We start from the raw sequence: 57,671 nt of genomic DNA on the forward strand, positions 1-57,671 counted from the left end.
GCGTTTAGTTTTACCAACCTGTCTATTACGGCGGGTTACCACAGGTTATGGAGCCATAAAGCCTATGAAGCCCATCCGGTGTTAAGAGTACTGTTTGCTTTAGGCGGAGCCTTTGCGCTGCAAAACAGTGCGCTTCACTGGTCTTCGGATCACAGGGTTCATCACAAGTTTGTGGATGATAATGACAAGGATCCCTATTCAGCCAAACGTGGCTTCTGGTTTTCTCATATCGGCTGGATGCTGCGTGACTATAATCAGTCCCACAATAACGACTACAAAAACTGCCGCGATCTGAAGCGCGATAAAATTGTTATGTGGCAGCACAAGTATTATGTGCCGTTAGCGGTTGCAACAAACGTTCTGATTCCTTTGGCATTAGGGCTATTGCATCAGGACATCATTGGTATGTTTCTGATTGTCGGGGCGCTTCGTTTAACCCTGAGTCATCACAGTACCTTTTTTATCAACTCTCTGGCCCATGTCTGGGGTAAGCAGACCTTTACTGATAAAAATACCGCCCGGGATAATGGCGTTCTGGCGCTTCTGACATTTGGTGAGGGTTACCATAACTTCCACCATATTTTTGAAAATGATTACCGTAACGGTATCCACTGGTGGGACTATGATCCGACTAAGTGGCTGATCAAAGCCGGGACCTGGGTTGGGCTCACCAGCAAACTTCGCAGAACATCCAGTTTTAAGATAGCAAAAGCCAAAGAGGCCATGCTGCTGAAAAAAGCTCAAGCCAGAATCGCGTTAAAGTCAGGATCTGACCGGGTGCTTGACCAGTTACAGAGCGAATTCGATGCGCTTGTAGCAACAATGGAAGAGTACTACGAAGTGAAAAAGCAGCTAATGGAAAGTAAAAAAGGCGATATCGTTAAGCGATATGAGCGCGCAGTATTAAAAATAAGATATCAGCAAATTCAGCTAAGCCTGAAAACCAGAAAGCAGAGCTGGCATACCTTGCTATCGCGCTATGCAGTCCATTGAGTTGTCTGTTTATTAAACGAACCCTCTGGGATAAATCAGAGTTTAGAGCTATATAGCTAAAACTAAATAGTATATAAAACTAGTTTGACGTTTTTATGATCTCTTTCTATGGTTGATTATAATTCAATCAACCATAGGGAGGTGCACTATGAAAAGAAACAGTAAATCTTATCGTCTGCAACTGATTAAGGAGAGCGCATTAAGGCATGAACGCCGCTGTAGTAGCGACCCCATGGTAAGACATATCGAAACTCTTATTGAAGAGCATTCCAGTTCCGATACCGAGACTAATCCGCAAAACCGGTTTGCCGGGCATCATTATGATGAACGCATTGATGGCTGGGTAAGTGACAAGTGGTCTCAGATAAAATAAGCCTTTGAAGTGAGCCCGTATTGGCCTGTTGCGGGTTCTGATAGCCGAAAGCACATCTGCTATTGATAAATAAATTTCTAACCGTAGAATGTATTTGTCATATTTATATAATACAATTCGTCTGACTGCAGACCCCCAGCAGTAACCAGCTTAAATTTGAATAACCTAAAGGGCTCATCATGTTGTTTAACCTTTCGATTACGCCAAAACTTTTAATAGCAAACGTTTGCGTTTTGCTATTAATGTTGACGCATTATCTGTTAACTGGCGGTATGCCTGTTTCTTATTATCTGTTTGGAATTATTGTGTTGATGGGAATTAATGCTGCAGTGGTTTATCAGGCTATTGCAGGTCAGATATCTCAGGTGAATAAAAAGCTCAGCCAGCTTAATTCAGTTTATGGGGAGGAAAGCCAAGCTGACTTGCTAGGTAAAGTCGAGTCTCTGATGGGGGTGTATGAGTCAGCTCAGGCGCAAGTTGAAACGCTTAAGCGTGAAAACAGTGAGTTTCAGGCAGAGATCTCCAGTCTGGAGTTGGCAAAAAAACAGAGCAGTGAAGAGAAAGATGCCCGTATTCAGCAGATGGCAACTGTTGCCGCTGACATGTTTGATACCCTTGAGCAGCTCTCAGTGCTGACTGAAGGAACATCGAATGCCGTGGGTGAAATAAAAGCGACAATTACCAATAGCTGCGCAAACCTGGAAATGATGGCGGCCGGAACTCAGTCTGATGCTGAGTTTATCGGTGGTTTTAAGGGTGATATTTCAGCGCTGGGAGACAGTGTTGCAACCATTAATGATTTGGCTCTTGAGATTAATGATATTTCCGATCAGACCAACCTTCTGGCTCTGAACGCCGCGATTGAGGCTGCGCGTGCCGGAGAACAGGGACGTGGTTTTGCGGTTGTAGCCGATGAGGTAAGAAAACTGGCAAACAGAGCTCAGGCATCCAGTGGCAGCATCGAGAAGAGTATTGAATCTGTTATCAAACAGGCGAAATCGTCGGCTGTAGCCATGGATAGAATCAGCGGTAATGTTGATTTGGCTGTGGGTTCGACAACCGGTGAGAGAGACACCATTAAGGGTGTCAATGAGCAGTTATCATCTGTTTGTGATCAGGTTAGCCAGCTCAATGTTATGCTTGAGCAGCAAAAAGCGATGGTTAAAGCAATCAGCGATAATCTGAATTTGCAATAAACCATGACAGATGTGTATGAAGCCAGCAAGTTAATCGCTGGCTTTTTTTTTAGCAAGCGGGCTGGTTTGTATGCTTCTGAATAGCTGGTTTACCGATTCGGTGTAACAGGCCACCAGTTTTTCAACACCAAAAGAGTTTTCTTTAGATTTGCCAATGGTGCCTTTAGGATGTTCCCAGGCATGAAACTGGATCTGAATATCAGCACCACACTCAAAACAGAGCTCTTCTATATCGGCCGTGTAGTGGATTCCTTCCCCAGATGAACGGCGGTTAATTTTATATTGAATATCGTCCTTCTCCAGTTCGTACTCCTGACCGCAGCATTCACAGGTAAATCTTGCGCTTTGGGCTATGCCAAGGGTCATCACGTTATCCTCTCCAGAAATAAAATGTTTCATATGGCTCAAATGGAGCCTGAAAATTAAACAAAACGGTAGGCCGTTAAGGTTTATGCTCTAGGATAATGCTCAACAAAGTTCATTTGTTCAATCGGTGAATATGGATTATTTGGAATAAATATCACATTGAATATGTAACAAATGTAACGCTGGTTTCAAAATGTAACGGGGATCTCGTTTTATTAATCAGCTCAGGTTCTGGAGGGGAAGGGCTTGCTCATTTGAGTAAGCCCTTGCGTATTTGAGTGTCAGAGCTCAACGCAAACCTGATTACGTCCGTTGGCTTTAGCCCGGTAGAGGGCTTTGTCTGCCCGGTGGAAGGTTCTCTGAGTGTTTTCTCCGTCTTTGTGCAGGGTGATGCCCAGGCTGACGGTCAGTCCTCGTTCACCAAGGATCTCTTTCCAGCCAAAGTTAAAGATTCTCTCCCTGTACTGTTCTGCATAGTACTGGGCGCGTTCAGTGGTGCAGTTTTCAATAATCACCAGGAACTCTTCACCACCAAAACGAACGCAGGAAGCCCCTTTAAAGCTAAAGTGCTCTTTCAGCTCTTTCGATACATTAACAATCGCTTTGTCGCCCACAAGGTGGCTCAGCTCGTCGTTGATGGACTTAAAGTGGTCAATATCCACAACCAGAAAGGCGAAAGGTGTTTTATGCAGCAGAAGGTCTTTCAGCTTGATGTCCAGCCAGCGCCGGTTGTGCAAGGTGGTTAAAGGATCGGTAAATACGTCCTTTTGCAACTTAGCAAACTGATCTTTCTGGTTTTCAGTGGTCTCTTTCAGCTCTTTATTTTCCTGCTCAGACATTATCAGCTTCAGTTGCAGCTCGAAGCGGGTCAGCCGTCTTAGCTGAGTAGGGCCTAAATCTCCGATAGGGATACTTTTGATAAGGTCATTGGTTACCCTAAAGCTTTTTTTCTCAAAGCTAAGGGCTTCTTTAAAGTGTCCCCGCTTACCCAGAATCCGGCTTATCGCATCATAAAGCTGCTGCTGCAGAACGGGCGAAGAGGACTCTTCAATACGCTTTGTGGCACGCTCAAGGGCAAATTCTGCGTAGTTCACATATCCCAGAGAGCTTAAGCTGTTGACCAGTTCCAGACGCAGCATATTCGAGAGCCAGGATGAGTTGTGCCCGTCGATGGAGTAGTGAGCTTTTGCCAGGGTTTTCAGCGCGTCGTGGTATTTTTTCTGGCGTCTCTGAATCTTTGCCTGGTAAAGAATAATCTGTCCGGCAAGTACCTTGTTGCTGACCAGAATGCTGAGTTCTTCACACTCTTTAAGCAGATTATTCGCCGCTGAAATTCGGCCCATGGAGATCAGGCAGGCGACCATGTGCAGTTTATATCTGAGTCTCAGAGCGCGGCTGTCAATGGCGTGATCAATACCGTCAATTTTCTGATAGTAGCGAAGGGCACGGGCGTGATCGCCATAGGCATCACACAGGCTTCCCATTCCCAGCACTGCTGAGGCGTAGTCATCGATCTGGCCGTATTCCACCGCCAGAGAAGAGAGGTCTACCAGCTCTTTCAGAGCTTCAGCATAGTTGCCGTTCTCCATCAGCTTAAAGCTGAGGCTCTCTTTAATGGTGATGATATCGTCAACTTCATCAGGCAGAGACAGCAGCGATAAAGCACTTCTCAGTTCTTCAATACTCTGAAGATGCTGGTTAAGTCTGGTGCGGTATTCAGAGCTTATCAGATAGCAAAACGCTTTTTCGTTGGGAGAAGTCGCAATATGTTGCCTGATGTGATCCCAGAATATAAGCGCTTCCTCTCCGGAAACGGAAGAAGGATCCAGCCCTGCTTCGGATACTTTACTTAGCAATCTTTCCATATTTATTCTTCTTCCACTGTTTCTTCGCTTTCTTCCAACTGCTCCAGTGTGAATGGGAAGAAGAGAATGTCATGCAACTTAACTTCCGGCAATTTGCCCTTCAGTCCCTTTCGTTCCCATGGATAGTTGCGGATCATCTGGTCCAGGAAGCTAAAGATGGCATCGGCTTTGTCGCCTCTTTCTGCAATCAGCATCCCGATGCGTTCTTCACTGATTCTGGATATCAAATCATTGCGGTTACACAGGCACTGCGCCAGTTCCATGCAGACATCCAGAAAACCGGAATTGTCATGCTTAATAAGCACAACTACGTGGTTAGAGGCGGCAAGTTCACTTTTGAACAGGATCAACTGCTCCCACCAGTAGGTTTCAGAAACCAGGTTGGAGTAGCCCCGGTCGCCATGGTTAAACTCAACCTGACGGCGGATCCGGTTGATAAGTTTTCTGGCACGCTGGTCAAGCTGGCGCTTTGAACTGCGTGCTTTATCGGTTCCCAGCTTGTTGGTCTGATCCTTTAAAAGCTGCATGGAGTGTTTGCGGTACTTTCTGAATGAGACCAGGGCGTGTTCATAGTCCCTTTGTCTTTCCGCAACCACTGACTGCTGGAAACAGATTTGAGAAAGAAGCTCGTTCTGGTTAAAGCTTTTTGCTGACTCTTCTGCACTGGTCAGAAAGTCCTTGGCTTTATCCAGGTCGTTTCGAATGACTTCCAGTCTGGCACGGGCGATAAATGAGTGGGTCTTCATCCATAGCAGATCATTATCCATCGCCAGCTCATAGGCTTTGATGGCGGCTTTTTCGGCGTCGTCTATCCGCTCCAGTCCCAAAAGAGCCAAGCCGCGAAAATCCCAGATTTCCGCTTCCCATGCAGGTTTTGTATAGTTTTTCAGTACTTCTTCTGCTTCATCGAGTACAGACAGCATTTCCGTATACTCATTGAGCAGGTAATGGTCACGCGCAAGCAGAATCCGTGCTTTACCTTCTAACCAGTCCATACGGGCGTTGTTCGCAACCTGCACGGCTAAATCATGGGTAGAGAGCGCCAGTTTGTGCTCTTCAGTAATGCGCCAGACGTTGCCCAGACCAATCAGGCATTCAATCTCAATTTCGGTTTCGCCGACCAGTGCCGCCTGTTCCAGGGCGTTGATCCAGAACTGTTGAGCAGAATAGTATTTTGCCTGCCCCCAGAATTGCTGGGCATGAATATGGAGTATTTCAGGAAGATAAAGGTCGGTATCCAGACGGTTTAAGCGGGTAATGGCTTCTTTGATGAACTTTAAGCCCTGGGCAAAGTCCAGAATCTCTTTGTAACACTTAGAAATGATAATGCAGGCTAGGATACCACCTTCAGGAAAAAGCACCTGGTCCGAGCGCAACAAGCACTGAGAAGCTTGGTTGAGTACCGCCTCCGGTTCCATGTCAATTCGGGTTTTGAGCTGCTCCAGCTCATTTGAAAGTTGAACGTGCGCCTTTTCCAATTATAAATCCATGAGTTAACGGAAATTACCGTTGATTATATGGTTAGATCGATTCAACAAGCTAATTAATATTTTATTAATAACTATTTCCTGCTTAAAAATACGTCTGGGTTCACAAACTTGGTCAGGCCAGCAGGTGTTTTAAGGTTAATGGTTGCTCAGCAAGAGACAGTCTTTGAGCCGGAGTAAGCCCTTCCTTATCCTGATAACAGAGGTTGTGCCATGCCCGGAATATATCCAGCATAGGGGTAATACCTCCCGGACGAAGTTTTCTTCTCGGCTCGTTGATAAAGGAGTCGAACAGCAGCTGGAATCTGTCCTGATAAAATTTGACCTGCCTGATTGATGCGCTGTGCAGCCACTGCTCAGGAGCCGGGTTATCTCCGGCAAGATAGCAGATGCCTTTGGCGGCGTTGTCCTGTTCGGAAATAGCCCATTTATCACGCCACCAGCCAACGTGCACAATATCGACTTTTTCCGGAAGCGCAGAGCTGTCCCATTTCTCGTCTTCATCCACGTACATAAGATCCACGGATTTATCCTTGATTCTCTGCAGGCAGATGGTCAGAGCGGCCGAGCGCAAAACCGGATCCTGTGGCAGGTAGAGGGTGACACGTTTATCGCTTTTGCACATCTCAAGCACGTGCATATAGTGAGCGTATGAGGTATACGGAGCACGGATTACTGCACCCTTGGAAGGGTAGTTAAACCGAGTCATATTGCCCATGGGATCTTCTACATTTCCCCGGGCCAGAATCATCTGATACTTCTGGTCGATACGCTGGCGCAGATTCGGGGATGGAACACCGATAGACAGGTTTGCTTCAGAGAAATAGTCCTTTGAAACAAAGCGTGCCGGAGTTTCATAGGAGTTATGATCAACCGGGCCCGCAGGCTCTTCGCTGGCGGAGTAATTGATATGCTGAGAAAGGATATAACCTGAGTTCGCCTCGCCCGTTGCAAACCAGAGTACGCCGTTATCACTGTATGGCTGCAGGGGCATAAAAACGGAGGCCAGGTGATAGTGCTCTTCATGATTTACCCAGCGGGCATCAAACATGGCCAGTTTGCGCCTGCAGCGGCTGGCTATATGATCAAGGTGATCATAGAAGGTCTTGGGATTGATACTCAGTTTACGGCAGACTTCACGCACCGAATAGCCGGTAAACAAGAGCGCCAGCAGGTTTTCCTGAAATGCCAGTTTTGAGTTTACACCGGACCATTTATCCACAAAGGTCGACTGACACTGCTTGCAGCGGTAGCGCTGACGGTCGCCGCTGTAACCAAATGCATGATAAAGGTGTTTATGGGTGTGGACGGAAAGCCCGAAGTTCTCACAGTCATTGTTGCGGCATGCCGGCAGTCCGTCGCTATGGAGCTGTCTTAAGCGCTGAAGTTCGTTCAGAACTTCCTGATTGTTGAGAAGAGGGGGGAAAGCACCACATTCACGACATACCATCGTCGGACGCTTCGGGTTTACATGCTGAAGCACATAGCGCTTCGCATCGCTCAGTCCAAAGTTGTCACACGCCAATGTTTTACAAAAGTTGAGTTGTAAACCGTCAGCGTCCACCGGCAGTTTGCCATTCGACACGATCGCCCCCTGGGAAGACTGTTATAACAATCCCAGCAATTATCTGTTCATCCTTGCTTGTCAAAATCACTGAACAGCTAATTACTGGTATTGGTATTAAAGATTAATTGCGGTTTCCAGAGCCACTTTCATCATATCGTTGAAAGATTTCTGGCGCTCTTCAGAGCTTAGTTTTTCACCACGGATAATGTGGTCAGAAACGGTCAGAATTGTCAGAGCTTTAGCACCAAGGTCAGCTGCAACGCCGTAGATACCGGCTGCTTCCATATCCACACCCAGAATGCCCAGCTTTTCCATCTTCTCAAAGATGTCTGCTTCAGGAGTGTAGAAAAGATCTGCAGAGAATACGTTACCTACTTTTACCGGAACTTCCTGAGCTCGCGCCTGCTTTACCGCTTCTTCCAGAAGGCCGAAGTCAGCAATGGCTGCGAAATCGTGGTTGCTAAAGCGGATACGGTTTACCTTTGAATCTGTCGATGCGCCCATACCGATAACAACGTCCATCAGGTTTACGTCGTCACGTACCGCACCACAGCTGCCTACGCGGATAACATTTTTCACGCCGTACTCAGCAATCAGCTCATGAACATAGATACAGCATGAAGGGATACCCATACCGTGTCCCATTACGGATACTTTCTTACCCTTGTAAGTTCCGGTAAAGCCAAACATATTACGTACATCACATACTTGCTTTACATCTTCCAGAAAGGTTTCTGCAATGTATTTTGCACGCAGTGGATCGCCGGGCATCAGTACGGTTTCTGCGAAATCACCAGGTTGTGCGTTGATGTGAGGGGTTGCCATGTCAGGTTCTCCGGTTGGGTTATTGATAAAACAGTATCGACTAATAACTGAATATGTTGTTTGTTGGATACTCTGTTATTGGCAATATTAGTGCTTAATTTGAGCCATAAGAGAGAGTTGGATCACAAAAAAAATCCGCAGAGTAATAAGAATTGACCTTGATAACCAAATTTGTTTAAACGGAGAAAGCAATCGATTTGTCGTGACTGCAATTTTTATACAGCGCTAACTGGATCGCAGAGCGGGAGAAAATTTGCAGGATGTGGTTTTGTTTACTATACCTATACAAGAAATAATTTTGTATAGGTGTTGAGTTATGACAAATCTTGCAAAAGTTGGCATAAGTTCCTGTGTTTTAGGCGAGAAAGTCCGCTTTGACTCGGGTCATAAAGAGAATCGGTTTGTTACACAAGATCTTATGCAGTATTTTTCCTTTGTATCAGTTTGCCCTGAAGTGGGGATAGGTCTGCCGGTGCCAAGGCCGACAATCAGGCTGATTTCCGATGAAGAACGTATCGCTCTGGTTGAGACAAAAGATGAGAGCAAAGATTATACAGAGCGGATGCAAACCTATGCGGAAAAAACAGCCAGTCAGCTGATGAGCCAGGATCTTTGCGGTTATATCGTCTGCGCAAAGTCACCAACCTGCGGTATGGAGCGGGTAAAGGTATATAAACAAAACCGGGCAGATAAAGAAGGGGTTGGCATTTACACCCGCGAGCTGATGAAGCAGATGCCCTGGCTGCCGGTTGAAGAGGATGGACGGCTTAATGATCCTGTACTGAAGGAAAACTTTGTTCTTCGGGTATTCTGTTTAAAGGATTTTTATGACTCCATGGCCGGAGAGCCGACAGCGGGAAAAATTGTTGCCTTTCACTCCAGATACAAACTCACTCTGATGGCTTGTCACCCCGAGTCATACAAAAGCCTGGGCAGGCTGGTTGCTGGTGTTAAGGAGTACAGCAGTGATGAGTTTTTCAGCCTCTACCGCTCAGGACTGATGAATGCGCTGAAACACAGAGCCAGCCGCAAGACCAATACCAATGTCCTGATGCATATTCAGGGTTATTTCAAAAAAGCGCTGTCGGCTGATGAGAAACAGGAGCTGGCGCATGTGATTGAGCAGTACAGATTAGGTATGCTGCCAATACTTGCGCCAATTACGTTAATCCGGCATTACCTGGGCCGTCACCCTGATGCCTATTTAAGCGAACAAAATTACTTTGAGCCTTATCCGCATGAGCTGCGCTTAAGGCTCTCACTATAAATCAGTTGGATGTTGCAGATGAAGTTATATGCAATCAGAGAAGTTTCAGAGATCACCGGAATTAAGCCGGTCACGCTGCGGGCATGGCAGAGGCGGTATGGCCTGATACAGCCGCAAAGAAAGGAGTCGGGTCACCGCCTTTATACCGAAGAGAATATAGAAAAAATCAAACTTATCCAGAGGTGGTTGGCAAAAGGTATTGCCATCGGCAAAGTAAAAGCGCTGATTGAAAGTGGTGAAGATATCGGGAGCAGTCCGGATTCTGCGGTGCTTACTGAGAGTGAGGATTTACTTATTGCACTTTCCGCGCTTAACCGGGGCAGGGCTGAAAGCGTGGTTTCAACCGTTCTGAAAGAGTATCCGCTCAATATTGTTATGGAGCAGTTTTTCTATCCGGTGCTGGAGTCTCTTGAGAGGGTAAAAGCTTCTCAGCGTTCATTGCAGAAAGCGCTGTTGCAGTCTCTGATGATAAGTAAAGCGACCAGCATTCTGGAAGCGGAAAACCGCGCCTTTAAAAAACTAAAAGCATTGGTGATCAATCTGGATGAAACCGGGAGCCTGCCGGCCTGGATGTCTGCCATTGAGCTGAGTGACCGTGGCTACAGTATCTCTTTTTTAGATGGCGTGGATGATATTTCCGGCCTGACAGAGATGACGGATATTTCCCGTTACGACCTTATCTACCTGTTTTCAAATAGTGGTTTACCGGCGAAAACCGAACAGAGCATTCTGGCTCTCAGGGCCAAAACCGAGGTTGATATTGAGACCTCTGCACTAGTTAATGCCTGAATAAATCGAAGGCTTTGACTATGTAAGTACTAACTTGCATTTACGCTTACGGAGGCACTATGCATCTGGTCTGGTTTCGCAGAGATTTAAGAACTCTGGATAATACCGCGCTGGTTGAGGCAACGAAGAGCGGTCAGCCGGTGATTGCTTTGTATATTGCAACACCGGAGCAGTGGCAGGCGCATCAGCACTCTCCGGTTCAGGCGGATCTTATTCTGCGCCGTCTTAGTGAGCTTAAACAGCAGCTACAGAGTTTAAATATTCCGCTCTATTACAGCGAGTGTCCGGACTATCAGAGCTCAGTAAAAGAGGTTTACCGTATCGCTTCAGAGCTGATGCGCAATGATCTGCCGGTCACAATACATTTCAATCGTGAATATGAAGTTAACGAAGTCGGGAGGGATTCTGCGCTGGCTCGTCTTGCCAGCCAGGCTCATATTTCAGTCAAAAGCTATCATGACCGCTGCCAGTTTTCCCCCGGCACTGTTCTGACGAAACAGGGGGAGATGTTTAAAGTTTTTACCCCCTATAAGCGGCGGTGGCTGGAGATGTATTTTCAGGCCGGAGCGCAGGTTCAAAAACCAAAGCCGGTAGAAAAGGCGGAGTTGCAGGATATCGGCTGTCCGCTGTTTGATAAAAATCCGGTTTTTACTTACCCGAGAAAAAGCAGTGCAGCGTATCCGGTTTCCGATGACAGGATAATTGGCCTGCTACGAGGCTTCTGCTGTGAAAAGATCGACGCTTACCATCAGATCCGGGACTTTCCAGAAATGGAAGGGACAAGCAGGCTGTCGCCATATCTGGCTATCGGGGCGCTTTCCGTGCGTCAGTGCCTTGCCAGAGTTTCACTAAAGCAGCCATTTTCTGAAGGGGCTTCGCGTTGGCTCGATGAGCTAATCTGGCGTGAGTTCTATATTCACCTGAGCGCAGCTATGCCTTCACTTAGTCGTGGTAAGCCCTTTCATTCCTGGGGCCGCTCAGTTTTATGGCAACAGAATGATAGCTGGTTTGAAGCCTGGAAACAGGGCAGGACAGGTTTTCCCATTGTGGATGCTGCCATGCGCCAACTGAGCCAGACCGGCTGGATGCATAACAGGTTGCGAATGATCACCGCCAGTTTTCTGGTGAAAGATTTGCTGGTGGACTGGCGCTGGGGAGAAGAGTGGTTTATGAGTCAGCTTATTGATGGTGACTACGCCTCGAATAATGGTGGCTGGCAGTGGTGTGCGTCCACAGGCTGTGATGGTCAGCCCTATTTCCGGATATTTAATCCGGTGACTCAGGGTGAAAAATTCGACCCCGGAGGTCAGTTTGTCCGCAGTTGGATTCCAGAACTGAAAGAGGTCCCGGACAAGTGCATTCATAAGCCCTGGCTCTGGCCAAACAGTACGCTGATCAATTATCCGCAGCCAATAGTTGATCACAAGATACAAAGAGAGATAGCCTTGGCAATGTACAAAAACGCAAAAGGATAGGTTGATGAAGTTTCGAGGTGTCATCGCTTTAGCCGGAATGGTATTGAGCAGTCTGGTCAATGCTGCCAGTTACCCGCTTCCTACTGATGGCAGTCAAATGGTAGGTAAGCTGCAAAACCATGTAGTTAAGCAGGGTGAAACTCTGGCGCAAGTTGCCAAACAATATGATGTGGGCTTCCTTTCGCTAATGGCCGCAAACAAAGGGGTCGACCCGTTCCTGCCTGATGGCGGGACTATTCTGACTATCCCTTCTCAGTTTATTCTGCCCACAGAAACCCGGGAAGGTATCGTCATCAACCTTGCCGAACTGCGTCTGTATTACTTCGATAAAAATGAACCTGTTGTTCATATCTTTCCGGTGGGCATTGGTCGTATTGGGCGTGATACCCCGGTAATGACCACCTATGTAAATGAAAAAATTGCCCACCCGACCTGGACTCCTACGGATAATATTCGTAAGGAATACCTTGGCAAAGGCATAGAACTGCCTGACGTTGTACCCGCCGGTCCGAATAACCCGCTGGGAGAATACGCCATGCGCCTTGCGCACGGGGTTGGTGAGTACTTAATCCACGGCACCAATAAGAACTTTGGCATCGGCCTGCGCGTCAGCTCCGGTTGTATTCGTATGGAGCCGCCTCATATTGAATGGCTGTTTAGTCAGGCTAAGCGGGGTGAGAAAGTGCAGGTGGTCAATAACCCAATCAAAATTGCCCTGGAGCCAGACCGGTCTGTATTTATAGAAGTACACGAACCACTAACCGACAGCAAAGGAAACAAAGATCCGCTGCAAATGCCGGTAGAGCTTGAGTGGTGGATGGATGAGTTTGGGTATCCGATGACTAAGGCAAGAGCGGCTGTTCTGGTGCAGAGCGGGGTGCCTACTGAGGTTGCGGGGCCGAATCTTTAAAGGACTTGCAAATAAAAATGCCGCACAGAAAAACCTGCGCGGCATTTTTTATAAATTTAGCTTGTCTTACTTAGTATACGACTGAGCGATATTATCGATACGCTCGTTAGCGCGCTCTGCTTCTGCCTGAGCTGCCATTGCTGCCTGCTTCGCATCTGCTGCCCTGGAAAGTGCGCTGCGAGCATCAGCACTTGCTGAGACTGCTGTGCTCTGAGCTGATTTCAGAGCCGTGACTTCCTGGCTTAGCTGCGCCACTTTTGAGCTTAGTTCGTTTAGCTGGTTAGTTGTTGCCTGGTCCGGACCTGATGCACAACCTGCCAGTAGCACAACTGAGCTTAAACCTGCTGCAAGCATTAACTTCTTGTTCATGTTAACTCCTTGTATTTTTCTGGGGATCACCAGGACTCAGTTATAAATTTATGATCCTGATAATTTCCTAGTTTAGCGCGAAAAATACTGAAAACCAGTGATATCAGTATCTTGTATGAAAAAAAGTATCAATCCGAGAGGTTGGTACTTTTTTTGAATAATTTTCTGCCAGAACCTAAGCTCTAATGCACTTGCACAGTAGCATTTCTAGTGTGACCTTTGCCCCCTTTTGAGTTAGAATGTCGCGCTATTTTTCACCAGTTATGAATATCGGAGCGTCCATTGCAATTTAAAGAGTTAGGTCTAGATAATCGCTTATTAAAGAACCTTAATCATTATGACTTCAAAAAAGCGACTGAAATCCAGCAGCAAGCGATACCTGTCGCTATTGCAGGAAAGGATTTGCTTGCGTCATCTAAAACAGGGTCTGGTAAAACGCTGGCTTTTGTTTTACCGGTTCTTCATAAAGCGTTAAAAACCAAGGCTTTCTCTGCAAAGGATCCTCGTGCTGTTATCCTTGCGCCAACCCGTGAACTGGCTAAGCAGGTTTATGGTGAGCTTCGTAGCATGCTGGGTGGTCTCTCTTATACTGCAGCTCTGATCTTAGGTGGTGAGAATTTTAACGATCAGGTTAAAGCGCTGCGCCGTTTTCCTAAATTTATCGTTGCGACTCCGGGACGTCTGGCTGACCACCTTGAGCACCGCTCTCTGTTTTTAGATGGTGTGGATACACTGATCCTGGATGAAGCCGACCGTATGCTGGATCTTGGCTTTGCACCTGAGCTGCGACGCATTCACAATGCTGCGAAGCACAGACGCCGTCAAACACTAATGTTTTCAGCAACGCTGGACCACGCTGAAGTGAACGATATCGCATCAGAAATGCTCAATGAGCCGAAGCGAATCTCCATTGGTGTTTCTAACGAAGAACATAAAGACATTACTCAGTCTTTCTACCTTTGTGACCACCTGGATCATAAAGAGGCGATTCTGGAACGTATTATCAGCGAAGCCGAATACCGCCAGATCATCATCTTTACTGCGACACGTGCTGATACAGACAGGCTGACTAAAGAGCTGAACGAGAAGAAGCTGAAGGCTGTTGCTCTGAGCGGAAACCTGAACCAGACTCAGCGTAATGCCATTATGAGCCAGTTTGAGCGCGCGGTTTATAAGATTCTGGTGACCACCGATGTGGCTTCCCGTGGTCTGGATATCGCCAATGTGACCCATGTAATTAACTTTGATATGCCAAAGCATACAGAAGAATATGTCCACCGTGTTGGTCGTACCGGCCGTGCTGGTAACAAAGGTACAGCGATTTCACTTGTGGGACCAAAAGACTGGGACAGCTTTAAGCGCGTGGAAGCCTTCCTGCAGCAATCCATTGAGTTCTCTGTGCTGGACGGACTGAAAGGCAAGTTTAAAGGCCTTAAGGCTAAGAAACCTGGCTTTAAGAAAGGTAAACCTGCGATGAAGTCGCAAAACAGCAAGGTTAAGCGCACAACTAAGAAGCCGGCCAAGCGAGATAAAGGCTTTTACCAGAATGTGGCTGTTGGTGATTCTGTATTTATCCCTAAGAAGAAGAAACCTGTTAAGCCTGAGTCAGAAGAGTAACTCTCTCTTTTGTCGAATAAAAACCGGAGATCAGTATCTCCGGTTTTTTTATAAATATGTGAACATTAAGTTAATTTCCTTCCGGCTCTGCTTTTCTATTCACAGAAATTATGCAAATTTAAGCGCAAAATCTCCTTTAATATCAATGTAGAAAGGAGAAAGTGCCATGTATCGTCAACTATCAGAAGAGAAGCGTTTGCAGATCTGGGCGATGCGTAAAGAGGGCAAGAATCAGTCAGATATTGCCAAGTACCTGAATATTCACCGATCCACTGTTAGCAGAGAGCTTGCCCGTAACTCAGGCCCGTATGGGTATGAACCGCAACTGGCTCAGCGGATGGCGGCCTATCGTAAAAAATTTCACACACAGATCGTGGAGAAACAGTATGAAGAGCTGCTGGATGGGCTCATTCATATGGGGCTGAACAAAGAGCAGTGTCAGGAATTCATTCTTCATCACCACCCGGAAATCACCATTGAGCAGCTTAATGAGCTTATTGACGCCTGTGTGAACGAATCAGAACAGAAAATGTTATAAATATGTGACCGGTTTCACGTGTTGCACTTGCTCTGTCCACCGAATTTTTCGTGTCAGACGGTTTGTTGCACTTGCCTGTTCATTGCACGCGAGAGAAAGGATTTCTGGTTATTTTTGTGTTGCACTTGCTCTGAAATGTAATCCCGGAACTTTTGTTGCACTTGCTACTGGTTTATTTGCTGGCTGCGTGTAAGTTATTGATATTTAATGAAATACACTTAATTTTTGGGTGTGATCAATATCACGTTTTTATTTCCTCTGGCTCTTTATATTTAACTCACCGCTAAGGTTGAAGGTAAAAAGATAAGGAGCAAGGAATGAAAAAATTTAACCATGTGGGCATTCCAACGACAGCAGAACATAAAGGTGAAGTCTTCTCTGAAGATATGGGCCTGTATGTGACCGACTTTATGAACAGTGAAAACCGTATTGAATGGTTGCGCTTTGCTGAAGGCAGTCCTATGCCGGAAGAGCTGAAAACGACAGCACATGTGGCTTATGAAGTGGATGACCTGGAAGAAGCGATGAAGGGCAAGAAAGTACTGATGGAACCCTTTAATGCCAGTGATACCCTGAAAATTGCATTTGTAATGGAAGATGAAGCACCGGTAGAGCTGATGCAGTTTGTCTGACTGAAACAAACCAATACAAAAAAGGCAGATCCGAAATAAAACAAAACTGCCTAATCCAATAACGTGAAAGAGTACCCGATAATGAAAAAATTTATTAACAACGCAGAAAACCTCACTACTGAACTTCTTCAGGGCTATGCGATGACTTTCCCTAAAAAAGTAAAAATCATCTCTGAAAAGATTGTTGCCCGTGTTACACCAAAAGACCCAAATAAAGTGGCCATCGTCACTTTAGGTGGTGCTGGTCATGAGCCTGCGTTAAGCGGTTATGTTGGTGAAGGTATGCTGGATTACTCAGTCGTGGGCGACATCTTTGCAGCTCCTGGTGCACCTAAGGTATTTGAGGCTCTGAAAATGGCTGACTGCCCGGCAGGCGTGCTGTTTATCGTGCTTAACCATGAAGGTGATGTGATGTCTGCCAACATGGCGATGGAAATGGCGAAGCGTGAAGGCATTAATGTGAAAATGCTGCTGACTCACGAAGATATCAGCGCCGGTCTTGATGCGGATGTGAAAGACCGCCGTGGTCTTGCCGGATGCGTGCCAGTTTACAAGATCGCTGGTGGTGCCGCTGAAGCGGGTCTTTCTCTGGATGAGGTTTACCGTGTTGCTGAAAAATTCAACCAGAGCATGGCAACGCTTGCAGTGGCTATGAGTAACGCCACTCACCCTCAGTCAGGTATGGAAATTGGTGATCTGGCGGCTGATGAGATGGAAATCGGTATGGGTCAGCATGGTGAAGGCGGTGGCGGCCGCATGAAGATCCAGACAGCGGATGATACGGCAAACATTATGCTTGATCAGGTATGTAAAGCCATTGATCTTAAGGCTGGCGATGATCTTATGCTGATGATTAACGGCTCAGGTGCCACCACTCTGATGGAAATGTTTATTGTGGCCCGCGCTTGTCACCTGTCTTTGCAGGAAAAACAGGCAACGGTCGCCCGCTCTAAAGTTGAAGAAATCTTGACGGTTCAGGAAATGGCCGGATTCCAGATGTGTATCGGTAAGTTTGACAGCGAAACACTGACATTCTGGGATGCACCATGTAACGCTCCTTACTGGACCCAGCAGTAACTTGTAGGTTGCTGCACCAACCGGGGTTTGGTGCAGCACATTCCTAAGCTCCCTATCTCTTACACAAAAATGCGCGTGTGGCGTAGGGAGTCTTTTTGCCCGAATTTAAGGGCAAATAAGTCAGGAGGAGAATCATGACTGTATTTAATCAGGATTTGTTATTCGGCATGTTTGAAACTGCAGCCAAAAATATTGAGGCTCAGGCACAACTGCTAAATGAACTGGACGGAAAAACCGGTGACGGAGACCACGGCACAACCATGCTGCGTGTTTGTCACTGTATTGAAGACGCTTTGCACAAAGAGCCTGAAGCCTGGAGTAAGCAGGTGGATGAGCTTGGCTGGGCCATTATGAGTCAGGACGGGGGATCAGCAGGAATGCTGGTGGGAAACCTGTTTATGGGAATTGGCTCAGGTCTGACGGAAGAAGAGTTGCCGCCGGAGAAAGCTGCCGCTGCGATCAAAAGTGGTGTTGACCGGGTCGTGCAGTTCAGCGGTGCTCATCAGGGTGATAAGACCATGTTAGATGCTCTGATCCCGGCAGCAGAAGCGCTGGAGAAAGAGGCCGTTTCAGGTGCTGACCTTGAAACCATGTTTGAGTCCGCCGCCAGGGCCGCCCGTGAGGGGGCTGAGGCAACCAAAGAGATGGTGCCGACCCGTGGCCGCGCTAAAAACATGGGAGAAAAAGCGGTTGGCTATATCGACCCGGGCGCGACAAGCATGGCGATTTTGTTTGAGTCGTTTAATCAGGCAATTCACGAAAAGCATTAATTAAGTTCTGTATTGCACGGAACAAAAAGAATTCAGAGGAAAAAACAATGGCAGATAATGATGGCCTAAAAGCCGGAAAAGATTATGGATTAGACCGGCCTGTAGAGCAGAAGGCGTTTCATGTAAAAGGCATGGATCATGTGGACTGGGGGATGAAAGACAGATTAAGCCGCATCTTCCGGCCGGACACCGGTAAAACCGTAATGCTGGCATTTGACCACGGCTATATGGCCGGGGCGATGTCAGGACTGGAAAGAATGGACTTAACCATTGAACCTTTAGCGCCATATGCCGATGCGCTGATGGCAACCCGTGGAGCGCTGAGAAGCTGCATCCAGCCAATACACAATAAGCCGGTGATTCTGCGGGCAAGCGCAGGCAGCACAGTACTGAAGGATGATATGAGCCATGAGGTGGTCGGGGTTGATATTGATGATGCCGTCCGAATTAATGCGTCATGTCAGGCAGTTCAGGTGTTTGTGGGGGCAAATGGTGAATGCTCAAGCTTGCAAAATTTGGTGAACACCATAGATGCCGGTGCGCGTTTAGGTATTCCGACACTGGGCGTTACCGCCGTGGGTAAAGAGATGGAGCGTACCCCCCGTTACTTTATGCTGGCAACCCGTGTGCTAGCTGAACTGGGCGCTCAGATTGTCAAAACCTACTACTGTGATGACTTTGAAAAAGTGGTTGCGGCATGTCCGGTTCCTATTGTGGTTGCCGGTGGTAAGAAGCTGCCTGAACTGGATGCACTAAAACTGGCTTACCGTTCTATTCAGTCAGGTGCTGCCGGCGTGGATATGGGCCGTAACGTATTCCAGGCAGAAAACCCGGTGGCAATGATTAAAGCAGTAAGCGGTGTGGTTCATGACGGACTGACCGCAGAGCAGGCTCTAGATCTATATCAAACTGAAAAAAGCATTCAGGCTTAAGGAAGGCGAATATGAGATTTTCACAATTTATCGTAATACCAGTAATCGTGGCGTTTTTGGCATTCACCATTCAGATAGTGGATCAGTTGCTGGCCCCTATGATGCCTATTGCCGGTAACGCAGGTTTTGGCTGGGTCGCCTTTATTGCATGGGCTATGTACTTTATGGCTGGTTGTACCCCGGAAGGTGGTAAGAAGACTTTTGCCGGCTATATCGCAGGTATTGTCGCATCCGTTGCCATTATGGAGTGTGGTGCGGCCTTTAGCTCTGCTGGCTTCTTCGCATTCCCGGTTGCTATCTTTATTGTGGTGATTCCATGCATCTGTCTGGAAAAAGTACCAATGTTTGATTTTGTTCCTGCGCTGTTTGTCGGTGCCGGCACCTTCTTTGGCATTATGTCTTACGTTGGCGGTGCGACTTATGTGACAGCCACCATTACCGAGTTAACTTACTGCGTAATTGGTCTGGTTTATGGTCTGGTAACCATTGTTCTCAGAGGCAAGTATGAGCACTGGGTTGAAGAGCACGACCATAGTCATGATATGCATACCAGTCATTAAAATTTAGCTTATCGGTTAGTAATGGGTCATTTTTGCGAAGGCAGAAATGACCTTTTTTATTTATGTCCCTGTCTTTACTTTGTGACAGTAATTGTTTTATTACGATGGTGACAGGTGACTGTTTTACGTGAGGTGTGAAAATAAAAAAATTATGTAAATCAATGGCTTATATGTTGCCTTTTTTATGTTTAATACCGGTTTTATATACGAATAGTCGAATATATTCTGTCATAGAGGCTTCAACATTGTGTAACACAAGCGTCATATTTCCCTTCTAAAGTAGCACTCGTTCAAACGAAACGGCAAAAACGCCAAATAGGAAATAGTGATGAAAAAAACAGTATTCGGTGCGATCGCTCTTCTGGGCGCACTAGCAGTAACTCCAGTATCAGCGAAAGAAACAATCTCGGCTGTAGGTTCTTCAAGTGTAACGCCACTGATGGAAGTTTTCGGTGAGACTTACATGAAGTCTAACTCTAACGTATTCATCGAAGTTCAAGGCCCTGGTTCTTCTGCTGGTGTTAAGGCAGCTAAGAATGGATCTGCCGACCTGGGTATGGCTTCTCGTAACCTTAAGCCTAAAGAAGAAGAGCCAACGCTTAAAACTCTGGTCGTTGCTCGTGACGGTATCGCTGTAGTTGTTAACCCTAAGAACAAGCTAAAGGGTCTGACTGCTGAGCAGGTTTCTGCAATCTACAAAGGTGAAATCACTAACTGGAAAGACGTTGGTGGTGCTGACAAGCCAATCGTAGCAATCACTCGTGACACTGCTTCTGGTACTCGTGGTGCTTTCGAAGACATCATGAAGCTTAAGAAGAAAATCTCTGGTAAGAAAGTGTCTGCTATCTCTCAGCGTGCTCAGGTTGCTAACGGTAACGGTGCTCTGAAAACTAACGTAGCTTCTAACCCATACGCTATCGGTTACATCTCTCTGGGTACAGTTGACTCTTCTGTACACGCTCTGGATATCGACGGTGTACCGGCTTCTGTAGACAACGTTAAGAACGGTTCTTACAAAGTTGCTCGTCCTTTCCTGGTTCTTTACAAAGAAGGCAAGCCATCAGCTGAAACTCAGAAGTTCCTAAGCTGGATGACTTCTGCTGATGCACAAGCAATCGTAGCTAAGAAAGGCTACATCTCAGTTAACTAAGTTAACAACCTAATAATTTTATTGCCCAGCCTGCTTATTTGGGCTGGGCTTTTTACTTTACATCCTTATTCAGTATTTTGTTTTTTGGTATGTGAGTTTTTGTTATGACCATCGTAAACAGTGAAATGCCTATGACTAGCGAAAAAAATAAAGGTCTGCGCGCTCAAAAGCGTGTTGACTGGAAAGAGCGAATCTTTCATGGCCTGTTTCTGACAAGTGCCGTAATCGGTATAGTCTCTCTTTCTATCATTGCATACTTTATTGTTGTAGAAAGTATCCCAGCGTTCCAGGAAGTCGGTGTTGCAGGCATCGTACTGGATGAAAACTGGCTGCCACCTGCGCTTTATGGTGTATACACCATGATTGTCGCTTCTGTTGTTTCGACAATGGGCGCGGTTCTGGTAGGTGTGCCTATCGGTGTACTGACAGCCATCTTTATCGCAGAAATTGCACCGAAAAAAGCGGCGGACATTATCCGTCCAGCAGTAGAACTGCTGGCTGGTATTCCTTCCGTGGTATACGGTTTCTTCGGCCTGGTAATTATCGTTCCTCTTATTCAGGATATCTTTAACGTTCCGGCGGGTAACACCATTCTGGCCGGTATTATCGTTCTGGGTGTGATGATTCTTCCAACGGTAATCACAGTATCTGAAACATCAATCCGCGCTGTACCCCGTACATACAAAGAAGGTTCACTGGCGCTTGGTGCTTCAAAAATCTACACCATCTTTAAGCTAATCGTTCCGGCAGCGCGTTCAGGTATTATGACGGCAGTTATCCTGGGTATCGGCCGTGCTCTTGGTGAAACCATGGCAATCATCATGGTTATGGGTAACGCGCCTGCGATGCCACAGGGCATTCTTGACTCGGCTCGTACACTGACAGCAAACATTGCGATTGAAATGTCTTACGCAAGTGGTGTACACGCAAACGCACTATACGCAACAGGTGTTGTTCTTCTTGTATTTATCATGGTGCTTAATGCTGCACTGCTTTACCTGAATCGTGAGAAGGCTAAGTAAGATGGATAGAGTAAAATTAAAACAGGCTCGTCAAAATAAAGACGCGTTTCTAAATGGTCTTATCTGGATTGCAGCTGCTTTAACAGTTGGCTTCCTGTTCTGGATTATCTGGTACATCCTTTCAAACGGTCTGCAGTATGTTGACTGGGATTTTATCACCGACAAGTACACAGCAACCGGTGAAGAGAAAGGTATCTTCCCGATGATCATCTCAACAATTTATATGGTTATCGCGTCGATCTCTGTAGCGGCTCCGCTGGGTATCATGACGGCGATTTACCTGACTGAATACGCAAAAGTAGGCAGCAAGCTGGTTAAAGTGATTCGTTTCTGTACTGAATCTCTGGCTGGTATCCCATCGATCATTTTTGGTCTGTTTGGTATGACCTTCTTTGTGGCGATTCTGGGCCTTGGTTTCTCGATTCTTTCTGGTGCACTGACACTGAGTATCCTGATCCTGCCTGTAATCATCCGTACAACGGAAGAAGCACTGATGGCGGTTCCTCAGACTTACCGTGAAGGTTCTTACGGTCTGGGTGCTTCAAAAATTTACACAATCTGGCGTTTGATTCTTCCAAGTGCAATGCCAGGTATCTTAACTTCGGTCATTCTGAGTATTGGTCGTGTAATCGGTGAGTCTGCTCCTGTATTCCTTACAGCGGGTATGGTGGCACGTATTCCTGAGTCTCTGCTGGATTCAGGCCGTACGCTAACCGTTCACCTTTATAAGCTGACAACTGAGCTGTTCACTATTGATGAATGGAATCAGGCATACGGTACCGCGACAGTGCTTATCGTAGTAGTACTGGTTATCAATATGCTTACTAAGCTGATTGCCAGCCGCTTTAACTCAGCAACTTACTAATTTAGACAGAATTGACGAATTGAGAGATTGAAAAAATGAACAAGTTTAACATTGAAAATCTGGATCTATTCTACGGCGAAAACCAGGCTCTTAAAAGCATCAACCTGCCGGTTCCTACTCGTCAGGTAACCGCACTTATCGGTCCTTCTGGCTGTGGTAAGTCTACGCTGCTTCGCTGCCTTAACCGAATGAACGACCTGATTGAAGGCGTAAAAATCACCGGTAAGCTGGATATGGACGGTGAAGATGTATATGGCAACATCGATGTTGCTGACCTGCGTATCAAAGTAGGTATGGTATTCCAGAAGCCAAACCCGTTCCCGATGAGCATCTACGAGAATGTTGCATACGGTCTTCGTGCTCAGGGCATCAAAGATAAGAAGCACATTGATATGGTCGTTGAGCGCTCTCTGCGTGGCGCGGCGCTTTGGGATGAAGTTAAAGACCGCCTTAAGTCTCACGCTTTCGGTCTTTCCGGTGGTCAGCAGCAGCGTCTGTGTATCGCCCGTACCATCGCGATGGAGCCGGAAGTTATTCTGATGGACGAACCAACTTCAGCGCTTGACCCGATTGCGACACACAAAATCGAAGAGCTGATGGAAGAGCTGAAGAAAGACTACACAATCGTTATTGTAACTCACTCAATGCAGCAGGCACGTCGTATCTCTGACCGCACTGCGTTCTTCCTGATGGGGGAGCTTGTAGAGCATGACGTAACAGCAAACATCTTCAATAACCCACAGGACGACCGTACTAAGGGTTATGTAAATGGTGATTTCGGTTAATTTGACCGACCCGGATTCTAAGAAGAAGCAGTATTAACTGGCATAAAACGATAAAAATAGCGATGGTATTATTGCCCCTCAGTTGAGGGGCTTTTTTTATAAATATAGCGGAGCCATCTGCCGCCAGAAACGACCCCGGTGAGCCCGTCCATCCCACTCATACATGCGGTGAGAAACCCCCTTCTGGTTAAGGATCTCGCTAATCATATGGTTGTTCTGCAGGAAGGGATCTTCTTTACCAATGGTAAAGACAATATCGCTATTGGCGATATGAGAAAGTCTTTCGGGATCATTCAGGTTTTGCAGAAAATGGGCTGGAGTGTGGTAATAAATATCTTCGTTATAGTAACCCTCGAACAGGTCGCCAAAGGACTCGATTGACCAGGTCAGGTCATAACGCCCCGAGAACGCAGCCAGTTTCTGGAACAGGTGTGGATGGCGGAAAAAGATATTTGCAGCGTGGAAAGCGCCAAGGGAGCAGCCATGTGAAATGGTGCATTCATGGTTGTTCATTTGTGCCATAAGTGGCAGGACTTCCTGGAGGATATATTCTTCGTATTGTTTGTGCCGGTTGATTCGTCCGTGGGGATGAGCCCAGAAACAGTACATGCTTTCAGTATCGATACTGTCCACACAGTAAAGCTGCAGATGACCCTTGTTGATTTTTTCTGCAACTGAATTTACCAGCCCCAGCTGTTCATATTCGTAGAAACGTGCACCTCTGGTTGGAAATACCAATACCTTTGCGCCGGCATGGCCAAAGACAAGAAGCTCCATATTACGTTCCAGATTCGGGCTCCACCAGTTGTGGTATTCACGATGCATCGTCTCCTCCTAAGACTGAAAAATAGTTTTCGAGTTTTTGACGCAACTCGTTGCGTTGCTTTACCTCGCCACGGTAATCAAAATGTCCGGCTTTGAGCCGGTATAGTTCTTTATGGTCTTCGCAGGCATTGTAAATGCTAAACTGTCCCGGTGGTGCGACAAAGGGGTCAAACATCGCCAGAGCCCAGTGTGTGGGCTGTTTAATATGCTTAGCCGCACAGGATGCGTCAAAGTAGGGCAGTGTTGCCGCTATTAGCTCAGGGTGTCTGGTTTCAAACTCACGCAGTGATTCTGTGCTTCCCACTGACGGGAGCGCCATACGAACCTTCGGGCAGCCAAATGTCGGTACATGAAAGTGACTCAGATTGATCCGGGAATCAAAAGCAGTGGCGAATATCCCGAGTCCTCCGCCAAAGCTGCTGCCGCAGAAACCAATATGCTCTTCTATCTGAGGAAACAGACTCAGCATAGCCGAAACTGAACACCAAATGTCCTGAACACAGCCACCAATAATATACTTCTCTTTGTCCTGAATATCATGCAATACATGCCAGTTTGGTTCACTGGATATCGGCTCACAGGCGCTGCGGCTGATGCCTCTTATACAGGGAACCAGTAATGCGGTGTTGCTGAGTTTCCAGCTGGTATCCGGTTCCTCAATGCCACCGTATCCATGGGTCCAGATGAGAGCGCCATTTACCCGGCCTTTGACAGGAAGCAAAAGCCAGCCGCCAATCCGCATTTTATCTGTGGAGTCAAAATAGCAGTCAAAGATCCGCCAGCCGTTTTCAATACGTCCGGTATCCTGAATGTTCAGGTAAGGTTTTACATCCAGGGCCTGCTGATATTTATTTTGCCAGAATCGGGCAAATCCGGCAGGCGCTCTGCCTGGTTTGATTTTGAGTAAACTCTCAGCATCATGACCATAGCTGGGGTCAAAATGGTAGCTGTGTTTAAATGTTCCGGACATAGGCGATATCGCTTTTGTGTTTGCTGACCAGTTTACCTGTTTAATGTTACATATTTACGTTTCTATTTTTAAAGGAGTTTTAACGGTCTGCAACGGAATCAATAATAAAACTGACGTAAAAGAGAAAGGAAGTCTCCCATACTTATACCTTTAAGTATAGGAGGGCTTTTCATTGATAAAACTAATTTTCTAGCGGATCACAATACTACGCGGGATCAGTTCTATTCCCGCCTGATAGCGTTTTGCTGAAGCGTTGAGTGCTGAGGCCAGCGCGCTGTCAGCAATAAGCTCAAACTGCTGAGGCAGTGAGTTAATCTTCATCGGCAGAAAATCAAGCAGACGGTTATTACCGAAGGTGCCCAGCTTAAGCTGATTCATCAGTGCCGGATGTTCAAGCAGAACATCCAGAACGCCTTCAAGAAGCGTGTATGACGTGGTGACGATAGCGTCAGGCACAGTACCGGCTTTTATCCAGCCCTTAAATATCTTCTTTCCTTCTTCGCGGTTAAAGTGCTCGCCATATCCTACGATTGCCTGCCTGGACTTGGCTTTCAGCGCAGATTCATAACCCAGCTGACGCTCTTTGGAAATGTTCAGCTTAGGCAGGGCTCCGATCAGGCCAACGGTCTCCACCTGATCGGATATAACCGACTTGGTGAGCTCGAAGGCAGCACTGAAATCTTCACTGATCACGCAAGAGAAGTATTCATCATCTAAAGGACGGTCAATGGCGATAACCGGTGTGCCTTTTTTCTGTACCTTCTGGTAATACTCGCTGGCATCCGGCAGACAGCTTGCCACAAACAGGGCTTCAATCCGGCGGCTGACCAGCGCGTCGGACAGGTTTTCTTCTGTTTTCGGGTCATCATCAGAGCAGCCAATCAGGATCTGATAGCCCGCTTTTCTTGAGTTTTGCTCAAGCAGCTTTGCAAGTTTGGCGTAACTGGTGTTTTCCAGATCAGGGATGATCAGGCCAAATGAGCGGCTGTGTCCCGCCCGCAGAGATGAGGCTGCATGGTCCGGCTTGTAGTTATATTCCTCTACAACCGCCATCACTTTCTTCTGTGTTTTTTCGCTTATCCGGTACTTTTTTGCTTTCCCGTTGATTACATAACTGGCAGTGGTTTTTGAGACGCCGGCCAGTTTGGCAACTTCATCTAGTGTCATTGGGTTTACCTTAATGTGTGCGCCTGATCATAAATTTATCGTTCAATTTCTATTCTGAGTTGAATTATACGCTGAACCGTTTCAGTATTAAAGCTGAAAGCATTCAGCAAAACTTGAAATATGACGGAAGTCACCTAGATTAATAATCAGGCCCATCAGCAACCGATTAATACGCTTTGCTGAATTTTTTTAAAGTAATGCTGAACCGATTCAGTCTAATTGAGCTGAACAGTGCTGAAGGGTTCAGCAAGTAAGAAAATTATTTTTAATGGCTCTGAATCAGAGCAAAAGAGGCAAAAGACGATGCTAAAACTGACCACCACAGATATCAAACTGCAACAGGCCGCTGACGAGAAGCAGAGTGCAATCCGCGCACTGGCTGCTGACCTTTCTGAGAAAGGTCTTGTTGATGCCGGTTACGTTGAAGGCATGCTAAACCGTGAAGCACAGAACTCGACTTTTCTGGGTAACGGTATTGCGATTCCTCACGGTACAACAGATACCCGCGGCCTGGTAATCAATACCGGCGTTGCGGTTCACCATTTCCCTCAGGGCGTTAACTGGGGCGACGGTAACACGGTTTATGTTGCTATCGGTATCGCAGCAAAATCGGATGAACACCTTGGCATCCTAAAGCAGCTGACAAAAGTTCTGTCTGACGATGGTGTGGAAGAGAAGCTGAAAAACGCCAGGTCTAAAGAAGAGATTATGGCGCTGCTAAACGGTGAAGTTCAGTTTGAAGCGGACTTTAATGAGTCTCTGATTCAGGCCGGTTTCCCTGCAACGGATATGGTTCAGATGAGCGCAGTTGCAGCCGGTCTTATCAAAAACACAGAAGCGGCAACTTCCGATTTTGTGGCGCAACTGGTAGCGAAAAAGCCGACTCATCTTGGCAACGGCCTGTGGCTGGTAAGTGGCAACGAAGGCGTATCACGCACAGCGATGTCTTTTGTTTCTGCTGAAAACGGCTTTGAAGAAGAAGGCCAGCCGGTTAAGGCTCTGATCGCTTTTGCCGCGTGTAATGGTGCGCATAAGAAGCAGCTGGATATCCTGACTCAGCTTGTTTTCCAGCAGAGACAAAAGGCGGTAGCAGAAGCAAATGCAACTGAACTGCTAAGCATGTTCAGCGGTGAAGATGCAGGTGAAGCTGCTGCTGACGGCGATGCAAATGTTGCAGTATTTAAGATTAAAAACCCGCACGGTCTGCATGCCCGCCCTGGTGCAATGCTGGTAGCGGAAGCGAAGAAATTTGAATGTAGCATCAAGGTGGCAAACCTGAATGGCGAAGGCAAGCAGGTGAATGCGAAGAGCCTGATGAAGGTGATTGCAATGGGAGTTAAGCAGGGTCATGAGCTTCAGTTTGTTGCAGATGGCGTGGATGCTCCACAGGCGTTAGAAGCTATCGGTGCTGCGATTGCTTCTGGTCTGGGTGAAGGTTAAGGAGCGGATTATGGCTACTAAGAAAGTCGTTACCGTTACCCTGAACCCTGCGCTGGACCTGACCGGCCACCTGAACACTCTGAATGTGGGTACGGTCAGTCTGGTTGATGAAGGTAATCTTCATGCTGCAGGCAAAGGTGTTAACGTGGCTCAGGTATTGTGTGACCTGGGCGCAGAAGTGACAGTAACCGGTTTTTTAGGCACTGATAACGAAGAGATGTTCTGCCAGTTGTTTGAAGAGCTTGGTGTGAACGATCAGTTTGTACGTGTTCGCGGTTCAACCCGTATTAACGTAAAACTGGTGGAAAAATCGGGCGCGACCAGCGATATCAACTTCCCTGGTGTTGAGGTTAAGCCGGTGGATATCGAACAGTTTGAAAGCTCGCTGTTCCGCCTGGCTGAAGACCACGATTACTTTGTCATCGCTGGCAGTCTGCCAAAAGGTATTTCACCTGAGCTGTGTGCTCAGTGGATTCAAAAGCTGCATGAAATGGGCAAAAAAGTGCTTTTTGACAGCAGCCGCGCGGCTTTAGTTGCGGGTCTGGATGCAAACCCTTGGCTGATTAAACCAAACGATGAAGAGCTTTCGGATTTTGTTGGCCGCGATCTGGTTTCTCCTGAACAGTGTCAGGCAGCGGCGATGGAGCTTGCAGATAAAGGTATCGCGAACATTGTTGTCTCCATGGGAGCAAACGGTGTGATGTGGTTAAACGAAGGAAAATGGCTGCGCTCACAGCCTCCTCGTATGGAAGTAGTGAGCACGGTTGGTGCGGGAGATACATTGGTGGCTGGTCTCTGTTGGGGACATATGCAGGAGATGGATAAACCGCAGTTACTGACTTTTGCAACAGCACTGTCTGCTTTGGCGGTATCGCAGGTCGGTGTTGGTGTTAAGAGCCTTGAAGAGCTCAAATCCTTACAAGAAAAAATTGAATGTTATGAACTTAACCAGTAACCGCTGGCAGAGTTAAACGAATATAAATATAAGGTCGATTATTATGAATATTGCAATTATTACAGCTTGTCCGAGCGGGGTTGCTAACAGTGTTATCGCAGCAGGTCTGCTGACACAGGCAGCACAGTCACTTTCATGGAGCGCAAAAGTTGAGTGTCAGTCTACAGTGATGGGTGGTGAGCCACTAAGTGCTGATGACATCGCTCAGGCTGAAGTTGTTGTTATCGCTGCAAGTACAGAAGTGGATACCAGCCGCTTCGTTGGTAAGAAAGTGTATCAGGCTGACATCTCTGATGTGACTGCGGATGCAAAAGCATTCCTGGAAAAAGCAGCAGCAGAAGCGGTTGAACTGACAGCAGACAAAGCGACAGCGGTTGCAGCGGCAGCTTCTGATGGCGCGAAGAAAATCGTTGCTATCACAGCATGTCCGACAGGCGTTGCTCACACCTTTATGGCTGCAGAAGCACTTGAAGAAGAAGGTAAGCGTCGCGGCCACCAGATTAAGGTGGAAACCCGTGGCTCTGTAGGTGCGAAAAACCAGCTTACTGATCAGGAAATTGCAGAAGCGGATCTGGTTATCATCGCTGCTGATATCGATGTTCCTCTTGACCGTTTCAACGGTAAGAAACTTTACAAAACGAACACAGGCCCTGCTCTGAAGAAAACTGAAGAAGAGATGGACAAGGCTTTTGCTTCGGCAACGGTTTACACTCATACCGGCGGTGCGGCTGCATCTGCAACAGAAGAGAAAAAAGGCGTGTATAAGCACCTGATGACAGGTGTATCTCACATGCTTCCTGTTGTTGTTGCTGGTGGTTTGATTATCGCACTTTCTTTTGTATTCGGTATCGAAGCATTTAAAGAAGAAGGCACAATGGCGGCAGCACTGATGCAAATCGGTGGCGGCAGCGCATTTGCTCTGATGATCCCTGTTCTTGCCGGTTACATTGCATTTTCTATTGCTGACCGTCCGGGACTTGCACCGGGTCTTGTCGGCGGTATGCTGGCTTCTTCAATCGGCTCTGGTTTCCTTGGTGGTATCGCAGCAGGTTTCATTGCAGGTTACGCAGCGAAATTCATTGCTGACAAAGTACAGCTTCCACAAACGTTAGAAGCACTTAAACCTATCCTGATCATCCCGCTTGTATCAACACTGTTCACCGGTCTTGTAATGATTTACGTAGTTGGTGGTCCGGTAGCAAGCATCATGGGTGCGATGACTGACTTCCTGCAAAACATGGGCAGCGCAAACGCAATCATGCTGGGTATTATCCTTGGCGCAATGATGTGTTTCGACCTGGGTGGTCCGGTAAACAAAGCGGCTTATACTTTCGGTGTTGGTCTTCTGGCTTCTGAAACTTACGCGCCAATGGCTGCAATCATGGCAGCAGGTATGGTTCCTGCGCTGGGTATGGGTCTGGCGACTTTCCTTGCTAAGAGCAAGTTTACTGAAGATGAGCGCGAAGGTGGTGTGGCTTCATTCGTACTGGGTCTGTGCTTTATCTCTGAAGGTGCAATCCCGTTCGCAGCACGCGATCCAATGCGCGTAATCCCATGTACTATGGCTGGTGGTGCGGTAGCAGGTGCGCTTTCAATGCTGTTTACTTGTGAACTGCTTGCTCCACACGGTGGTCTGTTTGTACTACTTATCCCTAACGCAATTTCACCTGTACTAATGTACCTGGTAGCGATTGCAGCAGGTACAGCAGTAACCGGCTTTGGTTATGCGTTCCTTAAACGTACAGCTGAACAGGAAGCTGCAGCGGCATAAGGAAACAAACACAATAACTAATCCTTGTTTGTAAATCATATTATGTCTCAATCCCTTAGCAGGGGTACCCCGTAAGACATTTTGGGACGCTCATAGAGTGTCCCTTTTTTTTACTCTTTATTATCTGTTCTGGAGATGAGTTATGGATAACCGCAGCAATAAGCCGATTCTTGTCGTAGACGATGAATTAGATGTCAGAGAGATGGTCTGTGATGTGCTTAGTCAGGCGGGATATCCTTGTGATTCGGTTGAGGACGGAGCGTCCTGCAGGCTCGAAATGAGTCAAAGGGATTATCATCTTATCATTATCGATTTAAAACTCAGGCAGGAAGACGGCCTTGAGCTTGCCCGAAGGATCCGGGAAGAGAGCGAAGTACCTATCCTGATGTTAACAGGTAAAGGAACAGAAACAGACCGCATCATCAGCCTAGAGCTTGCTGCCGATGATTTCCTGATGAAGCCCTTTAACATCCGTGAGCTGGTAGCCAGAGTAAACGCACTGCTACGCCGTTCCACCTTCAGCCATAGCAGAAAGCCGCAGGAGCTGGTAGAAGAGCATGACTGCCTCAGCTTTGATGGCTGGATACTAAACCTTTCCACACGTCAGCTTAAAAGCGCAGCAGGCGAATCCGTCCCGCTGACATTCGGTGAATATTCCATCCTAGAACTGCTGGCAAAGCACCCGAAAAGGGTCATGAGCAGAGAGCAGATCCTGACAGAGCTGCACGGCTTAGAAGCTAACTCCTTTGACCGCACCATAGATGTGCTGATTTCCCGCCTGAGAAACAAATTGGAAGCCAACCCGAAAAAGCCTAAGTACATAAGAACTGAGCGTGGAGTTGGGTATGTGTTTGCGGAAAGCGTGAAGTGTATTTGTTCATGAGATCGACATGTTGTTAATTTCATGAACATCCAGATTGGAGTTCCCAATGTTCATGAAATCGACATGATGTTATTTTCATGAACATTCATAAATAAGGTAGCCAGAAAAAGTTGTTTTGTAGTTTGAGCTATACCACAAAAAATGACCATTAACTGAAATTAACGCCTTTCGTTAACACGCCATTAATAATTGAGATAGTCGGTTAATAGTCCGGCGTTAAAGTGAGTTCAGTATCCGGCAGAGCACAAAGGTTGCGCTCTGATATAACTAGAAATGGAACTCTCATGACTCAGATAGGCGACACACATCATTCGGCCCCTCCTGTTCTGGAGATGAAGAATGTATCGAAAACATTTCCCGGCGTTAAGGCGCTGCAAAACGTAAAGCTAACGGTTTATCCGTCGGAAGTTCACTCTCTTATGGGGGAGAATGGTGCGGGGAAATCGACGTTGATGAAGATCCTTTCCGGTGCCTACCATGCTGATAAAGGCAGTGAAATCTTTGTTAACGGCAACAAGGTAAATATTACCGACCCTCTGGCGGCGAAAAAGCAGGGCATAGCGGTTATCTATCAGGAGTTGTCACTGGCTCCGAACCTTTCCATTGCAGAAAATATTTTTCTTGGCAGCGAAATTTCCAGTAACGGACTGGCTGACCGCAGAACCATGGAAGCACAATCTCAGCAGACTCTGGACAGACTGGGAGTCACATTCTCACCAAAGACGCTGGTTTCTGAGCTTTCGATTGCGGAGCAGCAGATGATTGAGATTGCCAGAGCGGTGCACGCTAACGCCCAGATTCTGGTCATGGATGAGCCGACAACGGCGCTGTCTACCCGCGAAACGAACCACCTGTTTGAACTGATTCATCGTCTGCGTGAAGAAGGTCTGGCGATTATCTATATCTCTCACCGTATGTCGGAAATCTATGAGCTTTCTGACCGCTGCTCCGTGCTCCGTGATGGTACCTATGTAGGCACACTAATGCGTGAAGATCTGTCATCGGAAGCTTTGGTGAAGATGATGGTTGGTCGTGATATTTCCGGTTTCTACAAAAAAGATCACCAGGAGTGTGAAAGAGCGGACAAGATTCTTGAGGTTAAAGATCTCAGCGATGGGAACAAGGTTAAGCCGAACTCATTCAGTCTTTATAAAGGTGAAGTGCTGGCAATCGCAGGCCTGGTTGGCTCCGGGCGTACTGAACTGGCAAGGCTGATTTTTGGTGCTGACGATAAGGCGTCCGGCGAGGTGTTCCTGAACGGTGAGAAGATGGAGATTAAAAAGCCTAAAGACGCCATTGATCAGGGCATTCTTTATCTGACTGAAGACAGGAAATCTCAGGGGCTGTTTCTGGATATGGACGTGTGTAACAACACCAACCTGCTTGCATTCTCTCAGGATTGCAGCCCGTCGAAAGTGCTGAATCTTAAGCGAAGAGATGAAAGAGCGAAATCAGCAATTAAATCTCTGAATATCCGGGTACCGCACGCCAGAGTGGCTGCGGGATCTTTGTCCGGCGGTAACCAGCAAAAAGTGCTGCTGTCACGCTTACTGGAGGTAAAACCTAAAGTGCTGATCCTCGATGAACCAACCCGTGGTGTGGATATCGGTGCTAAGTCCGAGATCTACAAGATCATCAATGAACTGGTGAAAAACGGTGTGGGTGTGCTGGTGATCTCCAGTGAGCTTCCGGAGGTCATCGGTATCGCAGACCGTGTGCTGGTGATGCATGAAGGCCATATAGCGGGTGAGCTGGATCATCATGGTGAACAAGAGATGAACCAGAACAACATTATGAAATTAGCGGCAGGTGCTTAAGGCACTTGCTCAGGGAAGAGATGAATTTCGAGAGCGAATAATATGAACACTACAACAAAGTCAGTTACTAACCCCGGCGCATTGCCTGATAAAGAAAAATTTTCACTGCAGGCCATACTGAAATCTGTCGGTATGCTACCGGTGCTTATCGTGCTGTGCATTGGATTTGAGGTGATGAGCGGACGTTTTATGTCCCTGGATAACCTTTCCATTGTTGCGCAGCAGGCGTCAATCAACACCGTTTTGGCAGCAGGGATGACCTTTGTCATCCTGACTGGTGGTATCGACCTGTCGGTTGGTTCCATACTGGCTGCCGCTGCCATGATTGCCGTTATCGTATCTAAGATCCCGGCCTTTGGCATGCTGGGTCTGCCGGCTGCTATGCTGGTGGGCGCCCTGTTTGGCCTGCTTAACGGTGGTCTTATCGCCTTCCTCCGGTTGCCTCCGTTTATTGTAACCCTTGGTGCGTTAACCGCTGTTCGGGGTGCAGCTCGTCTTCTGGGTAACGACACCACGGTATTTAACCCGGAAATGCCATTTGACTTTATCGGTAACGGTTCGCTGTTTGGTATTCCATGGCTGGTCATCATTGCCGCAGCGGTCATCCTGATTTCCTGGTTTATTCTGAAACGTACTGTGCTGGGTATCCATATCTACTCTGTTGGTGGTAACGAAAATGCGGCCCGCCTGTCCGGTATCAACGTCGCAGCAGTGCTTCTGTTTGTGTACGGCATGTCCGGCCTGTTATCCGGCCTTGGTGGTGCGATGTCGGCAGCAAGACTGTATGCCGCAAACGGTACTCAGTTGGGGGTTGCCTACGAGTTGGATGCCATTGCTGCGGTAATTCTTGGGGGAACCAGCTTTGTCGGCGGTATCGGTACTATCTGGGGAACACTGATTGGTGCCTTAATTATCGCGGTACTGACCAACGGCCTGATTCTGACCGGTGTGCCGGATGTTTGGCAGTACATCATCAAGGGCCTGATTATTATCGGTGCGGTGGCACTGGACAGATACCGCCTTGGCAGCTCACACACTTAATTTATACACATCGAAACCTGACTTATACATCCAGAGATGGAAATAACGGTGAGGCCGGAAACGGTCCGCCACTAAATGTGAAACAAACAATAATGTGACATGGAGAATGGAATGAAACTATTTAAACGTCTTGCTATTGCCAGCGCTATGATGGCATCAATGACAGCCGGAGCGAATGCCGCTGACCTGAATAAAATTGGTATCTCTCTTGGCTCAATGGGTAACCCTTTCTTTGTTGCCCTGGCAAATGGTGCGGAAGCTCAGGCTAAGCAGATAAACCCAGATGTAGAAGTTCTTTCTATGGGTTACGACTATGACCTGGGTAAACAGTTTAACCAGATAGATAACTTTATTGCAGCGGGCGTTGATATCATTCTTCTGAATCCGGGCGATCCAAATGCTATCGAACCGGCAATCAAGCGTGCTCAGAAAGCCGGTATTGTTGTGGTATCTGTGGATACCGCGGCGAAAGGTTCTGATGCGATCGTAACAACGGATAACGTAAGTGCTGGTGCCGTTGCCTGTAAATACATCGTAGAGAAACTGGATGGTAAAGGTGACGTGATTATCCAGAACGGTCCTCAGGTTTCTGCGGTAATCGACCGTGTAACCGGCTGTAAAGAAGAGCTGGCGAAAGCGCCGGGTATCAATGTCCTTTCTGACGACCAGGATGGTAAAGGCTCCCGTGATGGCGGCATGTCAGTAATGCTTGGTCACCTGACCCGCTACCAGAACATTGATGCGGTATTTGCTATCAATGATCCACAGGCTATCGGTACTAACCTTGCGGCTAGGCAGCTTAAGCGCAAGGATATCATTATCACTTCTGTGGATGGTGCGCCGGATATCGTGGCCGCGCTTAAAGATCCTTCTTCTCCAATGATTCAGGCATCTGGTAGCCAGGACCCGTATCACATGGCAGAAAAAGCCGTTGAACTTGGATACAAAATTATGTCCGGTGAGAAACTGGATAAGAGCGTGATGTTGCTTCCTTCAGCGCTGGTTGACCGTTCGAATGTGGATGCCTACCAGGGATGGGATGCAGTTCGCTAGGCAGCAGTGGCAGGGATCGTGACTCAGGCTTTAGATTTCTCAAAACGGGAGTCACGATCTTTCTTTTTTCTGCTGTTTCCTTAACATAGCTCCTCTGGAAGTGTGTGAAAAAGCTTGCTTTTGACCTCGCTTCCTTTTTTGTTTTTGTGCCGTTTGCGTAATCACCGAACAGATAATTGCTGGGATTGGTATAAGGAATACTTAGGTGCGAAGAAAAGGAATTAAAAGCAGAGAACTCACTGCAATGGTGACAGCCATTGTGATGTCACTGGCGCTGGTACTGGTTGCTGCAACCGGTCTGCACCATACCAATATGGTGATCACCAAGCTGGAGTCAAAATCCTTGCCTGATGTGCGTGTCGCATTAGGGCTCGCAGAAGGCGTCGCACAGCTTGCCGCTTTTGCTCCTTATTCTGCTTCTATTAACCAGCCTTCCTTACTCGATGAACAGAAAAAGCGCTTTGCCACCCGGTTTGAAAAGCTGTTAAAGGTGACCCGGAATATTTCCGATCAGGCATTCCGGAAAGAGCTGGTGGGTAAACTTAAAGCCATTGAACAAAGTGCCAGCCAGCTTGGCGAGGTGACAACGGAAAGCCTGTTTTTATCTGAAGAGCTTTTGAGTCAGCGATTTCAGCTGCAGCTGTCTTCTGAAAACTCCGGGATTCAGGCACTCACAGTTAATATTCCCGTATCAGAACAGATTGATCATCTGGTGGGTCTGCTGACCAGTCAGGATGAGGCCAGACTGAACATGGCGCAAGAGGTGGTAAGCAGCCTTGCAAGTGGTGCTGAGGATGGAAAGAGTGCCCTGAAAGACTTTGTGGACTATGCCCGGGATAACTTTCAGAAACGCAAAGCGATTAAGAACAAAAAGCAGTTTCTTCTGGTTTCTATCCGTGCACAGTCTGAGTATTTAAGTGAGTTTGTAAACACTTACGTAAATGATATTCAGCAGCAGGTACTTGAGCAGCAGCAACAGGTGCAGAGACAGATTTCTCAGGTGTTCTGGAGCATGGTGGTGATGATGCTGCTGTTGATTCTGGCTGTGGCGGTCAACTACGGAATTAACATCAAAACCGTACAGGAGCTGACTAACGTTACCAACGATATGATCCGGCTGTCTAACGGTGACACCCGCAAGGTAAGCCGGTTCAGGCCAAGGGATGATGAAATTGGTGATCTGCTTAATGCCTATCAGGTGTTCAGGGCGTATACCTACCGGATCCAGAAAGTGAGCTCAAATCTGGAGCAGCAGAAGCAGCTGCTGGAATCTATCTTCGACGGCATGCATGACGGACTCAGCGTCTTCTCAAAAGAGAACAAACTTCTGGCCTGGAACCAGCAATATCTGAGTGCTCTGAAACTTGATACGAAAGAGGTGTATGTCGGTATGCCACTGGAAGAGATCCTGGAACGTATTGGTGAGCATGGAGAGAGGTTTCAGGATATCGAAGGTCATCTGATTGATCAGGTGCAATGGAATACAAGCCGTCACAGCGAAGACAGGTGCGTTGAGTGGCACGACAGTCAGGGACGGATTATTGAGTTCCGTAGCCAGCCGATGACCAACGGTGGCTTTATTACCCTGACTCAGGATCTGACCTACCGCAGAGAGACGGAGCACCAGTTGCAGCAGGCGGTTAAAATGGAAAGCCTCGGACAACTTACCGGCGGCGTTTCTCACGACTTTAATAACTTCCTCACTTCGATTCTGGGTAACCTGCAGCTACTTGAAATGCAGGATGAGCTTTCGCCACAGTCTCAGACATTTGTATCCAGAGCGATCCGGGCCAGCGAGAGTGGCCGGGAGCTGGTTCACAAACTGCTCGCTTTTAGCCGTAAGCAAGTGCTTACTCCTGAAATTGTCTGTGTGGAAGAGCTTATCAGTGAGTCAGAAGACTTACTGGAGTACAGTGTGTCAGCAGGCGTCAGGCTTAATCTTTCTCTTGCTGATTGCAGAAGCTTTATCAGGGTAGATAAAGTTCAGCTGCAAAATGCTTTGCTGAATCTGACCATCAATTCAAACGGCGCTATTGCTGAGAAAGGCGAAATTACCATCTCCACTCAGACCATCAGGGTTGAAGATAAGCCCTGGCTGAGAATTTCTGTGTCTGATACCGGTAAGGGAATCCCCGTGGAGATTCAGCACCGTGTGTTTGAAGCCTTTTTTACCACTAAGGAAATTGGATCGGGTAGCGGGCTGGGGCTGAGCTCCGTTCATGGTTATGTGCAGCAGTCCGGTGGTCAGATTGGGGTAGAATCTCAGCCAAATGAAGGCACCACCATCTGGATGCAGTGGCCGGTAACGGAAGTGCAGGAAACGGTTATGCCATCCGGCAGTGAAGAACAATCGCAATCAAAATTCAGGGGCACGCTTGTGCTGGTGGAAGATGATGAGCAGGTCGCGCAAACTATGATAGATCTGCTTGATAAACAGGCAGAGCACGTTATTCACTTTCCGGGGGCGGATATCGCACTTAACTGGCTGATATCTCATAAACAGACAGTATTTGCTGTGCTTAGTGATGTTCACCTGGTGAATTCTATGTCCGGAGTGGAGCTCAAAGAAGAGCTGAAAACCGTGCTGCCTGAGCTGCCGGTCTGTCTCTACTCGGGGATGGAAAAAACAAGTATTGAGCAGCAGTTTAACTGTACTCTGGATGAAAACTTTATCAGCAAGCCAGTGACACTCCCTGCGCTGTGGGATTTACTGAGAAAAAATGAGGCTTAAGCGGGTCGTATGAAAAAGCAGATGGTTAAACAAATACTGAGGGTTTTGCTCTGGGGACTTTTTTCTCCGGTTTGTCTGGCTGCGCCACTTAAGGTCGGAATTAGCCTGGTTGATCTTTCTAATCCGTTTTTTTCTATTCTGGCAGAAAAACTCTCTCTGTCTGTTAAAGAGAAATATGACGGTGAAGTGGAAATTTACGTGCAATCCAGTGCTTATAACCTCAGTAAGCAGATTGTTCAGTTAGAAGGCTTTTTACAGGACGACATTGACCTGATTTTTATTGCAGCCTCGGAAAGTAAAGCCATTGCTCCGTTTATTAACACAGCCCGGCAGAAGGGAGTAATTGTGGTCGCGGTGGATATTGAGTCTGAGGGGGCTGATATTAGTGTCACTTCGGATAATCATCAGGCCGGTTTCTCTGCCTGCCACTATCTTGCACAGCATTTGAAGGAGACCGGCGAGGTCGCGATTATCAATGGTCAGCCGATCTCATCAGTGATAAATCGTGTATCAGGCTGCAAATCCGCATTTGAAAAGTTCCCTGGGATAAAAGTGGTATCGGCAACCCGAAATAGCAGCGGAACATATAGTGGCGGACTGGAGAGTATGACTTACCTTCTTTTACAGTATCCGGAATTGGGTGGCGTGTTTACGATCAATGATCCAGCAGCTCTGGGCGCTTTGGAGGCGGCGGTTCAGTCTGGCAATGAAAAGATAAAAATTGTTTCAGTGGACGGTTCGCCTGAGTTTATTGAGAGCCTTAAAGAGGGCAAACAAAATCTGCTTGCAAGTGCACGTCAGTTTCCTGGTTTAATGGCAGTAAGAGCCGTGGAACTGGCCATGCAAAAACTGAATGGCTCAGCGGAGGATAAGGCCGTTGAATTGATTCCGACCAGGCTTGTTACCACTGAAAATAAGGAGCAGGTTGAAGGGTGGCTGAAATAACGCCTTTACAAGGAAATCAAAGTTCTGGTGAGCCTGATATACATTCCCACGGAGGACCATGGGAACGAGAGTTTTGCGTAACTATTCAATTATTCGATAGGTCAACTAAATCCTGAACGAGCTCAAAATTGGGAGAAATCTTTCACCTTGTTTTAGCTTTCCTTCATTCAGCCTGTGCCGATAAGTTCGGGGCGAAATTTATCGGTCTAATATCTTACTGACTAAGAAAAGGGGCATTGTCGATTTAGGAATGGCAGCGTACCGATCACTGCCATTTAGTATGATACTTTAATACTCAGTATGTTTCTTTATTACTCTCCCACAGGAGGTTAACCCTAAAAAGCCTAAGTACATAAGAACTGAGTGTGGGGTTGGGTATGTGTTTGTGGAAAACGTGAAGTGTATTTGTTCATGAGATCGACATATTGTTAATTTCATGAACATCCAGATTGGGATAATGAATGTTCATGAAATCGACATGATGTTATTTTCATGAACATATAATTAGGCTATATTTATGTTCATGAGATCGACGTGTTGTTAATTCCATGAACATCCAGAGGTAAGGTAGCCAGAATGAATCGTTTTGTAGGTCGAATAGAAGAAATTGAAACATTGCTTCAGTCATTCAATTCCTCGAAGGGGACGTTAAACGTTATTAAAGGTCGCCGCCGAATTGGGAAAAGTACGTTAATTAAAGAGCTCCCCATCAGGGATTCCAAAGTAACTTTGCGTTACCTGACATCTCCACCGCCCAAAAAGGAAGTTTCTGATGATGAAGAGAGAATCGCTTATGCAGAACAGGTGAAGCGCGAGTTTAGCCTGCCTTACACGCCCCCGCACGAAACATGGGCTGCACTTATATATTTCATAGTGAGTCAATGTAATAAGCCATACACCATTTTAGCTATTGATGAGGTTAACTGGTTAGCTAGGAAGTCTTCAGTGTCGCTTGAGCAAGTCTTATGGGAAGTTTGGGAGCGTGAATGCGCCCACAAGAGCAACTTTATGATGATTTTATCCGGTTCGCTGGCTTCATGGATGGAGAAAAATATCATTGCGAGTGAGGGCTTTGTTGGCCGTATCTCTGTAAATATGGTATTGCGTGAACTGCCACTTAACAATGTATGTGAGCTGTTTGGTGCGGGGTATAAAAAATTGCCTGACAGAGACATTATAAAGTTGCTCTGTGCATTTGGTGGTGTTCCGCTATATCTCAATCATATTAATCCTAACCTTACTGCTGAAGATAACTTACTGAAACTTGCCTTCAAGAAAACAGGGGCTTTTAACAATGAGTTTAATCAGATGTTTAATGAGTTATTTTCTGATGATAACAAGAAGTACCGTGGCATATTGGAAGCCGTTGGTACGAGTCGGTCTGCAATGACAGCACGAGAAATAGCAGAGAAAATAAAGAGGCATTACACGGGTAGAATAAACCAAGCGTTATCAGATTTATGTGAAGTCGGTTTTCTTAAGCAAGAGCATACCTGGAATACTAAAACTACAAAGTTTGGCCGAGCTGCCAAGTATAAAATTGCCGACAACTATACGGCATTTTTCTTTCGCTCAATCTCAAAGCAAAATGAGGTAGTTGAAAGAACCAAGCGTGAAAGTGTGCCTGATAACTTAGCCAGCATTTTAGGATTGCAGTTCGAGAATTTGGTCTCTAACAATACATACTACATCCTGGAAAAGCTGAATATTATCAACCCTGTGTTTGTGGGTGGGTATTTTCAGACTAAAACGCAGCGTCAAGATGGGTGTCAGATAGATCTGCTAATTCAGACAAAGCATCGTTTGTATGTCTGTGAGTGCAAGATGCTGGCAGGCAAAGTTCAGAAAAACATCATTAAAGAAGTTGAACAAAAAGTCGCGAAGTTAACTTACGATAGTACCCTAACGGTGTGTCCTGTTCTGATCCATGCTAATGGGGTTGTGGATTCAGTTGCTAAAGAAAACTACTTCAATCACATCATAGACATGTCAGGTGCCCTCAAAGCGTAATACGTTTAAAGAAGTCAGAGATCTATAAGCACTTATCCAGAACGGTCCTCAGGTTTCTGCGGTAATCGACCGTGCAACCGGTTGTAAAGAAGAGCTGGGCTACAAAATACTGTCTGGTGAAAAGCTGGATAAGAGCGTAATCACTGAACAGATAATTGCCGGGATTGGTATTATTCAGCAAATACCCAAACCCGGCATAGCAAGTAGTTAGAGAACATTCCTGCGACTATTCCGCTGACTAAGGCTAAGTAAGGAATGACTCCGGTGCTGCCAAACAGTTCAATGACCATACTAAAGGCCGCAAAATTTGGGATTGCTGACAGACAGGCGCCGGAAAAAAAGCTCAGCCACTGCCTGAATATGTGCTTGCTTACCGAATTGAAGGTGAAAATACGGTTCCCCCACCAGGTTGTTGTTGCCGCGCAAAAGAAGGCCACAGCCCTGGCCGGAATAAGCGGAACTTCCAGTAGATAGAATAAACCAGTAAAAACTAGGCTATCGACAATAAATCCCGCTCCGCCCACCAGGGCGAAGCGAAATAGTGCTGAGCTTTTTATTTTCTCCGCCAGGTATTGCGAGAGCAGCGGATAGTATGCCTTTAGTGCGTACATAGATATCTTGCGCGCCCTGACTCTGCCGTGAGCTCTTTACTGCAACTAAAATTGCCGTTATTTATCTGCGTGATAACCTCTTTCTCTTTTCCTATCAGATAGAAAGACTTGGTTGTTAGCCGGCTATCTTCGGTAAGTGGCCTGGCTTTACCCGAACTGTAAAACTGACCGGAAAACGGTCGGTGGCCGACATAATAGGCAGGAACATTCTTATCTGTGCTTTCAAACAGTACCCGATCGCTGCGTGATTCCGCCTTACCCAGGTTAAGGTAAAATACGGCGCCAATCAGCAGGACAGGAATAAACAGCGCAACTGGCTTAAACCACTTTTCATCTCCGTCTTTTAGCAAAATGGCGATTAAAATACTCAAAGCTGGTACGCCCGGAAGAACGTAAGCGGGAAGAATATTACCCGCAAGCGAGAAGAGCATTAACGGAGAAATCATCCACAGTAACAGCAGGCTTACCAGCCCCGGACGATCTTCGCTCATGGCCTTAGTCAGGGCACGTCGTTTCAGCAGCAAAACGGGCAGGATAAAAGACCAGGGTGCAGAGGAAACAAGCCAGTAAATCCAGATAGTCCCTCGTGGCTGATCATGGGCGGTGCCATACAGGTCTCCCTCCCAGCCACTAACGGTAAAACGCATAAAATGCTCACCGACGATAAAGTAGTCCAGGAATCCGGGTGTGGCGTGCTCGGCCAGAATGTACCATGGCAGCGCTATCAGCAACATCAGGCCAAATCCCTTAACCATCGGGAACCGGCTCCAAAGAGCAGCAAAGGCGCCGGAAAAACCGTGTTGCATGATTAGCCATGGCACAACAGCCAGTCCGATAATGACAAGAGCAACCGGACCTTTGGCAAGCAGCCCCAGTGCCAGCCCGGTAAATGCAGCATATCCCCATAGCCGGCCCTTAAGAGTCTGATCTGCCCAGCAGAGATAGAATCCTGCCATGCTCAGGGTAACGGAAAAGGTTAATACCATATCCGTCATTACAGCGCCTGCCGCGATTGCAAAGATGCCGCAACTGGCCATCACAATGCCCGGAATCAAAGGGTTGATTCCCCTTTTGGCGGCAAAAAATGCAACAAGTGCGATGGTTAATACTCCGGTAAGCCAGTGAGGCATCCGTACTGCAAATTCAGATGTGCCAAACAGCTTAATACCTGCCGCACTGATCCAGGCAAATAGCGGCGGCTTTCCCCAGAACGGAACATTATAGTCAAACTGAGGCGTCAGCCAGTTGCCGGTCTCTACCATCAGCCGTGCCATTTCACCGTAACGTGCTTCGGTGGTGTCCATAAGCGGATAACCGCCAAGCGATAGCAGCCTTATCAGCAGGGCGAATGCAAGCAGTGACCAGAGAAAACGTCTTGACAGGATCATGCTATATCCTCCAGACGAATCAGCTTGTCAGAGCCCGTTCTTTTAGAGAAAACCGCCGGTTTTTCGACAACTTCCTGAATCAGGTACAGGGGTCTCTGTTTGGACTCGATAAAGATACGGCCAATATATTCACCCAACAGCCCGATACTCAGCAACTGAACCCCACCTAAGGCAAGTTGCACCACGATCATTGACGGGTATCCATCCACGGCTTCTCCAAACAGCAGAGTCTTACCGACGATAAACATACTAAAACCGAAAGCACCAAGGGCGATAAGCGAACCCAGTACCGTAGCGATTCTCAGAGGACGTATGGAAAAAGAGCTGATCCCGTCCATCGCCAGGCCGAACAGTTTGAAATAGTTCCACTTGGTTTCGCCCAGATAACGGGCATCCCTCTCAAACTGGATGCTTGTTTGTTTATAACCGGGCCAGGCGAAAATGCCTTTCATATAGCGGTTGCGCTCGGGCAGCTCGTTAATTCGGTCTACCACCTCACGGCTTAGCAGACGGAAGTCACCTACATTTTCGCTGATGTTGAGCTCGGACATACCATTGAGCAGTTTGTAGAAACAGGCAGCAGAAAAACGTTTAAAAAAACTCTCTCCGGCCCGTGAGCTTCGCTGCATGTTGACCACATCATAGCCTTCCCGCCAACGCTTAAGCATAGAAGGAATGAGCTCTGGTGGATCCTGGAGATCGGCGTCTATCACCACGACAGCGACTCCACGCGACTGCTTAAGGCCGGCGCTCATTGCAGCTTCTTTGCCAAAGTTGCGGCTGAGGCAGAGATATTTGACTGGGCTGGAAGAGCCTGGTGCGGATTCTATTATCTCCCGGCTGTTATCGTGGCTTCCGTCATCGATATAGATTATCTCGCAGTTTTCACTAAGCTTATCCAGAACACGGGTCAGACGTGAATGAAATGCAGGCAAAACCTCCTGCTCGTTGTAGACAGGCACCACTACGGAGAGGATTACCGGAGGCTCAATATGGCTTTTGTGGTCAATTATTTCAATCATTACTACATACCCTAAACATGGTTTTAGGTACTATGAATCAGCCTGCGTGTAAGAAATGTCATTCACGTTTTTTCCACACCAGCCACGGATAATCAAACCAAAACACAGGGCCATTATGAAACGTATACTGCTGATTGAAGATAACCGTGAGGTTGCGGGGATTCTGTTCGACTACTTTGAAAGTATGGATATGGAACTGGACTACGCCGATAACGGTGAACTGGGATTTCAACTCGCCATGGATAACAATTTCGATATTATCCTGCTGGATCTGATGCTGCCGAGAATGGACGGTTTAACAGTATGCAACAAACTAAGAGAGCAGGGAAATAGCACGCCCGTTCTGATGCTGACGGCCCTGGATAACAGAGAGGATATGCTGGAGGGTTTTGCCCATGGCGCGGATGATTATCTGACTAAGCCCTTTGATCTGGATATCCTGGAAGCAAGAATGAATGCCCTGATCAACCGGTACCGGGGCAATGTCGCTTCATCAGAGCTTAGTTACGGTAGTCTGAGAATCAACCAGAAAACAAGAACCGCATACCGGGATGACCGTCTGCTGGCACTGAATCCAACCACTTACACCATTCTGGAATTACTTTGTCTCAGAGCGCCGGATGTGGTTACAAAGTCCGAGATTGCAATTAAGCTCTGGCAAGAGGACGAAGTAAACAACGATGTTTTACGCAGCCATATTTACCAGCTGCGCAATCAATTAGACAAACCTTTTCCCAAACCCATGCTTATTACCGTTCCTAAAGTCGGTTTCAGGCTGGAGGAATAACGGATGCGCTTTTCCCTTCTTGACCGCACGCATAGTATGACCGGGCGGCTGGCACTTTTTTTTACAGCAGCCTCTGTCATTATCGGTCTGGCAGTTTATGCCATCTTCTATGTGGCAATCATGTGGTCTGAAGACAGGGTTGGTGAAAGACGTATTCTGCTCGACAGGGATTTGGCGATAGTACAATACGAACTGGGGCAGACCGGTGCGCTAAGAATCGATTCATTAACGGTTTCCTATGATGATATACGCTATATTCCGGAGAAATTCAGGGATATGGTGGATGGAAAAACGGATTACCTTGGGGAGACCGGAACCAAGCCCAATGAAAGAATGCTTTATGTTGGTGAGCACACCATCCGGGGCGCGGTTAAAACAATTTACCTGATCAGTGATATCGATACCGTTGAGTTCAGTGACGAAGAGTTTGCCACAGCACTGTCTGTTGCGCTCACTGTTATCGCTTTGCTTCTGCTTGCCTTTGGCCTGCTGTTGTACCGGCTATCGCAGAGGCTGATCTCGCCGATTAACTCGCTCTCCGAACAACTGGAGGCCAATGCCGGTGATACTGAATCCCCCTTTGTTCTCAACCCTTCCGCGGCACTGGAATTCAGGCAACTGGCTAATCAGCTTAACCGCTATCGTGATGAGATAAACGGATTACTAAAGCGGGAGCAGGCGTTTGCCCGCTATGCCAGCCATGAGCTTCGAACACCGCTGACTATCATCCGTGGCGCCAACAAGTTATTACAAAATAAAAATCAGGCGTCAGAAAATGGGCAGAACTCTTTTCAGGGCAGGCAGTTGCAGAGAATTGATGATGCGTCAAAACAGATGACCGCCATGGTTGATGCTCTGCTCAGTCTGGTCCGTTACGAAAAACAGGGAGAGGAGAGTGAGACAAGAGCGTTCAGCAAAAAAGAGCTCTGCGCCATTGTAGACAACAATACCCTGCATACCTTAGATAAATCCATTCCGCTGGAGGTCACTGTTGAGGGGGAGCCGCTTGTTGTGGCTACTCCGGCTATAATGAACATGGTGGTTGGTAATCTGGTCCGTAACGCTATTGCGGCAACCAGCCAGGGAAAAATTGAGATAATTATGCACAGTGAGTCGTTAACGGTTCTGGATAATGGCGTGGGTTTGCAGCCCGATAGCGGCACACCAGATAACGTCAGCCATGGTCTGGGCCTGCTTATCGTGGAAGAGTTCTGCCAGCGCTATCAGTGGCAATTTAGTCTGACGAACCGCCAACGTGGCGGCTGTATGGCAAAAATAATATTTAGGGCATTCTAAGAGATAAAACCTATGAAAATACTTGTTGTAGAAGATGAGCAGCAGTTAGCCTCGCAGATTTCTTCTGCTCTGGATCAGGCAGGTTGGGTGACTGAAACCTCCTCAGACGGAATTGATGCGCTTTATCGCGCAACATCGGAAGAGTGGGATGCAATTGTGCTGGATCTGGGGCTGCCAAAACTTGATGGCCTGACTGTGCTGAAAAGCATCCGCGATGAAGGCATCAACACACCGGTAATTATTCTCAGTGCCCGCGATACCCTTCCACAACGGGTTGAAGGTCTGAACGCCGGTGCTGATGACTACCTGACCAAGCCTTTTGAGATGATAGAGCTGATTGCCCGTATCCGTGCTCAGCTAAGGCGCTTATCCGGTCAGGCTTCTCCGGTTCTTCAGCTTGGTAACCTGAGCCTTGATACAAGAGCTTCCAAAGTGTTGTGGAAAGGGCAAAGTGTTGACCTAACCGCCTTAGAATACAAGGTGGTTGCTTATTTTATGCATAACAGCGAAAAGGTGGTTTCCCGTACTGAACTGGTGGAGCATATCTACAAGCAGGACTTTGACCGGGATTCAAACACCATAGAGGTTTTTATCGGCCGGATCCGTAAGAAGATCTCGCCGACGATTATCAAAACGGTAAGAGGGTTAGGATATCAGTTAAATGCAGAATAAAATCTCCTGGTTAAAAAAGCTAAGTATTCGTCAAAGGCTGTTACTGACAGCATCGCTTTGGATTGGCGGGCTTATTCTTGCTGCCGGTGCCATTGTCCCTATTCTGGTCAATTCCTTCCTTGTTGATACTGCTAAAGCTAACTTAAAAATTACCGGTGACGAAATTATTTCGAACCTGACCCTGGACGATAAAGGCGCTCTCACTCTCCGGCAGGGTATTTCAGATCTGAGATTTAATCAGCCCCATAGCGGTTATTACTGGAGAGTGACCGGTAAAGAACAAATACTTCGCTCCCGTTCACTCCGGGACAAAAATATTGAAGCAAAGGGAAAATATTCCTACAGGCTGACCGGAAAAAACGGAGAAAAGCTTATTTTCGTCCGCCAGGAGATTACCATTCCTGAATTGCAGCATCCTTTAACCATTATTGTTGCTGCTGATGAAGACCCTGTAGAAGAGACTCTGGACAGCGTTATCGAAGGGCTGACAAGCATATTGTTCATACTGTTTTTAGGATTAATGATATTTACCTTTGTGCAGGTCAACTGGTCGCTCAGACCATTGAATAAGTTGCAAGCTGAGCTAAAGGCACTGGAAAAAGGGGAGAGGGAAGAGTTATCCGCTGAATATCCCGGAGAGATAGAGCCGCTGATCACCGACCTTAATGCGCTGTTATTTCACTATCAGGAGCTGCTGGAAAGAGCCAGAAATCACGCAGGGAATCTTTCACATTCCCTTAAAACCCCCCTTTCTGTACTCAAAAATCAAACCGCTGAATTGCCACAGCAGCAGAAAGAAGCACTTTCAGAAACGATATCCCAGCTTCAGCAGCAGATTGATTACCATCTTAGCCGGGCAAGAATGGCCGGTTCAATGAACATTCTTTCGGTGAAATCTAATCCGTGTGAACGGGTTGATGCTATCGCCAGCGCGTTTGATAAAGTCTATGCACAAAGAGAACTGGTTCTGGTTAACGAGCTGGATGATGAGATTTTTGTCGCTGTTGAGGATGCGGATCTGGATGAAATGCTGGGGAACCTGATAGAAAACAGCTACAAATGGGCGAGCTCGCTTATCCGCGTTTATTCGGAAAAAGGCACCGGGGAAGCAGCGGTTCAGGTGAAGCTTATTATCGAGGACGATGGTGAAGGTATAGAGCCGGATAAATTAGGCGAGATTGTAAAACGAGGTGTTCGCCTTGATGAATCCAGGCCCGGCTCTGGTCTGGGGCTTAATATTGTAGCGGAAATGGCGCACAGCTACCGGGGCTCTTTAAGTTTCGAGCGCTCTTCAATGGGCGGTCTTAAAGCGAGCCTGCTGTTAAATCTCAGCCGTTAGATCAACACGGCCCAGGGCCAGAGCCGGTTCAATCACTAATACCCTGCCGTCGGTGAAATAATCGTGGTTTTCATCAACGGCCACCGGCCCGGTCATTTGCCTGAACCGCCCCTGCCATCGGATACTGTCATCTATTGAGCTGGCAAGCTTATCCCTCTGCTGGTCCACATCCGCATCTATGGTATGAAGCAGCGTAATAAGCCCGGAATAAGCTGAAATTCCCAGTCCGTCATCGTAGCTGATCGCTCCAAGCCAGAGGGTTTCCTGCTCGCTTTGCACAGGAAGTTTTACCGGCCACCAGCGGATATGATTCCTTTTGCTTAACGTCCCCGGCTCCTGAAATGCCAGATGCTGAGGCTGACCATTCCAGTAAAGATCGGAAACGGGCGGCGTTTTGGTTCTCAAAAGTCCGACGTAATCTGTGATACTGATGTCATCGTAGGAGAATGTCCGGTTCTTTATCCAGCCCATTTCCAGCATCATGGCTTCGGGCGAGTCGCCGACATAAATAACGTTGATTGCCTGAGCGTTAAAATAGGAAGATTCGCCGGCATAGGCTTTAAACTCAATCTCAGAAACATCTTTGATAAGGGGAACTTCGTTCTTGCCAGCAAAATCGTCCAGTTGCTCGAAAAACAGGCTGTAGTTTAGCCCTCCGAGCCCGGCAATAAGCAGCATGCTTGCCGCCAGTCCTTTGTAGCGCATACAGTAACGGCGCGCCAGCAGATAAAAGCCTGCCACTGAGGCGATAAGTATCAGCAACGAACTGTGTTCAGAGATAAACACATTCATTCCATTAATAAATGGAAAATTCTCAATTCCCATAGCAAGAAGATAACCCCAGAAAACAAACTGACCCACACCCAGAATCAAACCAATGGAAGAATAAAGAGAGAAGCGCTTCCAGTTTGTGCCGTTCGCCCCGGCGATAAAGGGAATCACCCAGGCAACCGGCCCCAGCAAGCGGGCGGTGATAAGCACCTTTTTTTCGTTACGCTTTAGCATCAGTTTTCCCTGAGCGACTCTTCTTCGCAGTGACGGACGCTTTTTCAGAATCGCTTTCTGAATATTCCGTCCATATCTGCGACCAACAGCAAAACTTGCCTGGTCGCCCAGAAAACCACCGGCCAGAACCAGTCCGACCCCCAACAAGCTTCCTGCATACAACTGATACCCGGCTGCAATCATAAAGGGCTCACCGGGTACCAGAAGATTAGGGCCGATGAAGGCATCGGTAAACGCTCCAAGAAATAGTGACAGATTGCTAAGCATCATCTTTCCTATATTGCCTTCTGATCTTCATAGTGACCAAAGCGGTATTCGATTTCATTTTTCCGAATTTCACCAAAGAAGAAACGTCTCAGGTTTGCTTTCAGGTAAACCAGTCCTGTAGAGAACAAACCATCCTGCTCAAGGCGGCGGGCATCGAACTGGAAAGTCACGGGTATAAAGCGGAAACGGAAAGTTCGGGACAGCCTTTTCACGTAGTCGCAGTCTTCACAAAGGCTGATATTCTCATCAAAGCCGCCAACATGCTGATGAGCTCTGCGGGTTGAGAAAATACAGGCTCCCACTGCCGTCGGGAAACCGTACTGAGTTGCGAACATCCCCAGGTTAATTGCGTTATAACCAAGGCGGTACATCATAGGAAGGTTTGAAGAGCCAAGATAAACCCCTGCGACTTCAAGCCCTTTTTTATCCAACTGTTCTAACGCCTTTATAAGGAAGTTTGGCTCAAGGCAGACATCGGCATCCAGAAACAGAATTCGTTCATGTTTTGCCAGAGCAGCTCCGGTGTTGCGCCCCAGGCTGACACCACGAGTTTCCATCTTATGCACGGTCAGTTCAGGCAGAACCTCCTGATACTCTTGTGCCACTTCGCAGGTTGCATCTTCACTGTTTGAGTCCACCAGAATCACTTCAAAGTTCTGGTGAGTCTGCTCAGACAGGTCGGTTAACAGACGGTCAATTCGTTTCTCTTCATTCAGGGTAATAATCACAATACTTAACGGACTCATCGCTCTCTCCACTTCGTTTATTTGATGTAGAGAAGAATACCTGCGCCTGGCTTAACCAATACTGAGCCTGCCGTTCATGTTCCGTTCATATTGGTTCACTTAACTATGTTCCTCAACGGAAGTGCTGTCACACCTAAAGGCTATAAGGTGGAGCTTATTTGTTTAAATCTGAAATTGTTTCACCAGTTGATTTAACTCCTCTGCCAGATCCGCAATTTCTGCGCTTGAATTGCGGGTTTGATTAGATGCCACGGCATTATTTTCAGCAATCTGCTTAACATTTGTTACGTTCATGTTGATTTCCTCGGCAACGCTGCTTTGTTGCTCTGATGCGCTGGCGATTTGCATATTCATATCATTGATTACCCTAATTGCGTGGTTAATTGCCTCCAGTGCAGAGTTAGCTTTGTTTGCCTGTTTGATACACATTCCAGCTTGAGTTGTCCCCAGAGTCATTACCTCTACGGTGTTTTGAGTACTTGTTGCCAGCAGATCGATAATACTCTGGATTTCTGTGGTTGAGTTTTGTGTTCTGGATGCCAGGGAGCGCACTTCATCGGCAACAACGGCAAATCCGCGTCCGTGTTCCCCGGCTCTGGCTGCTTCAATTGCTGCGTTTAAGGCTAATAAGTTGGTCTGTTCGGAAATTTCTCGAATTACGTCTAAGATGGATTTTATGTTGATGACTTCATTTTGAACCAAATATAGCTTCTCTGACGACTGGTTTACGTATTCTGACAGGGATGTTATTGACTGAATTGCCTGTCCAATAACTTTTGAACCAGCTAAAGCTTCCTGATCTGCTTTGGATGCAGCTCCGGCTGCATTTGCGCTACTGCCGGCAACACTATGAATACTTTCCGTCATTTCGTTTATTGCTGTTGCGACCATTTCCGTTTCCTGCTCTTGCAGGCTAATGCCTTCTGAAGTCTGGCTGGTAATAACAGCAAGGTTTTCTGAAGCAGAAGATAGCGCCACACTTGCACCGGAAATGGTGGATATCATCTGTTTTAGGTTGCTTGCTGTATTTTGAACCGCGTTCAATAGCTGTCCTGTTTCATCTTTCGACGTTTGGCTGATGTTTACGGTTAAATTGCCCTTAGCGAGTTGGCTCGCAGCCTCTACAGCCTGTTTAATAGGTTTGGTTATGTTAACAGTCAGCAAGTATGCGGAGCCTATGCCCAGCGCGACAGCAATGAGAGTCAGTATTGTTGTGATTTGTACGCTTTTGTGTGTATTTGCTTTTAGTTCCGGACCAAGCTTATCCTGATCTTTCATTACTGATAGTTTTACATTTTCAACTGCTTTAGCGACTTCCGGGCCGATAATATCCAGTGTGTTAGTAATAAGATCATTGCGCTCTGCAATTAGCTTGTGGATATCATGCATTGCCAGAACATAGTTTGAATGAGCATGCTGAAATTCAGCAAGTAAACTTTTGCGCCTGCTGTCTTTAAGGTGATGAATGAGCTTTTTGATTTCTATACCAACCTCTCTGCTCATATTGATGTTGGCAACCTCAAAGTCAGCCTGTGAGTTTGTTTGAAGAAACTTAACCAGAAAAAGGCTTCCGGTTAGCATCTTCTTTTGGACATGTCCTGCATGGTATGAGACCTCGCTGTTGCCGTCGTGATGAGCCGACTCTATGATTTCGTTGATGATTTTCCTCATTTTTTCGCCGTTTGGGAGAAGTTGAGTATCATTCACGATATTTCTTTTATTGATTAGCGTTACGACTTGTCGGAAGGTATTTTCGTAGGTGGTTATCGAAGAGCTAATTTGGGATACGAGCAATGCTCGTTCCGGCTTTTGAATATTTTGCCTGGCATTGATTAAAAATCCCTGCATTTTGTTCAGATAATCACTGTGTTTTTGCAGGTCTTTATTACTTTCTGTTATCAGGTAATCTTTTACGCTCATTCGAACCATCAGCATGTTGGCTTGTAACCTGCCAGCCAGGTTCGTATCACGGGCCAGCTCCCGGTACTCGGTTATTCCGTGATCGGCCCGGTTTAAAGCCAGTATCCCGACACTTAATACAAGCGTCAGCAGTGTCAGTACAATACCGAAACCCAGACCAATTTTGGTCCTCAATCGAAGATTCATAAGCATACTGAATCTCAACTCCATCTATTTATTACTATTTTGTTAGCTCAGCAAACGTTTGCCTTGTCATTTTTCTGGATGATATGACGAATGAGATTTATTTAGTATGTAAATACTGTATTAAATTGTTTCATTGGCGTGAGCTGTATATGAAAGCGTGGGGTTTTGTTGGGTGAAAGTGCGGTTGTTGGTTGGTTTTCAGGGTGAGCTTAAAGTGAAATAGTGGCCGTTAAAGCAAAAGCCTTGCTCGGTTTTTTGCTCCGGAACAAGGCTTTTGAGTTTTTCTGTCAGTTATTGATTTAGGCTATTGCAGATTCAAGAATCTTACGGCTCTCTTCAAGGGTAATTGCGCCATGTTCGCCCAGAGCCACCAGGCCGTGACCTTCAAGTTGGCTGATCACTTCATCAATTGCTGTGGCCTTCTCTTTGTCGTGTTCTGTCAGCTGAGTTGCAACGCCAAGGCTGTGGTAGAAAGCTTCGATGGCATCAATGGTTCTTTCCGCAAGGTCTGCACCTGCTTCAAGACCGAATACATTCTGTCCCATCTGTTCCAGTTTCGCTCTTTTCGCTTCAATCTGATTGCGGTACAAAGATGGCTGAATGATTGCCAGTGAGCGGCCATGAGCAACACCATAAAGTGCCGTCAGTTCGTGGCCAATCATATGAGTTGCCCAGTCATGTTTCACGCCTGCGCCGATCAAACCATTAAGTGCCTGGTTTGCTGTCCACATCAGGTTGGCACGCCAGCTGTCATCGCGTTCCCCAAGAGTCTTGCCAAGCTTCAGAAGGTTTTTCAGCAGTGTTTCTGCATAGCCATCCTGAACCATGATATCAGCTTGCTGAGTGGTTACGTACTGCTCACAGGTATGAACCCAGGCGTCAACGATGCCGTTTTGTAGCTGGTTTTCCGGCAGAGACTTCATAGTGTCCGGATCCATTACCGCAAAGCGGGGCTGAACGGCAGGCGCCATAAATGCCAGTTTATCTTTGGTTGCAGCTTTGGTGATTACTGCGCCGGAGTTAGACTCTGAACCGGTTGCTGGCAGGGTAAGTACAGCTGCAAGTGGCACCGCTTCTGTCACTTTGTGCTTGCCGATCAGGATATCCCAGCCGTCACCATCGTATTTTGCTGCCGCAACAGCGTATTTTGAACCGTCGATAACCGAACCACCGCCTACAGCCAGTACAAAATCGATCTTTTCGTTTTTAATGATTTCCACTGCTTTATTCATTGTTTCTGCGGTCGGGTTTGGCTCAACGCCAGAAAACTCCATCCATTTGTGACCCGCCAGTGCCTCAGCTACCTGATCGTAAACACCATTCTTTTTAATAGATCCGCCACCGTAGATAACCAGTACTTTGTTATCTGCAGGAATTTGTTCTTTTATTGCTGCAATCTGTCCCTGTCCAAACAGGATTGTTGTTGAGTTGCCATAGGTAAATTGCATCACTGTTCTCCGTTATTGTTTTCGTTCCGATAAAGTTTATATATCGGTGCTTGAAAGTACTATTGCATAATAGTAGTCAATTAACTTTATTTGTAGCCACATTTCTTTCTGTTTCTTGCCTAAAATTATCATTTTTGCTAGTTTCCCTATCAACGCAGGAGGATTGCCGTGAAACAGATAGCAAAATACATGAACGCCTATGTTGAGAAAAAACAGCTTCAGGAGCTGGAAGGAATGGTGGAAACGGCGGTATCCGGCGTGAAGTTTTACCGTTCTTCACAGGCTGCAAAAAGGATTCCTCTGATGTATCAGTCAGGCATCATTCTTATGGGTCAAGGATATAAAAACATTTATCTTGGTGAGCATAAGATGAGTTACGGGCCGGGTGACTACGTGGTCCTGGGCGTTCCGCTTCCTCTTGAGTGCGATACCAAAGTGGAAGACGGTAAACCTATCCTGGGTATTACTATCGATGTATTACCAAAGATGCTGCACTCGGTAATTAACCATATCCAGCAACACGAGGCGGTCTCCGGCAGCGGGAAGAACAGCGAACTGCTTGGTGTTCAGTGTGTATGTTTATCCGATCCCCTTGAGGAGGCTTTTCTAAGGCTGATTAAAGCTCTGGGCAACGATGCAGAAGCGGAGTTTCTCGGAGAGAGCATAGTAAGGGAAATCGTCTACCGGGTGGTGAAGGGGCCTATGGGTCATATCCTTTATGAACGGGCTAACGTTGACGGTAACTATGCCAAAGTGGCGAAAGCGCTGGATATTGTCCACTCGCACTTTGCCGACTCTATCACGGTGGAAAATCTGGCCGATGAAATACATATGAGCATTCCGGCTTTCCACCGGGCTTTTAAGCAGGTGACGGCAGAATCGCCTTTACAATATCTAAAGAAAGTCAGGCTGACCAAAGCCAGAGAGCTGATTATCGCAGAAGGCCTGCGCGCCGCTGATGCAGCCCGCAAGGTAGGCTACAACAGTCCCTCACAATTTAGCAGAGAATTTAAGCGTCACTTTAGTTACTCTCCGAAAGAGAGTTTTGCCCGGGCTTCTTAAAAAGCTCTGCGAGAGGGCAGAGCTTAAACAGGCTACAAAAGTGGAGTGAGAACTTATGCTTTACAGTATACGCGCGCTTCGCGTGGGCTGTAGATACCGAAAGTCACCACTTCCAGCAGGCCATTCACAAAGGTTTTTTGCACTTCTACTTTGGCAACCTTGTCAGCGCCGTGGCAGATAGCAGCAGCATCGAGCTCTTTTTTCTGAGTCAGACCGTCAATAAAGAAGTGCTGCGATTCGGTTAGCGTAGGCTCACTTTCCTGAGGAGCCATTACAAAAGTTTGTTGTGCACAGCCGGTCACCACAACAGAAAGCGCAGCCATTAGCAGTAGTTTTTTCATCGTATCTCCTGAATATCTTAGCGGTAGGGCAGAGCATGCATTGTTCATTTTATACATCTGCCTGTTGGAGATAATTATGTCCTGACAGCTTTGTATTTACTGTAAGGATTTGTCACCGGGCGTATTACAAACAGGAAACTGAAGCGAAAACTCTGCGCCACCTAAGGCTTCGCTGTCGCCTACCTGAATGCTGCCATTATGTTGTTCGCAGATTTTCTTTACTATGGATAGTCCTAACCCGTAGCCGCTTTTTGATTTGCTTCTTGATTTGTCCGCAATATAGAAAGGATCAAACAAGTGCTCCCGGTGCTCCTTTGCTACCCCCGGGCCATCATCATGGATGCTGATGTAAACGTTATTTTCTGCTTCTTTAATTTTGATAAGGACTCTGTTTTTAGCAAACTTAAATGCATTACGTACCAGGTTATCCAGCGCTCTTCCCAGAAGTTTTTTGTCCGCCTCAAGCTGCATCACCTGCGTCGTGAGCATTGATTCTATGGGAAGTGTGCTCTCTTTGCTCCAGCGATGGATTGCCTTATTAAAGTAGTCATTCAGATGAATGGTTTCGATATCCAGTTGTAATTGTCCGCGCTCCAGCCGGGCGTAATGAAGCAGCTCATCGATCATCTGTTCCATCTCTTCAGTATCTTCAATGATGCTGTCTATTTTTTCGTTTTGTACTGCATCCAGTCTGCTGTCTTTAAGTAGTTCAGCTTGCCACTGGATACGGAATACCGGTGTTCGCAGTTCATGAGCAACCGCGTTTGTTAGTGAGCGGTTACTTTCTATAAGTTGCGATATTCTGTCGGCCATCAGGTTAAATGAATGATTCAAAGTGCCGATTGCTTTCCCTCCACCGGTCTGAGCCCGGACGGAGAAGTCACCTTCAGAAAAGTGCAATGTAGCCTGCTCCAGATGTCTGACCCGACGGAAAATAATGAACAGATGCCCGATGCCATAGGCCATAAAAGCAAATAAAAAGAAGCCCCATAACAGATTTTCCTCAAGTTCGATTTTTCTGTGTATCAGTGCCTGTTCATCCGGCTGATAAAAGTAGACGTTTTGACTTTGCGCTAAACGAAACCAGAGTAACCGGTCTTCATCATGGTAGATGGTTTTCCCGGGAAAGTCGGCAAAGTACACAGTTACATCATCGGGTAAAGAGTCCTGCTCAGTATAGATAGTGACTGTACTTCTGGCGGTTTGTGCAAACCGGTTTATGGCCTGGTGGGCTGCTTCGAGTCCCTGATTGTCAGCGATATTCTGAGCCAGTTCCTGATAGGCCTGAGCTTCGTAGTCCTGAAGCAGGTACTCGTAGTCGGTATTGAGGTGATAGACAGTTACCTCGTAGAGAATGAGGCTGGTCATAAAGCAGGCTATCAGGCCAAAAATCGATTCCAGATAAATTCGTCGCATAACTCACACCTTTAAAAGCCATGTGTGCCGCGACACACAGATTTATCACTATTTCCAACTGGTGGAGACAAACTGGTATCCCTTTCCCCTGAGTGTCTGGATTTTCTCTGGCGGTGTTTTATCATCACCCAGCAGTTTCCGGATCCGTACAATTTTGTTGTCGACTGTCCGGTCAAATCCGTCGTACTCAATTCCTCTCAATGCCTTGGTTAAGTAGTCCCTGGATAAAACGGTGTCGGGGTTGCTGGCCAGAATCCATAGTAAATCAAACTCACTGTCTGTCAGAGAAATAATGGCTCCGTTAAGCTCGCACTTCTTATATCTGAGCTTTAATGTGAGCTTATTAAAGCTCAGTTGCTCGTCACTATTGACGGCTTCTGCCGGATCTTCCTGACGCCTTAACAGGCTGCGTACTCTCGCTAACAGTACGCGGGGTTTTATCGGTTTGGTTACAAAGTCATCTGCTCCCGTCTCTAACCCGGCAACATGATCGAAGTCGTCGTCACTTGCGGTCAGTATCAGAATTTTACCCCTGAAGTTAGTACGCGTCTGTCTGCAAATTGTAAGCCCGTCGTTTACAGGCAGCATCAGATCAAGTAGTACAATATTCGGTTGCTGTGTGAGTATCTGTTCAATAGCCTCACTTCCGTCGCTTAGCGTTGTTACCTCAAAGTCCTGCTGTATAAAGTAATCTTTAAGCATCTGCTGTAACTTCAGGTCATCTTCAACAATAAGCATTCTCTGTTGTGTCATCCCGGCAATAACCTTCTGGCATGTATAAAGATGCTGTGAATTATATATAAATTCCTTTGTCATTTTTATTCGTACATTCACATACTCACTGTTACTTATTTCTGTGCCGGGTATGATTACAATGGACACATTAAGATAAACCCAGCTAATACGGTGTTTTTATGCAGTTACTTAAATTGACGCTCGTCACTGCTTTTTCCCTTACCACAATTGCCTGTGCGAGCAGCGACCCTGATTCGTTTGCATCTGAGTGCGGGTATTTTGAACTTCAGGGTGACAAGCCACTGACTTTCACAATGAACAGTCCGACAGAAGCCACGCTGGATGGGGTGATTTGCTCGGGATCTCTGGATGCGTTTAATCACTTAACGGCC

General features: G+C 46.9%; 53 protein-coding genes (2 of these 53 only partly in view). 34 read left to right on the forward strand and 19 right to left on the reverse strand.

The genetic code is table 11. The features are described from left to right. The 3 genes from L3Q72_RS20310 to L3Q72_RS20320 form a co-directional block, all read left to right on the forward strand. Positions 1-993: the 3' portion of a fatty acid desaturase gene (locus L3Q72_RS20310; protein WP_275132372.1), read on the forward strand. Its footprint begins 147 nt before the window's first position; 993 of the gene's 1,140 nt are visible here — the last part of the coding sequence; the start codon falls outside the window, past its left edge; its stop codon occupies positions 991-993. Between the two features lie 148 nt (positions 994-1,141). Beyond that, a complete protein-coding gene (locus L3Q72_RS20315; protein ID WP_275132373.1) occupies positions 1,142-1,366 on the forward strand; it encodes a hypothetical protein in 225 nt (74 codons plus the stop codon). A 311-nt stretch (positions 1,367-1,677) separates the two neighbouring features. Continuing rightward, entirely contained in the window at positions 1,678-2,562 is an 885-nt protein-coding gene (locus L3Q72_RS20320) for a methyl-accepting chemotaxis protein (protein ID WP_275133763.1), read from the forward strand. A gap of 30 nt (positions 2,563-2,592) precedes the next feature. On the opposite strand, the gene L3Q72_RS20325 is transcribed toward L3Q72_RS20320, so the two are convergent. The 5 genes from L3Q72_RS20325 to deoD form a co-directional block, all read right to left on the reverse strand. Further along, entirely contained in the window at positions 2,593-2,928 is a 336-nt protein-coding gene (locus tag L3Q72_RS20325) for a hypothetical protein (RefSeq protein WP_275132374.1), read from the reverse strand. 281 nt (positions 2,929-3,209) lie between these two features. Further along, positions 3,210-4,793: a diguanylate cyclase gene (locus L3Q72_RS20330; RefSeq protein ID WP_275132375.1), complete on the reverse strand. Its 1,584-nt coding sequence runs from the start codon at positions 4,791-4,793 to the stop codon at positions 3,210-3,212. Between the two features lie 2 nt (positions 4,794-4,795). Beyond that, complete coding sequence (locus tag L3Q72_RS20335) at positions 4,796-6,211, reverse strand: hypothetical protein (RefSeq protein ID WP_275133764.1); 1,416 nt, start codon at positions 6,209-6,211, stop codon at positions 4,796-4,798. A 184-nt stretch (positions 6,212-6,395) separates the two neighbouring features. Next, positions 6,396-7,865 carry a lactate dehydrogenase gene (locus L3Q72_RS20340; protein WP_275132376.1) on the reverse strand — a complete coding sequence of 490 codons (1,470 nt, stop codon included), beginning with the start codon at positions 7,863-7,865 and terminating at the stop codon, positions 6,396-6,398. A 96-nt stretch (positions 7,866-7,961) separates the two neighbouring features. Next, on the reverse strand, positions 7,962-8,672 hold the full coding sequence (gene deoD, locus L3Q72_RS20345) for a purine-nucleoside phosphorylase (protein WP_275132377.1): 711 nt from the start codon (positions 8,670-8,672) through the stop codon (positions 7,962-7,964). 316 nt (positions 8,673-8,988) lie between these two features. On the opposite strand from deoD, the gene L3Q72_RS20350 reads away from it, so the two are divergent. From L3Q72_RS20350 to L3Q72_RS20365, 4 genes are read left to right on the forward strand one after another with little or no spacing between them, the layout of a single operon-like run. Continuing rightward, entirely contained in the window at positions 8,989-9,939 is a 951-nt protein-coding gene (locus L3Q72_RS20350) for a 2-thiouracil desulfurase family protein (protein ID WP_275132378.1), read from the forward strand. Positions 9,940-9,957: 18 nt separating this feature from the next. Beyond that, on the forward strand, positions 9,958-10,728 hold the full coding sequence (locus L3Q72_RS20355; protein WP_275132379.1) for a MerR family transcriptional regulator: 771 nt from the start codon (positions 9,958-9,960) through the stop codon (positions 10,726-10,728). A 59-nt stretch (positions 10,729-10,787) separates the two neighbouring features. Beyond that, positions 10,788-12,203: a deoxyribodipyrimidine photo-lyase gene (gene phrB / locus L3Q72_RS20360; RefSeq protein ID WP_275132380.1), complete on the forward strand. Its 1,416-nt coding sequence runs from the start codon at positions 10,788-10,790 to the stop codon at positions 12,201-12,203. A 4-nt stretch (positions 12,204-12,207) separates the two neighbouring features. Then, positions 12,208-13,113 (forward strand): L,D-transpeptidase family protein, encoded by a 906-nt coding sequence (locus tag L3Q72_RS20365; protein WP_275132381.1) that lies wholly within the window; start codon positions 12,208-12,210, stop codon positions 13,111-13,113. A 66-nt stretch (positions 13,114-13,179) separates the two neighbouring features. On the opposite strand, the gene L3Q72_RS20370 is transcribed toward L3Q72_RS20365, so the two are convergent. After that, positions 13,180-13,482 carry an Lpp/OprI family alanine-zipper lipoprotein gene (locus L3Q72_RS20370; RefSeq protein WP_275132382.1) on the reverse strand — a complete coding sequence of 101 codons (303 nt, stop codon included), beginning with the start codon at positions 13,480-13,482 and terminating at the stop codon, positions 13,180-13,182. A 282-nt stretch (positions 13,483-13,764) separates the two neighbouring features. Between L3Q72_RS20370 and L3Q72_RS20375 the strand changes: the two genes are divergently transcribed. The 11 genes from L3Q72_RS20375 to pstB all read left to right on the forward strand — a co-directional run bounded on the left by L3Q72_RS20375 (position 13,765) and on the right by pstB (position 23,430). Beyond that, a complete protein-coding gene (locus L3Q72_RS20375) occupies positions 13,765-15,099 on the forward strand; it encodes a DEAD/DEAH box helicase (protein ID WP_275132383.1) in 1,335 nt (444 codons plus the stop codon). Between the two features lie 166 nt (positions 15,100-15,265). Further along, positions 15,266-15,637 (forward strand): helix-turn-helix domain-containing protein, encoded by a 372-nt coding sequence (locus tag L3Q72_RS20380; RefSeq protein WP_275132384.1) that lies wholly within the window; start codon positions 15,266-15,268, stop codon positions 15,635-15,637. A 317-nt stretch (positions 15,638-15,954) separates the two neighbouring features. Then, positions 15,955-16,269 (forward strand): hypothetical protein, encoded by a 315-nt coding sequence (locus tag L3Q72_RS20385; RefSeq protein WP_275132385.1) that lies wholly within the window; start codon positions 15,955-15,957, stop codon positions 16,267-16,269. A gap of 81 nt (positions 16,270-16,350) precedes the next feature. Further along, positions 16,351-17,346, forward strand: a complete 996-nt coding sequence (locus tag L3Q72_RS20390; protein WP_275132386.1) for a dihydroxyacetone kinase subunit DhaK — start codon at positions 16,351-16,353, stop codon at positions 17,344-17,346. 134 nt (positions 17,347-17,480) lie between these two features. Further along, entirely contained in the window at positions 17,481-18,116 is a 636-nt protein-coding gene (dhaL, locus tag L3Q72_RS20395; RefSeq protein WP_275132387.1) for a dihydroxyacetone kinase subunit DhaL, read from the forward strand. Positions 18,117-18,163: 47 nt separating this feature from the next. Beyond that, positions 18,164-19,048, forward strand: a complete 885-nt coding sequence (lsrF, locus tag L3Q72_RS20400) for a 3-hydroxy-5-phosphonooxypentane-2,4-dione thiolase (RefSeq protein ID WP_275132388.1) — start codon at positions 18,164-18,166, stop codon at positions 19,046-19,048. An 11-nt stretch (positions 19,049-19,059) separates the two neighbouring features. Next, entirely contained in the window at positions 19,060-19,608 is a 549-nt protein-coding gene (locus L3Q72_RS20405; protein ID WP_275132389.1) for a DUF1097 domain-containing protein, read from the forward strand. A gap of 328 nt (positions 19,609-19,936) precedes the next feature. Beyond that, on the forward strand, positions 19,937-20,758 hold the full coding sequence (locus L3Q72_RS20410) for a phosphate ABC transporter substrate-binding protein (protein ID WP_275132390.1): 822 nt from the start codon (positions 19,937-19,939) through the stop codon (positions 20,756-20,758). 104 nt (positions 20,759-20,862) lie between these two features. After that, on the forward strand, positions 20,863-21,780 hold the full coding sequence (gene pstC / locus L3Q72_RS20415) for a phosphate ABC transporter permease subunit PstC (protein WP_275132391.1): 918 nt from the start codon (positions 20,863-20,865) through the stop codon (positions 21,778-21,780). A 1-nt stretch (position 21,781) separates the two neighbouring features. Beyond that, complete coding sequence (pstA, locus tag L3Q72_RS20420; protein ID WP_275132392.1) at positions 21,782-22,645, forward strand: phosphate ABC transporter permease PstA; 864 nt, start codon at positions 21,782-21,784, stop codon at positions 22,643-22,645. 35 nt (positions 22,646-22,680) lie between these two features. Further along, entirely contained in the window at positions 22,681-23,430 is a 750-nt protein-coding gene (gene pstB / locus L3Q72_RS20425; protein ID WP_275132393.1) for a phosphate ABC transporter ATP-binding protein PstB, read from the forward strand. Between the two features lie 96 nt (positions 23,431-23,526). Here pstB and L3Q72_RS20430 read toward each other — a convergent pair whose 3' ends face one another. The 3 genes from L3Q72_RS20430 to cra form a co-directional block, all read right to left on the reverse strand. Beyond that, entirely contained in the window at positions 23,527-24,255 is a 729-nt protein-coding gene (locus L3Q72_RS20430) for an alpha/beta hydrolase-fold protein (protein ID WP_275132394.1), read from the reverse strand. Continuing rightward, entirely contained in the window at positions 24,245-25,225 is a 981-nt protein-coding gene (locus L3Q72_RS20435) for an acetylxylan esterase (protein ID WP_275132395.1), read from the reverse strand. The genes L3Q72_RS20430 and L3Q72_RS20435 overlap by 11 nt, the downstream gene beginning before the upstream one ends. A 189-nt stretch (positions 25,226-25,414) precedes the next feature. Further along, positions 25,415-26,392, reverse strand: coding sequence for a catabolite repressor/activator (gene cra, locus L3Q72_RS20440; RefSeq protein WP_342752171.1), 978 nt, complete (start codon positions 26,390-26,392; stop codon positions 25,415-25,417). A gap of 303 nt (positions 26,393-26,695) precedes the next feature. Between cra and fruB the strand changes: the two genes are divergently transcribed. From fruB to L3Q72_RS20490, 10 genes are all read left to right on the forward strand, one after another. Continuing rightward, on the forward strand, positions 26,696-27,832 hold the full coding sequence (fruB, locus tag L3Q72_RS20445) for a fused PTS fructose transporter subunit IIA/HPr protein (protein ID WP_275132396.1): 1,137 nt from the start codon (positions 26,696-26,698) through the stop codon (positions 27,830-27,832). Positions 27,833-27,842: 10 nt separating this feature from the next. Then, complete coding sequence (pfkB, locus tag L3Q72_RS20450; RefSeq protein ID WP_275132397.1) at positions 27,843-28,787, forward strand: 1-phosphofructokinase; 945 nt, start codon at positions 27,843-27,845, stop codon at positions 28,785-28,787. Positions 28,788-28,830: 43 nt separating this feature from the next. After that, positions 28,831-30,558: a PTS fructose transporter subunit IIBC gene (fruA, locus tag L3Q72_RS20455; RefSeq protein WP_275132398.1), complete on the forward strand. Its 1,728-nt coding sequence runs from the start codon at positions 28,831-28,833 to the stop codon at positions 30,556-30,558. Positions 30,559-30,700: 142 nt separating this feature from the next. After that, positions 30,701-31,441 carry a response regulator transcription factor gene (locus tag L3Q72_RS20460; protein WP_275132399.1) on the forward strand — a complete coding sequence of 247 codons (741 nt, stop codon included), beginning with the start codon at positions 30,701-30,703 and terminating at the stop codon, positions 31,439-31,441. A 284-nt stretch (positions 31,442-31,725) separates the two neighbouring features. Beyond that, positions 31,726-33,258, forward strand: coding sequence for a sugar ABC transporter ATP-binding protein (locus L3Q72_RS20465; RefSeq protein WP_275132400.1), 1,533 nt, complete (start codon positions 31,726-31,728; stop codon positions 33,256-33,258). Between the two features lie 42 nt (positions 33,259-33,300). Continuing rightward, the gene (locus L3Q72_RS20470; RefSeq protein WP_275132401.1) at positions 33,301-34,299 is read left to right on the forward strand and encodes an ABC transporter permease; all 999 of its coding nucleotides are present in this window, start codon (positions 33,301-33,303) and stop codon (positions 34,297-34,299) included. 111 nt (positions 34,300-34,410) lie between these two features. Beyond that, positions 34,411-35,352, forward strand: a complete 942-nt coding sequence (locus L3Q72_RS20475; RefSeq protein WP_275132402.1) for an ABC transporter substrate-binding protein — start codon at positions 34,411-34,413, stop codon at positions 35,350-35,352. A gap of 205 nt (positions 35,353-35,557) precedes the next feature. Then, the gene (locus L3Q72_RS20480; RefSeq protein ID WP_275132403.1) at positions 35,558-38,083 is read left to right on the forward strand and encodes a PAS-domain containing protein; all 2,526 of its coding nucleotides are present in this window, start codon (positions 35,558-35,560) and stop codon (positions 38,081-38,083) included. A 9-nt stretch (positions 38,084-38,092) separates the two neighbouring features. Further along, the gene (locus L3Q72_RS20485; RefSeq protein WP_275132404.1) at positions 38,093-39,028 is read left to right on the forward strand and encodes a substrate-binding domain-containing protein; all 936 of its coding nucleotides are present in this window, start codon (positions 38,093-38,095) and stop codon (positions 39,026-39,028) included. 576 nt (positions 39,029-39,604) lie between these two features. Beyond that, positions 39,605-41,038 (forward strand): hypothetical protein, encoded by a 1,434-nt coding sequence (locus tag L3Q72_RS20490; RefSeq protein ID WP_275132405.1) that lies wholly within the window; start codon positions 39,605-39,607, stop codon positions 41,036-41,038. 170 nt (positions 41,039-41,208) lie between these two features. On the opposite strand, the gene L3Q72_RS20495 is transcribed toward L3Q72_RS20490, so the two are convergent. Genes L3Q72_RS20495 through L3Q72_RS20505 form a run of 3 tightly spaced genes read right to left on the reverse strand, consistent with a single transcriptional unit; the run spans position 41,209 to position 44,059 of the window. After that, positions 41,209-41,649 carry a GtrA family protein gene (locus L3Q72_RS20495; protein WP_275132406.1) on the reverse strand — a complete coding sequence of 147 codons (441 nt, stop codon included), beginning with the start codon at positions 41,647-41,649 and terminating at the stop codon, positions 41,209-41,211. Then, on the reverse strand, positions 41,637-43,037 hold the full coding sequence (locus tag L3Q72_RS20500; RefSeq protein WP_275132407.1) for a glycosyltransferase family 39 protein: 1,401 nt from the start codon (positions 43,035-43,037) through the stop codon (positions 41,637-41,639). The genes L3Q72_RS20495 and L3Q72_RS20500 overlap by 13 nt, the downstream gene beginning before the upstream one ends. Continuing rightward, positions 43,034-44,059, reverse strand: a complete 1,026-nt coding sequence (locus L3Q72_RS20505) for a glycosyltransferase family 2 protein (RefSeq protein WP_275132408.1) — start codon at positions 44,057-44,059, stop codon at positions 43,034-43,036. Before L3Q72_RS20505 ends, L3Q72_RS20500 begins: the two co-directional genes overlap by 4 nt. Before the next feature lie 115 nt (positions 44,060-44,174). Here L3Q72_RS20505 and L3Q72_RS20510 point away from each other — a divergent pair, with 115 nt between their 5' ends. Genes L3Q72_RS20510 through L3Q72_RS20525 form a run of 4 tightly spaced genes read left to right on the forward strand, consistent with a single transcriptional unit; the run spans position 44,175 to position 48,153 of the window. Then, complete coding sequence (locus tag L3Q72_RS20510; protein ID WP_275132409.1) at positions 44,175-44,846, forward strand: response regulator transcription factor; 672 nt, start codon at positions 44,175-44,177, stop codon at positions 44,844-44,846. Between the two features lie 3 nt (positions 44,847-44,849). After that, positions 44,850-46,142: a HAMP domain-containing sensor histidine kinase gene (locus L3Q72_RS20515; protein ID WP_275132410.1), complete on the forward strand. Its 1,293-nt coding sequence runs from the start codon at positions 44,850-44,852 to the stop codon at positions 46,140-46,142. A 12-nt stretch (positions 46,143-46,154) separates the two neighbouring features. Beyond that, positions 46,155-46,814 (forward strand): response regulator transcription factor, encoded by a 660-nt coding sequence (locus L3Q72_RS20520; protein WP_275132411.1) that lies wholly within the window; start codon positions 46,155-46,157, stop codon positions 46,812-46,814. After that, the gene (locus L3Q72_RS20525; protein WP_275132412.1) at positions 46,804-48,153 is read left to right on the forward strand and encodes an ATP-binding protein; all 1,350 of its coding nucleotides are present in this window, start codon (positions 46,804-46,806) and stop codon (positions 48,151-48,153) included. Before L3Q72_RS20520 ends, L3Q72_RS20525 begins: the two co-directional genes overlap by 11 nt. Here L3Q72_RS20525 and L3Q72_RS20530 read toward each other — a convergent pair. From L3Q72_RS20530 to L3Q72_RS20545, 4 genes are all read right to left on the reverse strand, one after another. After that, positions 48,136-49,425: an LssY C-terminal domain-containing protein gene (locus L3Q72_RS20530; protein ID WP_275132413.1), complete on the reverse strand. Its 1,290-nt coding sequence runs from the start codon at positions 49,423-49,425 to the stop codon at positions 48,136-48,138. The two genes, L3Q72_RS20525 and L3Q72_RS20530, sit on opposite strands and share 18 nt — an antisense overlap. 8 nt (positions 49,426-49,433) lie before the next feature. Further along, positions 49,434-50,171, reverse strand: a complete 738-nt coding sequence (locus L3Q72_RS20535; protein WP_275132414.1) for a glycosyltransferase — start codon at positions 50,169-50,171, stop codon at positions 49,434-49,436. 162 nt (positions 50,172-50,333) lie between these two features. Next, positions 50,334-52,283: a methyl-accepting chemotaxis protein gene (locus L3Q72_RS20540; RefSeq protein WP_275132415.1), complete on the reverse strand. Its 1,950-nt coding sequence runs from the start codon at positions 52,281-52,283 to the stop codon at positions 50,334-50,336. Positions 52,284-52,576: 293 nt separating this feature from the next. Further along, the gene (locus L3Q72_RS20545; protein ID WP_275132416.1) at positions 52,577-53,725 is read right to left on the reverse strand and encodes an iron-containing alcohol dehydrogenase; all 1,149 of its coding nucleotides are present in this window, start codon (positions 53,723-53,725) and stop codon (positions 52,577-52,579) included. A 168-nt stretch (positions 53,726-53,893) separates the two neighbouring features. On the opposite strand from L3Q72_RS20545, the gene L3Q72_RS20550 reads away from it, so the two are divergent. Then, positions 53,894-54,787, forward strand: coding sequence for an AraC family transcriptional regulator (locus L3Q72_RS20550; RefSeq protein ID WP_275132417.1), 894 nt, complete (start codon positions 53,894-53,896; stop codon positions 54,785-54,787). Between the two features lie 53 nt (positions 54,788-54,840). On the opposite strand, the gene L3Q72_RS20555 is transcribed toward L3Q72_RS20550, so the two are convergent. From L3Q72_RS20555 to L3Q72_RS20565, 3 genes are all read right to left on the reverse strand, one after another. After that, entirely contained in the window at positions 54,841-55,128 is a 288-nt protein-coding gene (locus L3Q72_RS20555; protein ID WP_275132418.1) for a Bor family protein, read from the reverse strand. A gap of 96 nt (positions 55,129-55,224) precedes the next feature. Next, positions 55,225-56,544: an ATP-binding protein gene (locus tag L3Q72_RS20560; RefSeq protein ID WP_275132419.1), complete on the reverse strand. Its 1,320-nt coding sequence runs from the start codon at positions 56,542-56,544 to the stop codon at positions 55,225-55,227. A gap of 48 nt (positions 56,545-56,592) precedes the next feature. Continuing rightward, positions 56,593-57,297, reverse strand: a complete 705-nt coding sequence (locus tag L3Q72_RS20565; protein WP_275132420.1) for a response regulator transcription factor — start codon at positions 57,295-57,297, stop codon at positions 56,593-56,595. A 161-nt stretch (positions 57,298-57,458) separates the two neighbouring features. On the opposite strand from L3Q72_RS20565, the gene L3Q72_RS20570 reads away from it, so the two are divergent. Then, positions 57,459-57,671 carry the beginning of an alpha/beta hydrolase gene (locus L3Q72_RS20570; protein ID WP_275132421.1) on the forward strand. The gene runs 405 nt beyond the window's last position, so the window shows 213 of its 618 coding nt (coding positions 1-213); its start codon is at positions 57,459-57,461; its stop codon lies off the right edge, out of view.

The organism is Vibrio sp. JC009 (assembly GCF_029016485.1).
Lineage (GTDB): Bacteria > Pseudomonadota > Gammaproteobacteria > Enterobacterales > Vibrionaceae > Vibrio.

Excerpts from the sequence above, each read along its gene's own strand:
- L3Q72_RS20315 (WP_275132373.1), top strand. The coding sequence starts at position 1,142 with ATGAAAAGAAACAGTAAATCTTATCGTCTGCAACTGATTAAGGAGAGC.
- L3Q72_RS20320 (WP_275133763.1), top strand. The coding sequence starts at position 1,678 with ATGGGAATTAATGCTGCAGTGGTTTATCAGGCTATTGCAGGTCAGATA.
- L3Q72_RS20325 (WP_275132374.1), bottom strand. The coding sequence starts at position 2,928 with ATGACCCTTGGCATAGCCCAAAGCGCAAGATTTACCTGTGAATGCTGC.
- L3Q72_RS20330 (WP_275132375.1), bottom strand. The coding sequence starts at position 4,793 with ATGGAAAGATTGCTAAGTAAAGTATCCGAAGCAGGGCTGGATCCTTCT.
- L3Q72_RS20335 (WP_275133764.1), bottom strand. The coding sequence starts at position 6,211 with ATGGAACCGGAGGCGGTACTCAACCAAGCTTCTCAGTGCTTGTTGCGC.
- deoD (WP_275132377.1), bottom strand. The coding sequence starts at position 8,672 with ATGGCAACCCCTCACATCAACGCACAACCTGGTGATTTCGCAGAAACC.
- L3Q72_RS20350 (WP_275132378.1), top strand. The coding sequence starts at position 8,989 with ATGACAAATCTTGCAAAAGTTGGCATAAGTTCCTGTGTTTTAGGCGAG.
- L3Q72_RS20355 (WP_275132379.1), top strand. The coding sequence starts at position 9,958 with ATGAAGTTATATGCAATCAGAGAAGTTTCAGAGATCACCGGAATTAAG.
- phrB (WP_275132380.1), top strand. The coding sequence starts at position 10,788 with ATGCATCTGGTCTGGTTTCGCAGAGATTTAAGAACTCTGGATAATACC.
- L3Q72_RS20365 (WP_275132381.1), top strand. The coding sequence starts at position 12,208 with ATGAAGTTTCGAGGTGTCATCGCTTTAGCCGGAATGGTATTGAGCAGT.
- L3Q72_RS20370 (WP_275132382.1), bottom strand. The coding sequence starts at position 13,482 with ATGAACAAGAAGTTAATGCTTGCAGCAGGTTTAAGCTCAGTTGTGCTA.
- L3Q72_RS20380 (WP_275132384.1), top strand. The coding sequence starts at position 15,266 with ATGTATCGTCAACTATCAGAAGAGAAGCGTTTGCAGATCTGGGCGATG.
- L3Q72_RS20385 (WP_275132385.1), top strand. The coding sequence starts at position 15,955 with ATGAAAAAATTTAACCATGTGGGCATTCCAACGACAGCAGAACATAAA.
- L3Q72_RS20390 (WP_275132386.1), top strand. The coding sequence starts at position 16,351 with ATGAAAAAATTTATTAACAACGCAGAAAACCTCACTACTGAACTTCTT.
- dhaL (WP_275132387.1), top strand. The coding sequence starts at position 17,481 with ATGACTGTATTTAATCAGGATTTGTTATTCGGCATGTTTGAAACTGCA.
- lsrF (WP_275132388.1), top strand. The coding sequence starts at position 18,164 with ATGGCAGATAATGATGGCCTAAAAGCCGGAAAAGATTATGGATTAGAC.
- L3Q72_RS20405 (WP_275132389.1), top strand. The coding sequence starts at position 19,060 with ATGAGATTTTCACAATTTATCGTAATACCAGTAATCGTGGCGTTTTTG.
- L3Q72_RS20410 (WP_275132390.1), top strand. The coding sequence starts at position 19,937 with ATGAAAAAAACAGTATTCGGTGCGATCGCTCTTCTGGGCGCACTAGCA.
- pstC (WP_275132391.1), top strand. The coding sequence starts at position 20,863 with ATGACCATCGTAAACAGTGAAATGCCTATGACTAGCGAAAAAAATAAA.
- pstA (WP_275132392.1), top strand. The coding sequence starts at position 21,782 with ATGGATAGAGTAAAATTAAAACAGGCTCGTCAAAATAAAGACGCGTTT.
- pstB (WP_275132393.1), top strand. The coding sequence starts at position 22,681 with ATGAACAAGTTTAACATTGAAAATCTGGATCTATTCTACGGCGAAAAC.
- L3Q72_RS20430 (WP_275132394.1), bottom strand. The coding sequence starts at position 24,255 with ATGCATCGTGAATACCACAACTGGTGGAGCCCGAATCTGGAACGTAAT.
- L3Q72_RS20435 (WP_275132395.1), bottom strand. The coding sequence starts at position 25,225 with ATGTCCGGAACATTTAAACACAGCTACCATTTTGACCCCAGCTATGGT.
- cra (WP_342752171.1), bottom strand. The coding sequence starts at position 26,392 with ATGACACTAGATGAAGTTGCCAAACTGGCCGGCGTCTCAAAAACCACT.
- fruB (WP_275132396.1), top strand. The coding sequence starts at position 26,696 with ATGCTAAAACTGACCACCACAGATATCAAACTGCAACAGGCCGCTGAC.
- pfkB (WP_275132397.1), top strand. The coding sequence starts at position 27,843 with ATGGCTACTAAGAAAGTCGTTACCGTTACCCTGAACCCTGCGCTGGAC.
- fruA (WP_275132398.1), top strand. The coding sequence starts at position 28,831 with ATGAATATTGCAATTATTACAGCTTGTCCGAGCGGGGTTGCTAACAGT.
- L3Q72_RS20460 (WP_275132399.1), top strand. The coding sequence starts at position 30,701 with ATGGATAACCGCAGCAATAAGCCGATTCTTGTCGTAGACGATGAATTA.
- L3Q72_RS20465 (WP_275132400.1), top strand. The coding sequence starts at position 31,726 with ATGACTCAGATAGGCGACACACATCATTCGGCCCCTCCTGTTCTGGAG.
- L3Q72_RS20470 (WP_275132401.1), top strand. The coding sequence starts at position 33,301 with ATGAACACTACAACAAAGTCAGTTACTAACCCCGGCGCATTGCCTGAT.
- L3Q72_RS20475 (WP_275132402.1), top strand. The coding sequence starts at position 34,411 with ATGAAACTATTTAAACGTCTTGCTATTGCCAGCGCTATGATGGCATCA.
- L3Q72_RS20485 (WP_275132404.1), top strand. The coding sequence starts at position 38,093 with ATGAAAAAGCAGATGGTTAAACAAATACTGAGGGTTTTGCTCTGGGGA.
- L3Q72_RS20490 (WP_275132405.1), top strand. The coding sequence starts at position 39,605 with ATGAATCGTTTTGTAGGTCGAATAGAAGAAATTGAAACATTGCTTCAG.
- L3Q72_RS20495 (WP_275132406.1), bottom strand. The coding sequence starts at position 41,649 with ATGTACGCACTAAAGGCATACTATCCGCTGCTCTCGCAATACCTGGCG.
- L3Q72_RS20500 (WP_275132407.1), bottom strand. The coding sequence starts at position 43,037 with ATGATCCTGTCAAGACGTTTTCTCTGGTCACTGCTTGCATTCGCCCTG.
- L3Q72_RS20505 (WP_275132408.1), bottom strand. The coding sequence starts at position 44,059 with ATGATTGAAATAATTGACCACAAAAGCCATATTGAGCCTCCGGTAATC.
- L3Q72_RS20510 (WP_275132409.1), top strand. The coding sequence starts at position 44,175 with ATGAAACGTATACTGCTGATTGAAGATAACCGTGAGGTTGCGGGGATT.
- L3Q72_RS20515 (WP_275132410.1), top strand. The coding sequence starts at position 44,850 with ATGCGCTTTTCCCTTCTTGACCGCACGCATAGTATGACCGGGCGGCTG.
- L3Q72_RS20520 (WP_275132411.1), top strand. The coding sequence starts at position 46,155 with ATGAAAATACTTGTTGTAGAAGATGAGCAGCAGTTAGCCTCGCAGATT.
- L3Q72_RS20525 (WP_275132412.1), top strand. The coding sequence starts at position 46,804 with ATGCAGAATAAAATCTCCTGGTTAAAAAAGCTAAGTATTCGTCAAAGG.
- L3Q72_RS20530 (WP_275132413.1), bottom strand. The coding sequence starts at position 49,425 with ATGCTTAGCAATCTGTCACTATTTCTTGGAGCGTTTACCGATGCCTTC.
- L3Q72_RS20535 (WP_275132414.1), bottom strand. The coding sequence starts at position 50,171 with ATGAGTCCGTTAAGTATTGTGATTATTACCCTGAATGAAGAGAAACGA.
- L3Q72_RS20540 (WP_275132415.1), bottom strand. The coding sequence starts at position 52,283 with ATGCTTATGAATCTTCGATTGAGGACCAAAATTGGTCTGGGTTTCGGT.
- L3Q72_RS20545 (WP_275132416.1), bottom strand. The coding sequence starts at position 53,725 with ATGCAATTTACCTATGGCAACTCAACAACAATCCTGTTTGGACAGGGA.
- L3Q72_RS20555 (WP_275132418.1), bottom strand. The coding sequence starts at position 55,128 with ATGAAAAAACTACTGCTAATGGCTGCGCTTTCTGTTGTGGTGACCGGC.
- L3Q72_RS20560 (WP_275132419.1), bottom strand. The coding sequence starts at position 56,544 with ATGCGACGAATTTATCTGGAATCGATTTTTGGCCTGATAGCCTGCTTT.
- L3Q72_RS20565 (WP_275132420.1), bottom strand. The coding sequence starts at position 57,297 with ATGACACAACAGAGAATGCTTATTGTTGAAGATGACCTGAAGTTACAG.